General features: G+C 57.7%; 51 protein-coding genes, 1 tRNA gene and 1 pseudogene (1 of these 53 cut by a window edge). 32 read left to right on the top strand and 21 right to left on the bottom strand.

The annotated features are described in order from the left end of the window. The 5 genes in view from ureC to ureG are tightly spaced (at most 9 nt apart) and all read left to right on the top strand, a layout consistent with a single transcriptional unit that may run on beyond the window. On the top strand, positions 1–1613 hold the 3' portion of the coding sequence (ureC, locus tag ACOTX1_RS20470; RefSeq protein WP_032667313.1) for an urease subunit alpha. Its footprint begins 91 nt before the window's first position; 1613 of the gene's 1704 nt are visible here — the last part of the coding sequence; its start codon lies beyond the left edge, outside the window; the stop codon is at positions 1611–1613. 9 nt (positions 1614–1622) lie between these two features. After that, positions 1623–2087, top strand: a complete 465-nt coding sequence (ureE, locus tag ACOTX1_RS20465; protein ID WP_003862559.1) for an urease accessory protein UreE — start codon at positions 1623–1625, stop codon at positions 2085–2087. A gap of 9 nt (positions 2088–2096) precedes the next feature. Next, the gene (locus tag ACOTX1_RS20460; RefSeq protein ID WP_003862561.1) at positions 2097–2636 is read left to right on the top strand and encodes a HupE/UreJ family protein; all 540 of its coding nucleotides are present in this window, start codon (positions 2097–2099) and stop codon (positions 2634–2636) included. Further along, positions 2636–3310: an urease accessory protein UreF gene (locus ACOTX1_RS20455; protein ID WP_023314875.1), complete on the top strand. Its 675-nt coding sequence runs from the start codon at positions 2636–2638 to the stop codon at positions 3308–3310. The genes ACOTX1_RS20460 and ACOTX1_RS20455 overlap by 1 nt, the downstream gene beginning before the upstream one ends. A gap of 9 nt (positions 3311–3319) precedes the next feature. Next, positions 3320–3937, top strand: a complete 618-nt coding sequence (ureG, locus tag ACOTX1_RS20450) for an urease accessory protein UreG (RefSeq protein WP_022651876.1) — start codon at positions 3320–3322, stop codon at positions 3935–3937. A gap of 87 nt (positions 3938–4024) precedes the next feature. On the opposite strand, the gene tsaD is transcribed toward ureG, so the two are convergent. Next, positions 4025–5038: a tRNA (adenosine(37)-N6)-threonylcarbamoyltransferase complex transferase subunit TsaD gene (tsaD, locus tag ACOTX1_RS20445; protein WP_023314876.1), complete on the bottom strand. Its 1014-nt coding sequence runs from the start codon at positions 5036–5038 to the stop codon at positions 4025–4027. 236 nt (positions 5039–5274) lie between these two features. Between tsaD and rpsU the strand changes: the two genes are divergently transcribed. The 3 genes from rpsU to rpoD all read left to right on the top strand — a co-directional run bounded on the left by rpsU (position 5275) and on the right by rpoD (position 9348). Then, complete coding sequence (gene rpsU, locus ACOTX1_RS20440) at positions 5275–5490, top strand: 30S ribosomal protein S21 (RefSeq protein ID WP_001144069.1); 216 nt, start codon at positions 5275–5277, stop codon at positions 5488–5490. A 115-nt stretch (positions 5491–5605) separates the two neighbouring features. Next, positions 5606–7351, top strand: a complete 1746-nt coding sequence (gene dnaG, locus ACOTX1_RS20435; RefSeq protein ID WP_003862574.1) for a DNA primase — start codon at positions 5606–5608, stop codon at positions 7349–7351. A 152-nt stretch (positions 7352–7503) separates the two neighbouring features. Continuing rightward, complete coding sequence (gene rpoD, locus ACOTX1_RS20430; RefSeq protein ID WP_006812010.1) at positions 7504–9348, top strand: RNA polymerase sigma factor RpoD; 1845 nt, start codon at positions 7504–7506, stop codon at positions 9346–9348. 100 nt (positions 9349–9448) lie between these two features. On the opposite strand, the gene mug is transcribed toward rpoD, so the two are convergent. Then, positions 9449–9955, bottom strand: coding sequence for a G/U mismatch-specific DNA glycosylase (mug, locus tag ACOTX1_RS20425; protein ID WP_003862577.1), 507 nt, complete (start codon positions 9953–9955; stop codon positions 9449–9451). A gap of 124 nt (positions 9956–10079) precedes the next feature. Here mug and ACOTX1_RS20420 point away from each other — a divergent pair. Then, positions 10080–10155 (top strand) — tRNA-Ile (locus tag ACOTX1_RS20420). A 218-nt stretch (positions 10156–10373) separates the two neighbouring features. After that, positions 10374–11543: a DNA repair ATPase gene (locus ACOTX1_RS20415; protein WP_003862593.1), complete on the top strand. Its 1170-nt coding sequence runs from the start codon at positions 10374–10376 to the stop codon at positions 11541–11543. Here the strand turns inward: ACOTX1_RS20415 and ACOTX1_RS20410 are convergent, their stop codons facing one another. Continuing rightward, complete coding sequence (locus ACOTX1_RS20410; protein WP_023314877.1) at positions 11544–12308, bottom strand: siderophore-interacting protein; 765 nt, start codon at positions 12306–12308, stop codon at positions 11544–11546. 145 nt (positions 12309–12453) lie between these two features. On the opposite strand from ACOTX1_RS20410, the gene ACOTX1_RS20405 reads away from it, so the two are divergent. Then, positions 12454–12948, top strand: a complete 495-nt coding sequence (locus ACOTX1_RS20405; protein ID WP_022651881.1) for a PadR family transcriptional regulator — start codon at positions 12454–12456, stop codon at positions 12946–12948. On the opposite strand, the gene ACOTX1_RS20400 is transcribed toward ACOTX1_RS20405, so the two are convergent. After that, positions 12945–14504 carry a methyl-accepting chemotaxis protein gene (locus ACOTX1_RS20400; RefSeq protein WP_022651882.1) on the bottom strand — a complete coding sequence of 520 codons (1560 nt, stop codon included), beginning with the start codon at positions 14502–14504 and terminating at the stop codon, positions 12945–12947. The two genes, ACOTX1_RS20405 and ACOTX1_RS20400, sit on opposite strands and share 4 nt — an antisense overlap. A 239-nt stretch (positions 14505–14743) precedes the next feature. After that, positions 14744–16264, bottom strand: a complete 1521-nt coding sequence (locus ACOTX1_RS20395) for a methyl-accepting chemotaxis protein (RefSeq protein WP_023314878.1) — start codon at positions 16262–16264, stop codon at positions 14744–14746. 422 nt (positions 16265–16686) lie between these two features. On the opposite strand from ACOTX1_RS20395, the gene ygjG reads away from it, so the two are divergent. Then, the gene (ygjG, locus tag ACOTX1_RS20390) at positions 16687–18066 is read left to right on the top strand and encodes a putrescine aminotransferase (RefSeq protein ID WP_022651884.1); all 1380 of its coding nucleotides are present in this window, start codon (positions 16687–16689) and stop codon (positions 18064–18066) included. Positions 18067–18151: 85 nt separating this feature from the next. Here the strand turns inward: ygjG and ACOTX1_RS20385 are convergent, their stop codons facing one another. Continuing rightward, positions 18152–18754 carry a helix-turn-helix domain-containing protein gene (locus tag ACOTX1_RS20385; protein ID WP_023314879.1) on the bottom strand — a complete coding sequence of 201 codons (603 nt, stop codon included), beginning with the start codon at positions 18752–18754 and terminating at the stop codon, positions 18152–18154. A 42-nt stretch (positions 18755–18796) separates the two neighbouring features. Between ACOTX1_RS20385 and ACOTX1_RS20380 the strand changes: the two genes are divergently transcribed. After that, positions 18797–19486: a B3/4 domain-containing protein gene (locus tag ACOTX1_RS20380; RefSeq protein ID WP_023314880.1), complete on the top strand. Its 690-nt coding sequence runs from the start codon at positions 18797–18799 to the stop codon at positions 19484–19486. 94 nt (positions 19487–19580) lie between these two features. Here the strand turns inward: ACOTX1_RS20380 and lsrG are convergent, their stop codons facing one another. Genes lsrG through lsrA form a run of 6 tightly spaced genes read right to left on the bottom strand, consistent with a single transcriptional unit; the run spans position 19581 to position 25266 of the window. Further along, the gene (lsrG, locus tag ACOTX1_RS20375) at positions 19581–19874 is read right to left on the bottom strand and encodes a (4S)-4-hydroxy-5-phosphonooxypentane-2,3-dione isomerase (protein ID WP_003862606.1); all 294 of its coding nucleotides are present in this window, start codon (positions 19872–19874) and stop codon (positions 19581–19583) included. Then, the gene (lsrF, locus tag ACOTX1_RS20370; RefSeq protein WP_023314882.1) at positions 19871–20758 is read right to left on the bottom strand and encodes a 3-hydroxy-5-phosphonooxypentane-2,4-dione thiolase; all 888 of its coding nucleotides are present in this window, start codon (positions 20756–20758) and stop codon (positions 19871–19873) included. Before lsrF ends, lsrG begins: the two co-directional genes overlap by 4 nt. An 11-nt stretch (positions 20759–20769) precedes the next feature. Then, positions 20770–21771 (bottom strand): autoinducer 2 ABC transporter substrate-binding protein LsrB, encoded by a 1002-nt coding sequence (gene lsrB, locus ACOTX1_RS20365; RefSeq protein WP_023314883.1) that lies wholly within the window; start codon positions 21769–21771, stop codon positions 20770–20772. Position 21772: 1 nt separating this feature from the next. Further along, positions 21773–22750 (bottom strand): autoinducer 2 ABC transporter permease LsrD, encoded by a 978-nt coding sequence (gene lsrD / locus ACOTX1_RS20360; protein ID WP_003862612.1) that lies wholly within the window; start codon positions 22748–22750, stop codon positions 21773–21775. Next, positions 22751–23782 (bottom strand): autoinducer 2 ABC transporter permease LsrC, encoded by a 1032-nt coding sequence (gene lsrC / locus ACOTX1_RS20355; RefSeq protein ID WP_023314884.1) that lies wholly within the window; start codon positions 23780–23782, stop codon positions 22751–22753. Continuing rightward, positions 23779–25266 (bottom strand): autoinducer 2 ABC transporter ATP-binding protein LsrA, encoded by a 1488-nt coding sequence (lsrA, locus tag ACOTX1_RS20350; protein ID WP_023314885.1) that lies wholly within the window; start codon positions 25264–25266, stop codon positions 23779–23781. The genes lsrC and lsrA overlap by 4 nt, the downstream gene beginning before the upstream one ends. A gap of 215 nt (positions 25267–25481) precedes the next feature. Here lsrA and lsrR point away from each other — a divergent pair, with 215 nt between their 5' ends. The 3 genes from lsrR to ACOTX1_RS20335 all read left to right on the top strand — a co-directional run bounded on the left by lsrR (position 25482) and on the right by ACOTX1_RS20335 (position 30269). Continuing rightward, positions 25482–26453 (top strand): transcriptional regulator LsrR, encoded by a 972-nt coding sequence (lsrR, locus tag ACOTX1_RS20345; RefSeq protein ID WP_023295481.1) that lies wholly within the window; start codon positions 25482–25484, stop codon positions 26451–26453. A 32-nt stretch (positions 26454–26485) separates the two neighbouring features. Continuing rightward, complete coding sequence (lsrK, locus tag ACOTX1_RS20340; protein ID WP_023314886.1) at positions 26486–28081, top strand: autoinducer-2 kinase; 1596 nt, start codon at positions 26486–26488, stop codon at positions 28079–28081. Positions 28082–28247: 166 nt separating this feature from the next. Continuing rightward, a complete protein-coding gene (locus ACOTX1_RS20335) occupies positions 28248–30269 on the top strand; it encodes an NADPH-dependent 2,4-dienoyl-CoA reductase (RefSeq protein WP_023314887.1) in 2022 nt (673 codons plus the stop codon). Here ACOTX1_RS20335 and rlmG read toward each other — a convergent pair. Continuing rightward, positions 30266–31402: a 23S rRNA (guanine(1835)-N(2))-methyltransferase RlmG gene (gene rlmG / locus ACOTX1_RS20330; protein ID WP_003862620.1), complete on the bottom strand. Its 1137-nt coding sequence runs from the start codon at positions 31400–31402 to the stop codon at positions 30266–30268. The two genes, ACOTX1_RS20335 and rlmG, sit on opposite strands and share 4 nt — an antisense overlap. A gap of 83 nt (positions 31403–31485) precedes the next feature. Here rlmG and ACOTX1_RS20325 point away from each other — a divergent pair, with 83 nt between their 5' ends. The 4 genes from ACOTX1_RS20325 (at position 31486) to sstT (ending at position 35791) form a co-directional block, all read left to right on the top strand. After that, positions 31486–31989, top strand: coding sequence for a YgjP-like metallopeptidase domain-containing protein (locus ACOTX1_RS20325; RefSeq protein ID WP_003862622.1), 504 nt, complete (start codon positions 31486–31488; stop codon positions 31987–31989). A 70-nt stretch (positions 31990–32059) separates the two neighbouring features. Beyond that, positions 32060–33058 (top strand): Gfo/Idh/MocA family protein, encoded by a 999-nt coding sequence (locus ACOTX1_RS20320; protein ID WP_003862623.1) that lies wholly within the window; start codon positions 32060–32062, stop codon positions 33056–33058. Between the two features lie 251 nt (positions 33059–33309). Beyond that, the gene (locus ACOTX1_RS20315) at positions 33310–34275 is read left to right on the top strand and encodes a TerC family protein (protein WP_003862625.1); all 966 of its coding nucleotides are present in this window, start codon (positions 33310–33312) and stop codon (positions 34273–34275) included. A 274-nt stretch (positions 34276–34549) separates the two neighbouring features. Next, the gene (gene sstT / locus ACOTX1_RS20310) at positions 34550–35791 is read left to right on the top strand and encodes a serine/threonine transporter SstT (protein WP_023314888.1); all 1242 of its coding nucleotides are present in this window, start codon (positions 34550–34552) and stop codon (positions 35789–35791) included. Between the two features lie 138 nt (positions 35792–35929). On the opposite strand, the gene ACOTX1_RS20305 is transcribed toward sstT, so the two are convergent. Both ACOTX1_RS20305 and uxaC read right to left on the bottom strand, forming a co-directional pair. Then, complete coding sequence (locus ACOTX1_RS20305; protein ID WP_023314889.1) at positions 35930–37417, bottom strand: UxaA family hydrolase; 1488 nt, start codon at positions 37415–37417, stop codon at positions 35930–35932. Positions 37418–37434: 17 nt separating this feature from the next. Then, complete coding sequence (gene uxaC, locus ACOTX1_RS20300; RefSeq protein WP_003862632.1) at positions 37435–38847, bottom strand: glucuronate isomerase; 1413 nt, start codon at positions 38845–38847, stop codon at positions 37435–37437. Between the two features lie 475 nt (positions 38848–39322). Here uxaC and ACOTX1_RS20295 point away from each other — a divergent pair, with 475 nt between their 5' ends. The 11 genes from ACOTX1_RS20295 (at position 39323) to ACOTX1_RS20245 (ending at position 46704) form a co-directional block, all read left to right on the top strand. Then, positions 39323–40621, top strand: coding sequence for an MFS transporter (locus tag ACOTX1_RS20295; protein WP_003862634.1), 1299 nt, complete (start codon positions 39323–39325; stop codon positions 40619–40621). 197 nt (positions 40622–40818) lie between these two features. Beyond that, positions 40819–41595, top strand: a complete 777-nt coding sequence (exuR, locus tag ACOTX1_RS20290) for a transcriptional regulator ExuR (RefSeq protein ID WP_003862635.1) — start codon at positions 40819–40821, stop codon at positions 41593–41595. 342 nt (positions 41596–41937) lie between these two features. Next, positions 41938–42600, top strand: a complete 663-nt coding sequence (yqjA, locus tag ACOTX1_RS20285; protein ID WP_003862638.1) for a DedA family general envelope maintenance protein YqjA — start codon at positions 41938–41940, stop codon at positions 42598–42600. 2 nt (positions 42601–42602) lie between these two features. Then, a complete protein-coding gene (gene mzrA, locus ACOTX1_RS20280) occupies positions 42603–42986 on the top strand; it encodes an EnvZ/OmpR regulon moderator MzrA (RefSeq protein WP_003862640.1) in 384 nt (127 codons plus the stop codon). Positions 42987–43129: 143 nt separating this feature from the next. Further along, on the top strand, positions 43130–43498 hold the full coding sequence (locus ACOTX1_RS20275) for a DUF1090 domain-containing protein (RefSeq protein ID WP_003862642.1): 369 nt from the start codon (positions 43130–43132) through the stop codon (positions 43496–43498). 29 nt (positions 43499–43527) lie between these two features. Then, positions 43528–43833: a DUF883 family protein gene (locus ACOTX1_RS20270; RefSeq protein WP_003862645.1), complete on the top strand. Its 306-nt coding sequence runs from the start codon at positions 43528–43530 to the stop codon at positions 43831–43833. 2 nt (positions 43834–43835) lie between these two features. After that, a complete protein-coding gene (locus ACOTX1_RS20265) occupies positions 43836–44234 on the top strand; it encodes a phage holin family protein (protein ID WP_003862647.1) in 399 nt (132 codons plus the stop codon). Beyond that, the gene (locus tag ACOTX1_RS20260; protein WP_003862649.1) at positions 44231–44527 is read left to right on the top strand and encodes a YqjK-like family protein; all 297 of its coding nucleotides are present in this window, start codon (positions 44231–44233) and stop codon (positions 44525–44527) included. Before ACOTX1_RS20265 ends, ACOTX1_RS20260 begins: the two co-directional genes overlap by 4 nt. Positions 44528–44780: 253 nt before the next feature. Then, positions 44781–45173, top strand: coding sequence for a DoxX family protein (locus tag ACOTX1_RS20255; protein ID WP_003862651.1), 393 nt, complete (start codon positions 44781–44783; stop codon positions 45171–45173). A gap of 72 nt (positions 45174–45245) precedes the next feature. After that, a complete protein-coding gene (locus tag ACOTX1_RS20250; protein WP_003862653.1) occupies positions 45246–46232 on the top strand; it encodes a glutathione S-transferase family protein in 987 nt (328 codons plus the stop codon). A gap of 106 nt (positions 46233–46338) precedes the next feature. Further along, positions 46339–46704, top strand: a complete 366-nt coding sequence (locus ACOTX1_RS20245) for a DUF805 domain-containing protein (RefSeq protein ID WP_000384149.1) — start codon at positions 46339–46341, stop codon at positions 46702–46704. A 38-nt stretch (positions 46705–46742) separates the two neighbouring features. Here the strand turns inward: ACOTX1_RS20245 and yhaJ are convergent, their stop codons facing one another. Further along, entirely contained in the window at positions 46743–47645 is a 903-nt protein-coding gene (gene yhaJ, locus ACOTX1_RS20240; protein WP_003862655.1) for a DNA-binding transcriptional regulator YhaJ, read from the bottom strand. Positions 47646–47749: 104 nt separating this feature from the next. Between yhaJ and ACOTX1_RS20235 the strand changes: the two genes are divergently transcribed. Then, complete coding sequence (locus tag ACOTX1_RS20235) at positions 47750–48451, top strand: pirin family protein (protein WP_003862658.1); 702 nt, start codon at positions 47750–47752, stop codon at positions 48449–48451. A 79-nt stretch (positions 48452–48530) separates the two neighbouring features. On the opposite strand, the gene ACOTX1_RS20230 is transcribed toward ACOTX1_RS20235, so the two are convergent. The 5 genes and pseudogenes from ACOTX1_RS20230 to ACOTX1_RS20210 all read right to left on the bottom strand — a co-directional run. After that, a complete protein-coding gene (locus ACOTX1_RS20230; protein WP_003862660.1) occupies positions 48531–49835 on the bottom strand; it encodes a serine dehydratase subunit alpha family protein in 1305 nt (434 codons plus the stop codon). A 20-nt stretch (positions 49836–49855) separates the two neighbouring features. Beyond that, the gene (locus ACOTX1_RS20225) at positions 49856–51187 is read right to left on the bottom strand and encodes an amino acid permease (RefSeq protein ID WP_022649483.1); all 1332 of its coding nucleotides are present in this window, start codon (positions 51185–51187) and stop codon (positions 49856–49858) included. A 274-nt stretch (positions 51188–51461) separates the two neighbouring features. Beyond that, entirely contained in the window at positions 51462–53756 is a 2295-nt protein-coding gene (pflB, locus tag ACOTX1_RS20220) for a formate C-acetyltransferase (protein ID WP_023314890.1), read from the bottom strand. A 15-nt stretch (positions 53757–53771) separates the two neighbouring features. Beyond that, positions 53772–54980, bottom strand: a complete 1209-nt coding sequence (tdcD, locus tag ACOTX1_RS20215) for a propionate kinase (RefSeq protein WP_023314891.1) — start codon at positions 54978–54980, stop codon at positions 53772–53774. A gap of 30 nt (positions 54981–55010) precedes the next feature. Beyond that, positions 55011–55673, bottom strand: a pseudogene (locus tag ACOTX1_RS20210) (threonine/serine transporter TdcC); the annotation flags it as partial. Positions 55674–55780: the final 107 nt, after the last annotated feature.

The following is a 55780-nucleotide window of genomic DNA, read 5'->3' as shown; positions in this document are numbered from 1 at the left end:
AAGTAGAAGACGATCTCACGATCTACGGAGAAGAGGTTAAATTCGGCGGCGGAAAAGTGATCCGCGACGGCATGGGACAGGGGCAGATGACCGCCGACGACTGCGTGGATCTGGTGCTCACCAACGCGCTGATCGTCGATCACTGGGGGATCGTGAAAGCGGATATCGGCGTAAAAAATGGGCGGATCTTCGCCGTCGGCAAAGCCGGAAACCCGGACATTCAGCCCGGCGTGACGATCCCGATTGGCGCAGCAACGGAAGTGATCGCCGCCGAAGGCAAGATTGTCACCGCTGGCGGGATCGACACCCATATCCACTGGATCTGTCCGCAGCAAGCGGAAGAGGCGCTGGTCTCTGGCGTCACCACCATGATCGGCGGCGGCACCGGGCCCGTGGCAGGTACAAACGCCACCACCTGCACGCCGGGGCCATGGTATATCGCCCGCATGTTGCAGGCTGCCGATACGCTGCCGGTGAATATTGGCCTGTTGGGTAAAGGGAACGGCTCCAACCCGGACGCGCTGCGCGAGCAGATCGCGGCAGGTGCCATCGGGCTTAAGATCCACGAAGACTGGGGTGCGACGCCTGCGGCCATCAACTGCTCGCTGGAGGTCGCTGAAGAGATGGATATCCAGGTGGCGCTGCACAGCGACACGCTGAACGAGTCCGGTTTTGTCGAAGATACGCTGGCCGCCATCGCCGGGCGCACCATCCACACCTTCCACACCGAAGGGGCGGGCGGCGGCCATGCGCCAGATATCATCACCGCCTGCGCGCACCCGAATATTCTGCCCTCCTCCACCAACCCGACGCTGCCCTACACGGTCAACACCATCGACGAGCACCTGGACATGCTGATGGTTTGCCATCACCTCGACCCGGATATCGCCGAGGACGTGGCGTTTGCCGAATCCCGCATTCGCCGGGAGACCATCGCCGCCGAAGACGTGCTGCACGATATCGGCGCGTTCTCACTCACCTCGTCAGATTCACAGGCAATGGGCCGCGTGGGGGAAGTGATTATCCGCACCTGGCAGGTCGCGCACCGCATGAAGGTTCAGCGCGGCGCGCTGCCGGAAGAGACCGGCGATAACGACAACTTCCGGGTGAAGCGCTATGTCGCCAAATACACCATTAACCCGGCGCTGACCCACGGCATCGCCCATGAAGTGGGCTCGATTGAGGCGGGCAAGCTGGCGGACCTGGTGGTCTGGTCCCCGGCGTTCTTCGGCGTCAAGCCCGCCACCATCGTCAAAGGTGGGATGATCGCCTGCGCACCGATGGGCGATATCAACGCCTCGATCCCCACGCCGCAGCCGGTGCATTACCGCCCGATGTTTGGATCGCTGGGCGCCGCGCGCCACGCCACGCGGCTGACGTTTGTCTCGCAGGCCGCCAGTGCGAACGGCATCCCGCAGCAGCTCAACTTGCAGAGCGCCACGGCGGTGGTGAAAGGCTGCCGGACGGTGAAAAAGGCGGACATGATCCACAACGCTCTGCAACCGAACATCACCGTCGACTCGCAAACCTACGAGGTGCGCGTCGACGGCGAACTGATTACCAGCGAACCGGCTGACGTTCTGCCGATGGCACAACGCTATTTCCTGTTTTGAGGAGTGATGATGATTTATCTGACCCAACGCCTGGACCACGCACACCCGACTACCGCCAGCGTCACGCTGCCGATTGACGTGCGGGTGAAAAGCCGCGCCCGCGTGGCCCTGAACGACGGTCGCGAAGCCGGGCTGATGCTGCCGCGCGGTTTGCTGCTGCGCGGCGGCGATCTGCTGACCACCGACGACGGCAGCGAGGTGATCGAAGTGATCGCGGCCCCGGAGTCGGTTTCCGTGGTGCGCTGCGCCGATCCGTTCCTGCTCGCCCGCGCCTGTTACCACCTGGGCAACCGTCACGTGCCGCTGCAAATTATGCCCGGCGAGCTGCGCTACCACCACGACCACGTTCTTGACGACATGCTGCGTCAGTTCGGGCTGGAGGTGACCTTCGCCAGCCTGCCGTTTGAACCGGAAGCGGGGGCTTACACCAGCGATGCCCACAGCCATGGCCACTCCCACGCTCATTCACATTAAGGACTCATCATGCGCAAGTATTTACCACTGTTTCTGCTGGCCTTTTCCGTTCCGGCGCTTGCCCATCCGGGCCACGGGACCGACAGCTTCCAGGCCGGATTTCTCCATCCGCTGACCGGGCTGGATCACCTGCTGATGCTGACGGGGGCTGGCGTGCTGTCCGCCCTGAGCGGCCGCAAGCTGCTGCTGCCGTTAGCAACGCTCGGCATGATGCTTGCTGGCGCCGTTGCGGGCAGCCTGCTCGGCGGTTTTAGCGGCATGGAAATGCTGATTATCGCCTCGCTGGCGGTCTGCGGCGTAATGATGTTCAAGACTGAAAATCGCCTGCTGCTGGCGGTGCCAGCCCTGGCGATGTTCCACGGCTGGGCGCACGGCGTGGAGATGTCCGGCCACAGCTTCTGGCTCTTCACCAGCGGGTTTATGTTAGCCAGCGCCACGGTGCTGTGCGCCAGTTTCGCCGCAGGCTTGCTGCTGCGCCGTCACGACGGCCTGCGTAAAACCTTCGGCGGCGGGCTGATCGTCTCTGCCCTGCTGGCGCTGATGAGCTGATGGAGCACGCCCGCCAGCGGCTGCGCCTGATGCAGCTCTCCAGCAGTAGCCTGCCGGTCGGATCGTTTACCTGGTCGCAGGGGCTGGAGTGGGCCGTTGAGGCCGGGTGGGTCACGGACGCTGAGGCCTTCAGGCGCTGGCAGATCCAGCAGATGGAGCAGAGCTTTTTCTGCGTCGACCTGCCGCTGTTTATCCGCCTTTATCGTGCCTGCGAGAAGCAGGACGTCGCGACAGCAAAACGCTGGACGGCATACCTGCTCGCCTGCCGGGAAACGCGCGAGCTGCGCGATGAAGAACGCAACCGTGGCGCGGCCTTTACGCGCCTGATTAAAAGCTGGGAACCCGCCTGCCCGCCAGAATGGTTGCCGCTGTTGACGCAGAGCCAGCTCTGCGGTATGGCGTGGCTCGGCGTGCGCTGGGGCATTAGCGCGCGCGAGCTGGCGCTGAGCCTGGGCTACAGCTGGATTGAGAGCGCGGTGATGGCGGGCGTCAAGCTGGTGCCGTTTGGGCAGCAGGCCGCACAACAGCTGATTATCGACCTGAGCGACCATTTTGCCGCCGGGTTTGAACAGGCATTTTTACGTGGCGACGACGCGCTGGGGGCCGCTACGCCGCTGTCCGCCATCGCCTCCGCGCGCCACGAAACCCAATATTCACGACTATTCCGTTCCTGAGGAGTCAATATGGCTGATTACAAACATCCCCTGCGCGTTGGCGTGGGCGGCCCGGTAGGGTCGGGCAAAACCGCCCTGCTGGAAGCGCTCTGCAAGGCGATGCGCGATACCTATCACCTGGCGGTGGTGACTAACGATATCTACACCAAAGAGGATCAGCGCATCCTGACCGAGGCGGGTGCGCTGGAGCCAGAGCGCATCGTGGGCGTGGAAACGGGCGGCTGTCCGCACACCGCCATCCGCGAAGATGCCTCAATGAACCTGGCGGCGGTGGAAGCACTCAGCGAGAAGTTCGGCAATCTGGATCTGATCTTCGTCGAAAGCGGCGGGGATAACCTGAGCGCGACCTTCAGCCCGGAGCTGGCGGACCTCACCATCTACGTCATCGACGTGGCCGAAGGGGAAAAAATCCCGCGCAAGGGCGGGCCGGGGATCACCAAATCCGATTTTCTGGTGATCAATAAAACCGACCTCGCGCCGTACGTGGGGGCGTCGCTGGAGGTAATGGAACGCGACACTAATCGCATGCGCGGCGAGCGTCCGTGGACCTTTACCAACCTGAAAGCGGGAGACGGTCTGGGAACGATCATTGCGTTTCTGGAAGAGAAAGGGATGCTGCGGGTGTAGTGCGGGTTATTGCCGGGTGGCGGCTTCGCCTGACCCGGCCTACGGTTTTGTAGGCCCGGTAAGCGCAGCGCCACCGGGCAAAAAAACTCACGCCTCCGGCAGCTCCGCCAGCGGCCAGCGCGGACGCACGGACACGCTCAGGTCAGCCGTTGCGCCAGCGTTCAGGCGCACCATCCCGGCGTAGGCGATCATCGCCCCGTTATCGGTACAAAATTCAGGACGCGCGTAGAACACTTCCCCACGACGCTTTTGCATCATCTCTGCAAGCTTCGCGCGCAGCGTACGGTTGGCGCTCACGCCGCCTGCCATCACCAGGCGCTTAAAGCCGGTCTGATCCAGCGCGCGTTTGCACTTGATCATCAGCGTATCCACCACCGCATCTTCGAACGCACGAGCGATGTCGGCACGCGTCTGCTCTCTGTCGTCGTTATTGCGGATGGTGTTCGCCGCGAAGGTTTTCAAACCGGAGAAGCTGAAATCCAGCCCCGGACGATCAGTCATCGGCCGTGGGAAGACAAAGCGCCCTTCCGTGCCCTGTGCGGCCATTTTCGAGAGCATCGGGCCGCCCGGGTAATCCAGCCCCAGCAGCTTGGCGGTTTTGTCGAAGGCTTCACCGGCTGCATCGTCAATTGACTCGCCCAGCAGCTCATACTTGCCAATACCCGTTACGCTGATCAGTTGGGTATGACCACCGGAAACCAGCAGCGCCACAAACGGGAACGCTGGCGGATTGTCTTCCAGCATCGGCGCCAGAAGGTGCCCTTCCATATGGTGAACCGGAATGGCCGGAACATCCCACGCGAAGGCCAGTGAACGCCCTACCGTTGCGCCGACTAGCAGCGCGCCGACCAGGCCCGGTCCTGCGGTATAGGCCACGGCATCAATATCTTTTGCACTCAACCCGGCCTCTTTCAGCGCCGCCTGGATCAGGGGAACCGTTTTACGCACGTGGTCACGAGAGGCCAGTTCAGGCACGACGCCGCCGTAGTCAGCGTGCAATTTCACCTGACTATACAGTTGGTTGGCCAGAAGCCCTTTTTCGTCGTCGTAAATCGCGATGCCGGTTTCATCGCAGGATGTTTCAATACCCAGTACACGCATGACTTGTTTTACCTCGTTTCAATACCGCGCAGTGTAGAGCCTGGGCGGATTGTTGTAAAACTTTGTTCGCCCCAGGAAGAAGCCTCGTGTATACTCCTCACCCTTATTAAAGTCCCTTTCAAAATCGCATCGGTGCTTTACAAAGCAGCAGCATTTGCAGTAAAATTCCGCACCATTTTGAAATAAGCTGGCGTTGATGCCAGCGGCAAACCGAATTTATTAAAGGTGAGAGTTACATGCCGGTAATTAAAGTACGTGAAAACGAGCCGTTCGACGTAGCACTGCGTCGCTTCAAACGTTCATGCGAGAAAGCAGGTGTTCTGGCTGAAGTTCGTCGTCGTGAGTTTTATGAAAAACCAACGACCGAACGTAAGCGCGCTAAAGCTTCCGCTGTGAAACGTCACGCGAAGAAACTGGCTCGCGAAAACGCACGCCGTACTCGTCTGTACTAATCTGTTGAGGGCCACAGCCCTCAATTGACAGACAGAGTTGTAGTCGTAAGGCCGTGCTTCCGGAAGGAATGCGCGGCTTGTTTTCGTTTATAAGTCGCTTAAATTTTTGGGGCATATGGCCGGAAGAATCCCACGCGTTTTCATCAATGACCTGCTTGCCAGAACCGACATCGTCGATCTCATCGACGCGCGGGTGAAGCTAAAAAAGCAGGGCAAGAACTACCATGCGTGCTGTCCGTTCCATAACGAAAAAACCCCCTCTTTCACCGTAAACGGTGAAAAGCAGTTCTACCATTGCTTCGGCTGTGGCGCACACGGTAATGCCGTCGATTTTTTGATGAACTACGACAAGCTCGAGTTCGTTGAAACCGTCGAAGAGCTGGCGGCGATGCATAACCTTGAAGTGCCGTATGAAGCGGGCAGTGGGCCAAGTCAGATCGAGCGCCATCAGCGGCAAACGCTGTACCAACTGATGGATGGCCTGAATTCGTTTTACCAACAGTCTCTTAAGCACTCTGCGGCTGAGCCTGCGCGTCAGTATCTGAACAAGCGCGGACTGAGTGACGATGTGATTGCGCGTTTCGCTATTGGTTACGCCCCGCCCGGCTGGGACAACGTGTTAAAGCGTTTTGGCGGCAATAGCGAAGATCGTAAATCCCTCATCGACGCAGGCATGCTGGTCACCAACGACCAGGGACGAAGCTACGACCGCTTCCGTGAACGGGTGATGTTCCCGATCCGCGACAAGCGTGGCCGGGTGATAGGTTTTGGTGGTCGCGTGCTGGGTGATGCCCTGCCGAAATACCTTAACTCCCCGGAAACCGATATTTTCCATAAGGGCCGCCAGCTTTACGGTCTTTATGAGGCACAGCAGGATAATGCGGAACCTCCGCGTCTTCTGGTCGTCGAAGGCTATATGGATGTTGTTGCGCTGGCGCAGTACGACATTAACTATGCCGTTGCGTCGCTGGGAACGTCCACCACGGCGGACCATATCCAGCTGCTGTTCCGCGTCACCAACAACGTGATTTGCTGTTACGACGGTGACCGCGCAGGACGCGACGCCGCCTGGCGAGCGCTGGAAACCGCGTTGCCGTATATGACCGACGGGCGTCAGTTACGCTTTATGTTCCTGCCCGACGGTGAAGACCCGGATACGCTGGTGCGTAAAGAGGGCAAAGCGGCGTTTGAAGCGCGGATGGAGCAGGCTCAGCCGCTCTCCACGTTTCTGTTTAACAGCCTGATGCCGCAGGTTGATTTGAGTACCCCTGACGGGCGCGCGCAGCTCAGCACGCTGGCGCTGCCGTTAATCAGCCAGGTGCCCGGCGAAACGCTGCGCATCTATCTGCGTCAGGAGTTAGGCAACAAGCTCGGCATTCTGGATGACAGCCAGCTTGAACGTTTAATGCCGAAACAGGCTGAAAACGGCACGGTACGCCCCGCGCCTCAGCTAAAACGCACAACCATGCGTATACTGATAGGGTTGCTGGTGCAAAACCCCGAACTTGCTCCGCAAGTGCCGTCGCTGGCGGGTTTGAACCACGAAAAATTGCCCGGGCTTGGCTTATTTTCAGAATTGGTCAACACTTGTTTGTCTCAGCCAGGTCTGACCACCGGACAACTTTTAGAGCATTATCGCGGCACAAAAGAGGCCGCTACCCTTGAAAAACTGTCGATGTGGGACGATATAGCAGATAAGGATATCGCAGAAAAAACGTTCACCGACTCACTCAACCATATGTTTGATTCGATGCTTGAGTTGCGCCAGGAAGAGTTGATAGCTCGCGAGCGCACCCATGGCCTAAGCAGCGAAGAACGCCGGGAGCTCTGGATGATTAACCAGGAACTGGCGAAGAAATAAAAAATTTAACGGCTTAAGTGCCGAATATCGATCGGGAAGCCCCCGGCAGCCGCACTGAGAGGCAGCGGCAAAAATATAAGTACGCCCTCGCTTTAAAGGTTGGCAGCCCATCGCCGACACCAATCAAACGAATTAAGTGTGGATACCGTCTTATGGAGCAAAACCCGCAGTCACAGCTGAAACTTCTTGTCCAACGCGGTAAGGAGCAAGGCTATCTGACCTATGCCGAGGTCAATGACCATCTGCCGGAAGATATCGTCGATTCAGATCAGATCGAAGATATCATCCAAATGATCAATGACATGGGCATTCAGGTGATGGAAGAAGCACCGGATGCCGATGATCTGTTGCTGGCTGAAACCTCCAACAACACTGACGAAGATGCGGAAGAAGCTGCTGCACAGGTCCTGTCCAGCGTGGAATCTGAAATCGGGCGTACCACTGACCCGGTCCGCATGTACATGCGCGAAATGGGTACCGTTGAACTGTTGACCCGCGAAGGCGAAATTGACATCGCAAAACGCATCGAAGACGGGATCAACCAGGTTCAGTGCTCTGTTGCCGAATACCCGGAAGCGATCACCTATCTGCTGGAGCAGTACGATCGCGTTGAAGCAGAAGAAGCGCGTCTGTCCGATCTGATCACTGGCTTTGTCGACCCGAACGCTGAAGAAGATATGGCGCCAACCGCCACTCACGTCGGTTCTGAGCTGTCTCAGGAAGAGATGGATGACGACGAAGACGAAGATGAAGAAGAAGACGACGACAGCAGCGATGACGACAACAGCATCGACCCTGAACTGGCGCGTGAGAAATTTGCCGAGCTGCGTACCCAGTACGAAGTGACGCGTGACACCATCAAAGCGAAAGGCCGCAGCCATGCCGCCGCTCAGGAAGAGATCCTGAAGCTGTCTGAAGTGTTCAAACAGTTCCGCCTGGTGCCAAAACAGTTCGACTACCTGGTGAACAGCATGCGCGTGATGATGGATCGCGTACGTACCCAGGAACGTATCATCATGAAGCTGTGCGTTGAACAGTGCAAAATGCCGAAGAAGAACTTCATCACCCTCTTCACCGGCAACGAAACCAGCGAAACCTGGTTCAACGCCGCTATCGCGATGAACAAGCCGTGGTCTGAAAAGCTGCACGACGTGAAAGAAGACGTACAGCGCGGCCTGCAAAAACTGCATCAGATTGAAGAAGAGACCGGCCTGACCATCGAGCAGGTGAAAGACATCAACCGTCGTATGTCCATCGGTGAAGCGAAAGCCCGCCGTGCGAAGAAAGAGATGGTTGAAGCGAACTTACGTCTGGTTATCTCTATCGCCAAGAAATACACCAACCGTGGCCTGCAATTCCTGGATCTGATTCAGGAAGGCAACATCGGTCTGATGAAAGCGGTAGATAAGTTTGAATACCGTCGTGGTTACAAGTTCTCCACCTATGCTACCTGGTGGATCCGTCAGGCGATCACCCGCTCTATCGCAGACCAGGCGCGCACCATCCGTATTCCGGTGCATATGATTGAGACCATCAACAAACTCAACCGTATCTCTCGCCAGATGTTGCAGGAGATGGGCCGCGAGCCGACGCCGGAAGAGCTGGCTGAACGCATGCTGATGCCGGAAGACAAGATCCGTAAAGTGCTGAAAATCGCTAAAGAGCCAATCTCCATGGAAACGCCAATCGGTGATGATGAAGATTCGCATCTGGGTGATTTCATCGAGGATACCACCCTCGAGCTGCCGCTGGACTCTGCCACCACCGAGAGCCTGCGTGCCGCTACGCACGACGTGCTGGCTGGCCTGACCGCCCGTGAAGCGAAAGTGCTGCGTATGCGTTTCGGTATCGATATGAACACCGACCACACGCTGGAAGAAGTGGGTAAACAGTTTGACGTGACCCGCGAACGTATCCGTCAGATCGAAGCGAAGGCGCTGCGTAAGCTGCGCCATCCGAGCCGCTCTGAAGTGCTGCGTAGCTTCCTGGACGATTAATCGGTCCTGAAATGAAAAAGCTCCCAATCGGGAGCTTTTTTTGTTTATTCCCTCTCCCTGTGGGAGAGGGTCAGGGTGAGGGCATCAGGCCGCAGAGGAGCTAAAGCCCCCTCACCACAAGCGCCTCATCAAGTTCCCGATACGCCTCCACCAGCTTGTCCAGCGTCGCCCTGTTCAGCCCGCTGGGGTTCGGCAACACCCAAACCTGCGTTACGCCAATGGTAATGTCCTGCTTACCCCACTTCACACCGCGCTGGCTGAACGCCTGCTCGTAGGCCTGCTTGCCGAGGATCGCCAGCGCCGCGGGCTGATAGTCTTCAATTTTCGCGATCAGCTCACGCCCGCCAGCGCGCAGCTCATGCAGATTCACTTCGCTCGCCTGCACCGTGGGTCGCTCGACCAGCATGGTGATGCCACAGCGCGTATCCAGCAGCTGCTGCTCTTCTTCCGGCTTAAGCTGTTTGTCGGTAAATCCGGCCTGGTGGATCACCTTCCAGAAGCGATTTCCCGGATGAGCAAAGTGAAAACCGGTGTGCGCCGATGACTTGCCCGGATTAATACCGCAGAACACCACCCGCAGGCCAGGGGCCAGAATATCGTTGATCATCTCTACTCCTGTCTATGCATCTTAAGAGAAGTATAAGGGATTGATTATGCGTTGTTTATAAAAACAGCAGGCAGGTGTGAATGGCTGGATTGCTGAGGGGAGTTACTTTATAATTCACCGCCACGGCCCCTTAGCTCAGTGGTTAGAGCAGGCGACTCATAATCGCTTGGTCGCTGGTTCAAGTCCAGCAGGGGCCACCAAATTTTAGCTTTAGAATCATCCAGTTAAGCCACTCGATTGAGTGGCTTTTTTGTAAGTAATCCACCACACGTAGCCCGGCCTGCCGCTTCCCCTCACAAACCCTAAAAACTAAAGAAATCCCCCATCGCGCCGATCATCATCCGTGTGTATTATTTCCTGTAGCTTTTACAACAACTAACCTTAACTCAAATACTTAAGCGCCAGAGCGAAAGGCATCATGAGCACACCGATCAAACGGCTAGAAATCATTAAAAATGCCATTGAGCTGGAAGATGACGACATCATCCGGAGCCAGTTGAAACGTCTCAAAGAGGAAGCCTTTGACGATGAACTCCTGTCCATCGTCGCGGCGCTTGAGCAGAAAAACTACACCGCAGCCCTTCGCGCTATCACCACCTGGCTGCAAAGCCAGCGCGCCGTTACCCCGTGGCGTGACCCGCAACTGGCGGCCAGCAAGCTGGAGCTAAAAGCCCTGGAAGAGCGTCTGCGCGATCTGATTGATCGTCGTAACGCCCGGGTACAGCAGCTTGACGAATTCAACGATCTCTATTTCTCCCGCCTCGGGCCGTTGATGCAGCAGATCCTCGCCCTGCGTAAAACGCTGGCGGAGCTTAACCTGCGTCGTCAGCAGGCGGAGACGCGTCGCCGGGAAGAGGATTACCGCCGCTGCCAGAGCTATATGGCGCAGGCCGTAGAGGTTCTGACAACGCTCACCCGGCGCTGGCGAGATCTGCCTGCGGATTCCGTTCAGGCGGCAGAGGCGCGCAAGCATCTTCAGCAGCAAAGTAATCTGATTGCCAACCTGCTGGCCGAAGCGATGGAGCTGGAGACCGGTTTAACGCGTGAAGAAGAGCCAGCACGTCAGGCGCGCGATGAGGCCAACGAAGAGTACAAGAAGTATCGCGAACAGCATCATGATGCCGAAGTGCGCCTGCGTAAAGGCAAGGATCTCTCTGAAGAGGATCGGAACGAGCTGAAGCGGCTCTGGCGTCAGGCGAGCAAGTTATGCCACCCGGATCTGGTTGCCGATGATTTAAAAGAAGAAGCCAACAGGATGATGGTGCAACTCAACCAGGCCAAACAGCGCGGCGACGTGAAGGCCATTCGCTTGCTGGTCGCCCGTCTGCAACAAGGGTTTGAACCGATGATGGCGAGCGACAGGCTGAACGACCTGGAACGTATTCGTAAAAAGATGGCGCAGGTGCGTGAGCAAATCGACACCCTGGTGAACGAGCTGGCAGAGCTGGAGAAAGAAGAGTCCTGGCTGCTCGTCTCGTCGCTCAGCAATATGGAAGCCTACTTTGCCCAGCAGGAGAAAGCGCTGAAAGAGGTATGCGCCTCGCTCGAACATCAGGTGAGCGAAGCGCAGCTGGATCCCGCTGCCTGATTATTTGGCGTGCCAGTACGCGCTGGCACGCACCAGCTGTGGGTCAATTGCGTCGGTTTCAAACTGACGGCTCAGGCATTTCACCCCCTTCCCCTCCCCGGTCAGCCAGATAAAGTAATCCTCTTCCGGCACGGCCAGCGCTGCAAGATGGTCGGCTACCGCCTGCTCGTTGTGGCCAATAACCCAGGTGATGTTGAACCCGCTCAGGTGCGCCAGATAGTCCTGGTACGTCGCATCGCCCACGGTGACGATGGCGTGGATCGCCGGGCGAACAGGCAGTTTTGCGATGCTTTCTAAACGGCGGCGCAGCGCGGGCATGCCCGACTCGTCGCACACGTACAGCTGCCAGGCGTAATCTTCCGGCACCACCAGCGAACCACGCGGACCGCCGATGGTCAGCTTGTCGCCCACCTTCGCCTCTGCCGCCCAGTTGCTGGCAATGCCACCATCATGAACGAAGAAATCGAGCGCCAGCTCATGTTTTTCGTCATCGTACAGCGGGGTATAGTCACGCGCTTGCGGACGCACGCCGTCGCCCCAGTCGATGCCTTCATCAGTCACCACAGGCGGCACGAAAGTGGTGCCCGGTGCCGGGAAAAAGACTTTGGTATGGTCGTCAAAGCCGTGAGAGCTAAAGCCCTCCAGCGCCTCGCCGCCTAGCACAATGCGCTGAAATCCTGCACTGACTCGCTCAGTGCGCATCACGTTCAGCTCACGAAAACGCAGGTCATTGCGGACACGTTGAGGGTAACGGGTAGATGCCATGTTGATGCCCTTCTCAGGTGAATACGATATATCGGAATGAATTTTTAATGATAATGATTGCTATTAACTCAGAAATCAAGATTTTTTAGATTGCATCTGAATATATCTTAGATATAGTTTAGATATATCAAATTGAGGAAGAAACATGCGACACGAACACGACGGCGGCGGACGCCGGCCACGATTTTTTGGTCATGGCGATCTGCGGCTGGTGATCCTGGATATCCTGACCCGCAACGCGAGCCATGGTTATGAGCTGATCAAAGAGATCGAGAACCTGACGCAGGGACATTACACGCCAAGCCCTGGCGTGATCTATCCGACTCTGGATTACTTGCAGGATCAGTCGCTTATCATCATTACCGAAGAAGAGAACGGCCGTAAGCGGATTGCGATTAACGCCGCCGGAGAACAGTGGCTGGAAGATAACCGGGAACAGCTGGAGCAGATCCAGACGCGTATCAAGGCGCGCTCCGTCGGTTTCCAGCTGCGCAAAAACCCGCAGATGAAGCGGGCGCTGGATAACTTCAAAGCGGTTCTGGATCTGAAGGTTAATCAGGGAGAGCTCAGCGACGCGCAGTTAAAACAGATTATCGGCGTGATTGACCGCGCGGCACTGGAGATCTCCCAGCTGGATTAAGCCAGCACGCCGTCGCTCACGCGGAACACGCGGACCAGCTCTTTCAGGTGCATGGCCTGTTCGTTAAGGGATGCCGCCGCCGCAACGGACTCCTCCACCAGCGCGGAGTTCTGCTGGGTGGTGGCGTCTATCAGGCCAATCGCGCTGTTGATCTGCGAGATGCCTTCCGTCTGTTCGTGGCTGGCCTGGCGAATCTCACGCAGGATGACGTCCATCTCCTCTACGTTGCCGACCATGCCGTTGATAAGCCCGCTGGCCTTCTCCACAAGGTTCATGCCGTCCTGCGTCTGGCTTGTGGAGCTTTCAATCAGCTGGCGGATCTCACTTGCGGATGTTGCACTTTTCTGCGCGAGCTGACGTACCTCGCCCGCCACCACCGCAAAGCCGCGACCATGCTCACCCGCGCGCGCCGCTTCGACCGCCGCGTTCAGCGCCAGAATATTAGTCTGGAAGGCAATGGCGTCGATCAGGTCGATAATGTCGGACATCCTGTTCGATGTTTCGTTGATCAGGCGCATCTTGCTGGTGACCTGCTTCATCATCTCGCCGTTGTTTTTGACCACAGCAGCCGCATCGGCAGACAGGTTCGTCGCTTCTCCGGTGTGGGACGCGGTATTCTTCACCGTGGCGGTAATCTGCTCCATCGACGCAGCCGTCTGTTCAACGGAACTGGCCTGCTCTTCCGTGCGGGCAGCCAGATCCTGGTTGCCCGCGACAATCTGCGCGGCGGCGCTGGAGATGTTTTCCGATCCGGTTTGCACCTGCTGCACAATCTCCAGCAGGCGCGTTTTCATCTCCATCAGTGCGGTGAGTAGCAGTCCGGTTTCATCTTTACCGTGCGAGGTAATGCTGCCGGTGAGATCGCCATCGGCAATGGCCTCCGCAAAATTCACCGCGTCGTTCAGCGGGCGGGTAATGGATCGCACAATGAACCAGCCAGTCAGGCTGGCTGCCGCGACGCTAAAAAGCGTAATCAGGATCAGCAGGAGACGATTGGTGCGGAAATCACCTTCCACCTGCTCGCCCGCACTCTGCATTTCATGATCCTGGATCGCAATCAACGCCTGCACTTTCGCTTTATAGGACTGTTGCAGGTTCAGGGTGTTGGTCATCATTTCGTTTATCGCGCCCGCACGGTCGTTATTCTGCACGGCCTGCAAAATGCGGTAGCGCGAGTCAAGATATTGCTGGCGCACGCCGTGGATATCGGCCAGCACCTGTTGGGATTTTTTATCCTTGAGAGCGTTGTCCAGCTCGCTCAGGATTGCGGCGATGCGCTCGCTGATCGCCTTCAGACGCTGCTCTGATTGCGCCGTGTACGTCCCCTGTTCGTCCAGCAGCATGAGTTGCTGCGTGCTGATAAATTCCTGGAAGTTGTCGATTAACTGGTTCGCTTTTACCGTCGTTGGATAATCGCTGGTAAGGATGGTTTGCATTCCATTGTTTGCCCGATTCAGGCTCATCAGAGACAAGCTTGCGCTGACGACCATCAGGACAATAAATAATCCAAACGCCAGAAATAATTTCGTGCCGATCTTTACGTCATGTATGAACATATTTACCCCATCGATGTGATTATTTCTCAGACGATCGCTGTTATCGACAGGAAACTCTCTAACTTTATGACTTTGATCGTTTTTTTATTTCTCACTTTCAATAAATCCGGGGCGTAACAATTAAAAATCGGGTGCTTTTTTTAGTTAATTAATATTTCATTAACAACATAACGTATTCTGAAAAACAAAAAAGCCGTTTACCCCGGAGGAATAAACGGCTTTATCGAAGCATGCATTTCTTAATGCAGCACGGTAACCGCATCTTCAAGACGTCCGGCCCGGTGCTTAACCATCGCGGAAATCTGCGCGCTCTCTTCGACCAGGTCAGCATTTTTCTGCGTAATGCTGTCCAGCTCTGCCACGGCACGGGTCAGCTCTGTCAGGCCTGTCGCCTGCTCGGAGGTGGCGTGGCTGATCTGCGCGATAAGCTGCGTGACGTTTTTCACCTGCTCGACAATATCATCCATGGTACGTCCCGCGGCGTGGACCTGATCGGCGCCCGACTGTACTTTGCTGGCGCTGGCGTCGATCAGCTTACGAATATCATTAGCTGCATTCGCGCTGCGGCTGGCAAGATGACGCACTTCGCCCGCCACCACCGCAAAGCCTTTCCCCTGCTCGCCCGCGCGTGCCGCCTCAACCGCGGCGTTCAGCGCCAGAATATTGGTCTGGAAGGCAATGTCATTGATAAGCGAGGTAATAGAGCCAATGCGCTGGGTACTGTCGGCTATGTCATCCATGGTTTTCACCACGGTCTGCATCACGGTGCCCCCCTGCGTGGCCGCGCTGCTGGCGGCCATCGACAGCTTGTCGACTTCGGCTGCGGTCTCAGAGTTACTCTGCACCGACGCCGCCATCTGGTTCATTGTTGCCACGGTCTGCTGAACGTTAGCCACGGTCTGGCGCGTGCGGTCGTTGAGATCTTCATTGCCCTGCGCCAGCCTGTCGCTGCCGTCGCGCACGCTCACCACCTGGCTGGAGACGTCGTTGATCAGCCAGCGGCACATCAGCCCCAGCTGTCCGACGGCCCGCAGCGTCAGCCCCAGTTCATCGCTGCGGCTAAGATGCTGCACGCTGTTACGCTCTCCGGTAGCGACCCTGAGCGCCTGCCGTGCGACGTTTTCCACCGGGCGGACAATCTGTTGTTCAAACACCAGGGTGCCAAGCAGCATCACCACGGCTGCCGCCACCAGCGAAGCCCAGCCCGCAGCACTGGCAACCAGCGTTGCGGCCATCACCGCAAAAAGTACCGCCATTACGCTGCGCACGCGCCAGCGCAGCGGCATCGCCGGTAATTTGCCGAGCCAGCCTTTGCGCACCACCAGCCCTTTATGAATGCGTTTTTTGCTACGTCCTTCGTTGAGCGCCTTATAAAGCGGCTCCACTGCGACGACCTCGTCCTCGGTGGCGCGGGTACGAATGGACATATAGCCCGTCATCTGGCCGTTACGCACCATCGGTACCGCATTGGCGCGTACCCAATAGTGATCGCCATTTTTACGTCGGTTTTTGACAATCCCGCTCCAGGGTTCGCCCTTTTGCAGCGTGTACCACATGTCGGCAAAAGCCGCTTTCGGCATATCCGGATGGCGCACAATGTTGTGCGGTTGCCCGAGCAGCTCCTGGAGCGTAAAGCCGCTCACTTGCACAAAGGTGTCGTTAGTGTGGGTCATGTAGCTGTGGAGGTCGGTGGTCGACATAAGCGTGGTGTCATCGTCCAGCGGATATTCATTCTGGGTGACATAGTCAGGAGAGGACATAGTGAGCATCCCTTGCAGGTTATTTGAATGTTAATTTTGTGGCTTATGTTTTTTCGGCGATAAAAAATTTATCTTTAGTTGTTAAATATGATTGAGATCGCAAATCTCGGTTAAACCGCACTTTTCGTGCGTTTTTCTAATTAATTGATTTAAAATACTTTCGAGACGAAACTACCTACAAAGCATGATCCCCCGGCGCACACTTAAGGCGCATTTCCTGCCCTGGGGTAGTGCAATTGACGACACCCCATCCCCGGCTCGTTATCCCTTATCCCGTGCGGCGCGCAATGGCATGATTAAATATTGTGCAAATTTGATTTCACCTGGCGTTTATCCCGATTTTTGTTAAGGCATCTGAGGTGGCGTAATCCCTGCAATAATTAACTCAGTATCATGTGATACGCGATCCCCGGGAGCATATTTTGAACAGGTTACCTTCCAGCGCCTCGGCTCTTGCCTGTACCGCGCACGCACTGAATCTCATTGAAAAGCGAACGCTTGATCATGAGGAGATGAAACAACTTAACCGTGAGGTCATTGATTACTTTAAAGAGCATGTGAATCCTGGTTTTCTGGAGTATCGCAAATCTGTTACCGCCGGCGGGGATTACGGAGCCGTAGAGTGGCAAGCGGGCAGTCTGAATACGCTTGTCGACACCCAGGGACAGGAGTTTATCGATTGCCTGGGTGGTTTTGGTATTTTCAACGTGGGGCACCGTAATCCAGTTGTGGTTTCCGCCGTACAGAATCAACTTGCGAAACAACCTCTCCATAGCCAGGAACTGCTCGATCCGCTTCGCGCCATGCTCGCGAAAACGCTGGCAGCCTTAACGCCCGGCAAACTGAAATACAGCTTCTTCAGCAACAGCGGCACCGAATCGGTCGAAGCGGCGATTAAACTCGCCAAAGCGTACCAGTCGCCACGCGGGAAATTTACCTTTATCGCCACCAGCGGCGCGTTCCACGGGAAATCCCTGGGCGCGCTGTCGGCGACCGCTAAATCCACTTTCCGTAAACCGTTTATGCCGCTGCTGCCGGGCTTCCGCCACGTACCGTTCGGCGACATCAACGCCATGCGCACCATGCTCGGCGAATGCCGTAAAACCGGCGACGACGTGGCGGCGGTGATCCTGGAGCCGATTCAGGGTGAAGGCGGCGTGATCCTCCCGCCGCAGGGCTATCTGCCCGCCGTGCGTCAGCTGTGCGATGAGTTTGGCGCGCTGCTGATCCTCGACGAAGTGCAGACCGGGATGGGGCGCACCGGCAAGATGTTCGCCTGTGAGCATGAGAACGTTCAGCCGGATATTCTGTGCCTGGCAAAAGCGCTCGGCGGCGGCGTGATGCCGATTGGCGCAACGGTCGCCACTGAAGAGGTGTTCTCAGTGCTGTTCGACAATCCATTCCTGCATACCACCACCTTTGGCGGTAACCCGCTGGCCTGCGCGGCCGCGCTGGCGACCATCAACGTGCTGCTGGAGCAAAACCTGCCTGCGCAGGCGGAGCAGAAAGGCGACATGCTGCTGGACGGCTTCCGCCAGCTGGGCCGGGAATACCCGGATCTGGTACAGGATGCGCGCGGGAAAGGGATGCTGATGGCGATTGAGTTCGTTGATAACGAAACCGGTTATAGCTTCGCAAGCGAGATGTTCCGCCAGCGGGTACTGGTGGCGGGAACGCTTAACAACTCGAAAACCATCCGCATTGAACCACCGTTGACGCTCACCATTGAGCAGTGTGAGCAGGTGCTGAAGGCGGCGCGTAAGGCGCTGGCGGCGCTGCGGGTGAGTGTGGAAGAGGCGTAAAAAAAGCCGGGTGGCGCTACGCTTTCCCGGCCTACAACATACTGCATATGCAAGCCCGGTAAGCGTAGCGCCACCGGGCTGCTTTTTATCGGTGAAACTCTGCCACCGTCATGGTGAAGCGAAGCACGGTATCGCTTTCATTGGCATAGCCGTGCGCCGCTTCCGTTTTCGCCACCGCCGACGCCCCGGCAGCTACCTGCGTTACCGTCTCGTCCACCGTCAGGGTTAACATGCCTTCGTTCACGTGCAGCAGCTCAAACGTTCCCGCCGGATGTCCCGGAGAGGTGAACGTTTCTCCCGGATGCATCTCCCACTGCCACAGCTCAATCATATCCGGGCCTGCGGTGCCTGCCAGCAATCTGGCGTAACCGCCCTGTGCGCCCTGCCACAGAACCGGGATCGCCTCTTCCTGAATAATGTGTATCTGCGGCTCGCTGGAGACGTTAACGATATCTGCCACCGAGACGCCAAGCGCGGCGGCCAGTTTACACAGAATGGCAATGCTGGGGTTGGCAGCCCCTTTTTCGATCTCTACCAGCATGCCTTTGCTGACGCTGGCGCGGCGAGAAAGCTCGTCCAGCGACAGTTTTTTCTCTTTCCGCCAGCTGCGGATACGGTTCGCGACGGCCAGGCTTACCTGGGCAACATCGGCACCCGCATCGGTCATTATATTGACTTTATCAGTCATTGGTCACTACCATGATATAAAACAGTCAATACAGGATTATTTATGTCTCTTGTAACACCGTCAATAGATTCGCGACTTGTCGGGATCGCGCCCGGCTTTCGGGCGCTGAGCATTCTGGTTGAAGCTGCCCCGATTACCCAACCGGAGGTTGCGCCCGCTGCGCTGGCGCAGGCCTGCCAGCAGATGCTCAATGATGATGTGCCCTGGGCAGAAAATCATCTCGCCGCCTGGGATGAGGTGTTTAAAGCCTTTGGTGCAAAACCCAAACGTACGCCCTGCTCGGCCTCGGCCCTGCGCAAGCGCGTGATGAGAGACGGTTCGCTGCCGACGCTCGACCCGGTGGTGGATATCTATAATGCCATCAGTATCCGCTACGCGATTCCGGTAGGGGGAGAAAATCTGGCGGCTTACTCGGGAGCGCCGCGCCTGACGCTGGCCGACGGCAGCGAGCCGTTTGATACCGTCAAAGAGGGTGAGCCGGTAGTCGAAAATCCGGAGCCAGGCGAAGTTATCTGGCGTGACGATCTTGGCATCACCTGCCGCCGCTGGAACTGGCGACAGGGGATACGCACGCGTCTGGACAGCCAGGCGCAGTCCATGTGGTTTATTCTCGAAAGCCTGCCGTCGATGCCGCTGGCGGCATTACAGGAAGCTGGCGATGAGCTGGTGAGCAATCTGCAAAAGCTGATGCCGGGCGCGACGGCGCGTATTCAGTTGCTGGAGCTGGCGTGAACAACGCCGGGTGGCGCTTCGCTTACCCGGCCTACAAAATCAACACCCCCCGTACCCGTAGGCCCGGTAAGCGCAGCGCCACCAGGCAAAACCGCTACTCCGGCAACAATCCGACAAAGCTGCGTTTTTTGCGCGGCTCCGACATCAGCTCCTCCAGCTTATCCACGCACGCGAGATAGTGCGGGGTTTGCTTATGTGCCAGCACCGCCTCTTCGTCTTTATAGGCTTCGTAGATAAAGAACCGGGTTTTCACCCGCGGGTCCTGCAATACGTCGAAGCGCAGGTTGCCCGGCTCCTTGATCGCCCCCTCGTGGTTGGCGCGAAATACCTCCAGAAACTCGTCCACCCGCTCGGGCTTAATGTTGATCTCCACCAGCGTCACGTTCATTTTGCTTCTCCCTGTTTCTCTTCCTGCCAGAACTGGAACGCCTCCCGGGCGCTCATGTTCTCATGAACCACTTTCTTCACCGCCTTCAGCATGGCGAGCGGCGCGCTGGACTGGAAGATGTTGCGCCCCATGTCCACGCCGGACGCGCCCTGGTCTATCGCGCGCCAGCACATCTCCAGCGCCTCGTGCTCCGGCAGCTTTTTGCCCCCTGCGATAACGATCGGCACCGGGCAGCTGGCGGTCACTTTTTCAAAACCCTCATCCACGTAATAGGTTTTGACGAACTGCGCCCCCATTTCGGCGGCGATGCGGCTTGCCAGCGAAAAATACCGAGCGTCACGCGCCATCTCTTTCCCCACGCCCGTCACCGCCAGCGTCGGCATGCCGTAGCGCGCCCCTGCATCGACCAGCTTGATGATATTGTTGATCGACTGATGCTCAAACTCGCTTCCGATGTACACCTGCGCCGCCACCGCGCAGACGTTCAGGCGCAGCGCGTCTTCCATCGCCACCGCCACGCACTCGTTAGACAGCTCGCCCAGAATCGAGTTACCGCCGGAGGCGCGCAGCACCACCGGTTTGTTCGTCGCGGCAGGTACCTGGCTCCTGAGGATGCCGCGGGTGCACATCAGCACGTCGGTTTCGCCAAACAGCGGCGCGATGGTGAGATCGATACGCTCAAGGCCGGTGGTCGGTCCCTGAAAGTAGCCGTGGTCAAAGGCCAGCATCACCGTGCGGTTGCTCTGCGGGTTGAAAATGCGCGAAAGCCTCGACTGCATGCCCCAGTCCAGCGAGCCGCAGCCCTTCAGGGTGTACGGCACATTCTGCTGCGGCGTACCGATGCCAAAATCCTTGCCGTCTTTGATGTCGTCTAAATCAGCCATTTGCTCCCCCGTCAGAAATCGTATTTGCTGATGTTCTCTTTGGTGAACACCACGCGCTCCGGCAGCAGCACGATGCCGTTGCCCTTCGCCTCATACTGGTAGCCCTGCACGCTGTTCGGCTCGACCTTCAGCGTCCCGATATTTTTCACGTCTACGCTGTCGCCGACGTTAAGATCGCCTTTTTTCAGCAAACGATCGGCGACATTGACCGCAATTTTGCCCTGTTGCACCACGTCCCACAGGCCGAAGGCCTTCACCGTGCCGCGCTCAACGTACGGGCGCATCACATTCGGCGTGCTGAAGCCGACAATCGCCACCCCTTCCCGCTTCAGGTTTTCTGCCGCCTGTGCCGCCGCCGGCAGGGCGTTGGCGTCCGGGGCGATGATCGCATCCAGATCCGGATAAGCCTTTAAGATCCCTTCGGCGGTTTGCAACGATTTGGTGGCGTCGTTATAGCCAAACTGGGTGGTGACGACCTGCCACTGAGGATGATCTTTCTCGATTTTGGCCTTCGCCTCTTTCACCCACTGGTTCTGGTCGGTGACGGTCGGGCTGGAGTAGAAGAACGCCACTTTCGCGTTCGGTTTGGTGACCTGCTTGCCCGCCATCTCCACCAGCAGGCCGCCCAGCTGTTCCGGCGTCCCCTGATTGATGTAGATGCTGCGGCACTCCGGTTTGGTGTCGGAATCCCAGGTCAGGACCTTGACGCCGCGCTGCATCGCGCGCTTCAGCACCGGGCAGAGACCGTCCGGTGACACGGCAGAGACGATGATGGCGTTATAGCCCTGGTTGACGAAGTTATTGATGAGCTGCACCTGACCGGAGACGCTCGGCTCGGTCGGGCCGTCGTAGGTCACGTCCACGCCAAGATCTTTCCCCGCCTCTTTCGCGCCGTTGCCGCCGCTGGTGAAGAATCCCACGCCTACCAGTTTCGGGATAAAGGCAATGCGGTCCGCCGCCTGCGCCGAAGCGAAGCTGAGGGCCATTGCCAGGACGAGCAGTTTTGTTTTCATCTTACGCTCCGGATAGTTTTCTGAAGAGAGATCGCACCCATTCGCGGTGCAGACTCAGCGAACGCCCCATCACCACCACAACCAGCAGCGCCCCCGACAGCGCGCTCGACACCTGGTTGGGGATGCCGACCATCTGTAAACCCTGTTGCAGATACCCCACCAGCAGCGCCGCCAGCGCCGTACCGACAACAGAACCTGACCCGCCGTAGATATTGGCTCCGCCGAGCACGGCGGCGGTGAGCGCGGGCATCAGCAAATCGCGCCCCAGATCCGAACGCGCAGAGCCGAAATAGGAGACCATCACCAGCGCGGCAATCGCCGAGGCCACGCCCACCAGGCCGTACAGCGCGTAGGGCATGCCGTTCACCGGCAGCGCCGCATAGCGCGCCGCGCGCGGGTTCTGCCCAATCAAAAACAGGTGCCGACCAAAGCGCCCACGGTGGGTAATCAGCCAGAAGAAGGCGGTAATCACCGCGAACAGCACCAGCGGGATCGGCAGCCCCAGCACCGTGAGGTTAGCGAAGGCGGTAAAGCTGTCCGGGAAGCCGCCGATGCCCTCGTAGCCCGTCGCCCCCGCCATGCCGGAGAGCAGCAGCGCGCCGCCGCCGTAGAGGTAGAGCGTGCCGAGGGTAATGACCAACGGGCTGATGCCGGTGTAGTGGATCAGCGCCGCATTCACCAGCCCGCACAGCAGACCCAGCAGCAGCGTAAGCGGAACGGCGACCGCCATCGGCCACCCGGCCTGCATCATCACCCCCAGCGCAATCGCGCACAGGCCGATGGTCGAGCCGAGGGAGATGTCGATCCCGCCGCTGATGATCACCAGCGTAAGCGGCAGCGCCACGATGCCAATACAGATGAAATCGCTGGTGCTGAACAGCAGCATGTTGATATCAAGCATGCGCGGGTTGATGGCGCCGAAGAGCAGGATCTCCAGCACCAGTAAAATCAGCAGCGCGCTTTCCCAGTTAAGCCTCATTTACGCCACCTCTTTTTTGCGTTTGGGAAACGGGGTAACGTGCTTTCCCCCTTTGTTACCGGGCTGGAAACGGCTGTATTTCAGCGCCCGCTGATGCCGCGCCAGTGCCTGACGCAGACGCCCGTCGAGCACCAGCACGCCCAGCAGCACCAGCCCGGCGATAAAGTCGTTCCACCACGCCGGGAGCCTGAACAGCACCAGCACGGTATCGATTTGGGTGAGGAAGAACGCGCCGAGGAACGCACCGACCAGCGTGCCGGTGCCGCCCAGCAGCGAGATGCCCCCCAGCACGCAGGCAGCGATGGCTTTCATCTCCAGCCCGCTGCCGGTCTGGTTGGGCACAAAGCCTATCTGCGCGGCAAACACAATCCCGGCGCAGGCCGCCAGCAGGCCGTTCAGGGTAAAGGCGATCATGCGGGTGCGGTTCACCGCCACGCCCAGCTGGCGCGCGGCGGTGAGGTTATCCCCCACGGCGTAAAAATCCCGCCCAAAGGCGGTGCGCGACAGCGTCCACGCGCCGGTGGCCGCGATAATCAACACCAGCATGCCGAGCGGCGAAATGCCGACGGCGGCAGGCTCAGAGAGGGATTTCAGCCCCGGCGGCAGCCCTTCTATCCACTTCCCGCCGGTCCAGAGCAGCATCGCCCCGCGATAAAGCCCCAGCGTGCCGAGGGTGGCGACAATCGCCGGAATGCGCAGGCCCACCACCAGAAAACCGTTGAACGCCCCGGCCAGCGCGCCGATCGACAGCGCGAAGAGAATGGAAACGGGCAGGCTGTAGCCGCTGTTAAGCGCCACGCCGACGGCAATGGCGGACAACCCGACCGTGGAGCCGACGGAGACGTCAATATTGCGGGTCAGCATCACCAGCGCCGCGCCGATAGCCAGCAGGATCAGGATCTGCGAGCTGGCGAAGATCATCCCCAGCGTCTGTAAGCTCAGGTACGACGGGTTCAGCGCCACCAGCACGGCGAACAGCGCCAGAATGGCGAGAAACGCGCTCAGCTCGCGGTTTTTCAGTAAGATCTTCATGATTGCCCTCCAAACGCCAGCGCCATCATCCGGTCGAGGCTGACGGCGTGGCGCGGCAGCTCGCCGCTGAGCACGCCCTGATGCATTACCAGCACCCGATCCGCGAGGCCGGGAAACTCATCGAGATCGCTTGAGATCATCAGCACCGCCACGTTCTGCGCCGCCACGCTTTTCAGCAGCTGATAAATATCGGCGCGCGCCGAGACGTCCACGCCGCGCGTCGGTTCATCGACGATCAGCAGCAGCGGGTTGGCCTCCAGACAGCGCGCCAGCAGCACCTTCTGCTGATTACCACCGGAGAGCGTGCGCACGGTTTGATCCGCATGGTTGAGCTTGATCCCCAGCGCCCGGTGATAGCGTTCCACTACCGCAGACTCCCGCTTTCGCTGCTGCCAGAGCGACGGCTCGTTCAGCGCCACGGTGTTCCAGCGGATCGGCGCGTCGAGAAACAGGCCGGACACCTGCCTGTCTTCCGGCAGATAGACCAGCCCTTTTTGCAGGCGTGAACTGACCGGATCGGCGGTGATCTCCTGGTTCTCCAGCCAGACGCGCCCCCCGCGAACCGGACGCAGGCCGTAGAGCGTTTCGGCAAACTCGGTGCGCCCGGAGCCTACCAGCCCGGCCAGGCCGACGATCTCCCCGGCGTAGATCTCAAGGCTGAGATCGATAAACCCTTCCCCGGTAAGATCCTCCACCCGCAGCACGGGAAAATCCTGCGCCTGGGTGCGGCGGTTGCCCGGCAGCGCCAGCCACAGCTTTTGCGTATCGCTCAGGGAGGTCTCCCGGCTTACCGGCGTCATGGCGGCGATCAGGGCGTTATCGTCAAACTGCGCGGTTTCGCCGCTGAGCACCACGGCGCCGTCGCGCATCACCGAGACGTGACTCGCCAGCTGCCGAATCTCCGGCAGCTTATGCGAGATAAAAACAATCCCGACGCCAAGATCCTGCAAGGCGCGGATCTGGCGAAACAGCCGTTCGGTTTCACCGGGCGTCAGCGAGGCCGTGGGTTCATCGAGGATCAGAATTCTGGCGTTGCGCATCAGCCCACGCAGGATCTCCACCATCTGCTGGTCAGCCACCTCGAGGGTGCTGGCGGTGGCGTCGAGGTTAAGCTGGCACTGCAATTGCCGGAGTTTTTCCGCCAGCCGCTTTTCCCGATCGCGCTCTCGCGGCAGGCGGAACAGGATGTTTTCCCGCACGGTCAGGTTGGGGAAAAGCAGAGGCTCCTGCGGTACCAGATAAATGCCTAACCGGTGCGCCTGCGCCGGGGTAAACCGTGCAAAAGACTCGCCCGCAACCGAAAGTTCACCGCTATCCGGCGTTTCCACCCCGGCGATGATCTTCATTAGCGTCGATTTTCCCGCGCCGTTACCGCCCATCAGCGCGTGCACCTGCCCCGCAAGCAGCGTGAAATCAATGCCTTTTAAGACCGGCACGCCTGAGAACTGCTTGCTGATATTTCGCGCGTTGAGAAGTGGTGTCATCATCGCTCCGCTATTGAACAAATGATTTTTAGATTTAATAATGTTCAAAAGCGTAGACGGTGAACTATATTTACAACCGTGCAGGGATCACAATTTTATCGATTGAGATTTAGATAAACCGGAATCGATCGAAATGATCCGTTTTGTCGCGTGGCTCACATTTTCACGTCGCGCCATCACGAACATATGATCTAAATTTTTATAAGAGTTCAATTATGAGCGATAAACGCACTGCGGAAGAAGGACGGTTTGCCGGGCTGGCACTGGCGGAAGAGGAGCTGGTGGCGCGCGTGGCCTGGTGCTACTACCACGACGGGCTGACCCAGAACGACATCGGCGAACGGCTCGGGCTGCCGCGCCTGAAGATCTCCCGCCTGCTGGAGAAGGGCCGTCAGTCCGGGGTGATCCGCGTGCAGATCAACTCCCGCTACGAGGGCTGCCTGGCGCTGGAAACCGAGCTACAGCAGCGCTTTGGCCTGAAGCTGGTGCGCGTGATGCCTGCCCTGAATACCCCGCCGATGAACGTGCGGCTGGGCATTGGCGCGGCGCAGTCGCTGATGGGCGTACTGGAGCCCGGCCAGCTGTTAGCGGTGGGGTTCGGTGAAACCACCATGAGCAGTCTGCAACACTTAAGCGGCTTTATCAGCTCGCAGCAGATCCGCCTGGTGACGCTCTCCGGCGGCGTCGGGCCGTATATGACCGGTATCGGCCAGCTGGATGCGGCCTGTAGCGTCAGCATGATCCCCGCCCCGCTTCGCGTGTCATCCGCTGAAGTCGCCGGGATCTTAAAGCGCGAAACCAGCGTGCGGGACGTGATCCTCGCCGCCACCGCGGCTGACGTGGCGGTGGTCGGGATTGGCTCGGTAAACCAGCGCCGCGACGCAACGATCCTGCGCTCCGGCTATATCAGCGAAGGTGAACAGCTGATGTACGCCCGCAAAGGCGCGGTGGGCGATATCCTCGGCTATTTCCTCAATGCCGAAGGGGAATGCGTCGAGGAGCTGGAGATCCACAAAGAATTACTGGGCGTCACGCTCGATGAACTGGCGCAGCTGCCCACCATTGTCGGCGTGGCCGGAGGGGAAGAGAAAGCCGATGCGATTTATGCCGCACTGAAAGGTCGCCGTATTAATGGCCTGGTGACGGAAGAGACGACAGCCCGCGCGGTGCTGGCTCTGGCCGGATAAGAGCAGCCCTGCGCTAACAGCGAGGCAAGCTCATGAGTTACCTTTTAGCGTTAGATGCAGGGACAGGCAGCGTTCGCGCCGTGATTTTCGATTTACAGGGCAACCAGATTGCCGTTGGCCAGGCCGAGTGGAAGCACCTGAGCGTGGAGAACGTGCCGGGCTCGATGGAGTTCGACCTCGACACCAACTGGCGGCTGGCCTGCCGGTGTATTCAGCAGGCGCTGGAGCGCGCACGGCTTAGCGCGGCGGATATTCAGTCCGTCGCCTGCTGCTCGATGCGCGAAGGGATTGTGCTGTACGACCGCAACGGCGAGGCTATCTGGGCCTGCGCCAACGTCGACGCCCGCGCCAGCCGCGAGGTGGCTGAACTCAAAGAGATCCACGACTACCGGTTTGAATCCGAAGTGTATGAGGTCTCCGGCCAGACGCTGGCGCTGAGCGCCATGCCGCGCCTGCTGTGGCTGGCGCACCACCGTCCGGATATTTACCGCAAGGCTGCGACTATCACCATGATCAGCGACTGGCTGGCGGCGAAGCTCTCCGGCGAGCTGGCGGTGGACCCGTCCAATGCGGGCACCACCGGTATGCTGGATCTCTTCTCCCGCGACTGGCGTCCGGCGCTGCTCGACATGGCCGGGCTGCGCGCCGATATCCTTTCCCCGGTGAAAGAGACCGGCACCGTGCTGGGGGCCGTCACGAAAGAAGCCGCGCAGCAGTGCGGCCTGCGTGAAGGCACGCCGGTGGTGATGGGCGGCGGCGACGTGCAGCTGGGCTGTCTGGGGCTGGGCGTGGTCCGCGCCGGACAAACGGCGGTGCTGGGCGGCACCTTCTGGCAGCAGGTGGTCAATCTGCCGCAGGTACGCACCGACCCCGACATGAACATCCGCGTGAACCCGCACGTCATCCCCGGCATGGTGCAGGCGGAGTCGATCAGCTTCTTTACCGGGCTGACCATGCGCTGGTTCCGCGACGCCTTTTGCGCCGAGGAAAAGCTGATTGCCGAGCGGATGGGGATGGACACCTATTCCCTGCTGGAAGAGATGGCGAGCCGCGTCCCGGCGGGCTCCCACGGCGTGATGCCAATCTTCTCCGACGCGATGCATTTTAAGCAGTGGTATCACGCCGCGCCGTCGTTTATTAACCTCTCCATCGACCCGGAAAAGTGCAACAAAGCGACGCTGTTCCGCGCTCTGGAGGAGAACGCGGCGATCGTCTCGGCCTGCAACCTGGCGCAGATTTCGCGCTTCTCCGGCGTGACGATTGAGAGTCTGGTGTTTGCGGGCGGCGGGGCCAAAGGCGCCCTGTGGAGTCAGATTTTAAGCGACGTTACCGGCCTGCCGGTGCGCGTGCCGGAAGTTAAAGAGGCAACGGCGCTCGGCTGTGCCATTGCCGCAGGAGCTGGCGCGGGGCTGTTTGCGGATATGGCTTCGACGGGCGAGCGGCTGGTGAAGTGGAGCCGCGAGTTCACGCCAAACCCGCAGCACCGGGAACTGTACGACAGCATGATGCAGAAATGGCAGGCGGTGTACGCCGACCAGCTCGGGCTGGTGGACAGCGGGCTGACCACGTCGATGTGGCAGGCACCGGGGCTGGTGCGGGCATCCCCCTCACCCCGGCCCTCTCCCTAAGGGAGAGGGAGATTAAGTCCCCTCTCCCTTAGGGAGAGGGCATCAGGCCACACCAATATTTGAATCCCATCACATTCACCGCATTCCCCTTTTCCCTTTTACTCCCCGCTGGCTAAATTAGTAACTCATCCGACCACATAACAATAATTTTACACTGGAAGAGACTATGAGCCGCTACCCGTCGTTATTCGCCCCTCTCGATCTGGGGTTCACCACCCTCAAAAACCGCGTGCTGATGGGCTCAATGCACACTGGGCTGGAGGAGCGTCCGGACGGGGCTGAACGTCTGGCAGCCTTCTATGCCGAACGCGCGCGCCACGGGGTGGCGCTGATTGTCACCGGCGGCGTAGCCCCTGCCCCTTCCGGGGTGACGATGGAGGGCGGCGCGGTGTTGAACGATGCGTCACAGCTGCCGCATCACCGCATTGTGACCGACGCGGTCCACCGCGAGGGCGGCAAAATCGCCCTGCAAATTCTGCATACCGGGCGCTACAGCTATCAACCGAACCTGGTTGCCCCCTCGGCTATTCAGGCGCCGATTAACCGCTTTACTCCTCACGCCCTTAGCCACGACGAGATCCTGGCGCTGATCGACGATTTTGCCCGCTGCGCGGCGCTGGCGCGGGAAGCGGGCTACGACGGCGTTGAGGTGATGGGCTCTGAAGGCTATCTGATTAACGAATTTCTCGCCGCACGCACCAACCAGCGCGACGACGAATGGGGTGGCGACTATGCCCGCCGGATGCGTTTTGCCGTGGAGGTGGTGCGCGCGGTGCGTGAACGTGCGGGTGCGGATTTTATTATCATCTTCCGCCTGTCGATGCTCGACCTGGTGGAAGGCGGCGGCACCTTCGACGAAACCGTGCAGCTGGCGCAGGCAATTGAAGCCGCCGGTGCCACCATTATCAACACCGGGATTGGCTGGCACGAAGCGCGCATCCCCACCATCGCCACGCCGGTGCCGCGTGCGGCGTTCAGCTGGGTAACGCGCAAGCTGAAAGGCAAAGTCTCCGTTCCGCTGGTGACCACTAACCGCATTAACGACCCGCAGGTGGCGGACGATGTGATCTCCCGCGGCGACGCCGATATGGTCTCGATGGCGCGTCCGTTCCTCGCGGATGCCGAACTGCTCTCCAAAGCGCAAAGCGGCCGTGCGGATGAGATCAATACCTGCATCGGCTGTAACCAGGCCTGTCTGGATCAAATCTTCGCTGGCAAAGTCACCTCCTGCCTCGTTAACCCCCGCGCCTGCCATGAAACCAAAATGCCGGTGGTTACGACGGTCAATAAAAAACGCCTGGCCGTGGTGGGCGCAGGCCCGGCGGGCCTGGCGTTTGCGGTCAATGCCGCCTCGCGCGGGCACAGCGTGACGCTGTTTGATGCGCTGGCGGAGATCGGCGGGCAATTTACTATCGCCAGACAGATCCCCGGCAAAGAGGAGTTCTACGAAACGCTGCGCTATTACCGCCGGATGATCGAGGTGACGGGTGTCGATCTGCGGCTTAACAAGTTTGTCAGCGCGGCGGATCTGATCGGTTTCGACGAGGTGATCCTCGCGAGTGGGATCGCCCCGCGCACCCCTGCGATCGAGGGTATCGATCATCCGAAGGTATTGAGCTATCTGGACGTGCTACGCGACAAAGCACCGGTTGGCGAGAAGGTGGCGATTATCGGCTGCGGCGGGATCGGTTTTGATACCGCGATGTATTTAAGCCAGCCGGGCGAGGCCACCAGCCAGAACATCGCTGAGTTCTGCGTGGAATGGGGCATTGATACCAGCCTGAGCCAGTCCGGCGGATTACGGCCGGAAGGGCCGCAGCTGCCGAAAAGCCCGCGCCAGATCGTGATGCTCCAGCGTAAGGCCAGCAAGCCGGGTGAAGGGCTGGGCAAAACTACTGGCTGGATCCACCGCGCCACCCTCCTCTCGCGCGGGGTGAAGATGATCCCGGCGGTGAGCTACCAGAAGATCGACGACGACGGGCTGCATGTGCTGATCGGTGGTGAACCGCAGCTGCTGCGCGTGGATCATGTGATTTTGTGCGCCGGACAGGAGCCAAAGCGCGATCTGGCCGATCCGCTGCGCGAAGCGGGTAAAACGGTGCATTTGATCGGCGGGTGCGACGTGGCGATGGAGCTGGATGCGCGGCGGGCGATTGCGCAGGGCACCCAGCTTGCACTGGTTATTTAGCGACGACGCCCCAGCTTCACCGATTTCAGCACCACGAATTTGTTATTGGTGGCAATGGTGACGCAGTTGCCGAAAATCTTCTTCAGCTTGTGGAAGTAGTCCAGGTGGCGGTTCGCCACTATATACAGCTCGCCGTTGATTTTCAGGCAGCGGCGCGCGTGGTGGAACATCTCCCACGCGACGTTATCCGTCAGGGCGTGCTTCTGGTGGAACGGCGGGTTACAGAATACCGCGTTGAAGCGGAAAGGCTCTACGCCCGACAGCGCGTTATTGATCATAAACTCGCAGCGATCCAGCGCTTCAGGCAGGTTAGTTTCCACGTTCAGACGGCTGGAGGCCACCGCCATTGGCGATTCGTCGCTGAACACCACGCTGGCCTCCGGGTTCTTCGCCAGCAGCGTCAGGCCAATCACGCCATTGCCGCAGCCCAGGTCGACAATCTCACCCTCAAGATTTTCCGGCAGATGTTCCATAAAGAAACGCGCCCCGATATCCAGACCGGTACGGGAAAAGACGTTCGCGTGGTTGTGGATGGTCCAGTCGGTACCTTCCAGTTTCCAGCTCAGCGTTTCTGGCGCGTCGGCCAGCGCCGGTGCGCTGAAGGTGCAGTTGATCAGGCGTGCTTTTTTCCAGGCAAGCGTCGTGGTTGTCGGGCCGAGGACCTTCTCGAACAGCTCCAGCGTCGAGGTGTGAATATCGCGCGCTTTGGCACCCGCGATAATGCGGGTTTCTGGCGTGACGACTTTACGCAGCGCGCGCAGTTGCTGCTCCAGCAGCGCCATGGTTTTTGGCACCTTAATCAGCACCACGCCCGGCGCCTGCGGGTAGTCCGCGGTGCTGTCGAGGAACTTCACGCTGGACTCTTCGATGTCGTTATGGCGCAGGTTTTCACGCGTCGCCAGTTCGCTTAAGTAAGAATCGCCGATACTGTAAGGCGCATGTTCCGCCAGCGCGCAGGCCAGCGCGCCAAACGCGTCATTCAGGATCAGAACCGGGCCGCTGATTTCAGTCTCATCCAACTGTTGCAGCAGATATTCATCCGCCGCTTCCCACGCCTGAAGCGGGTTCACGTCGTCCGTTTCCGGGAAACGTTTAAGGTTGAGTGAACGGAAACCGTTGTCTAAGTGGCTCATCGGCCCTCCTGAATGGTAAAATTTGGCGTATCCCTGAAAAGGGTGCGTAAGTATACCCGTTTTCACACTATTTTGGGGTTTTGATGAACCAGCTGACTTATCTCCAGGGCTATCCGGAGCATTTACTTTCCCAGGTTCGTGACCTGATTGCCGCGGGAAAGCTCGGTGCGGTGCTGGAAAAACGCTACCCGGGCACGCATGATTTCGCGACTGACAAAGCCCTCTGGCAGTATACGCAGGATCTGAAAAACCAGTATCTTAAGAGCGCCCCGCCGATCAACAAGGTGATGTACGACAATAAGATCCATGTGCTGAAAAACGCGCTCGGCCTGCATACCGCCATCTCCCGCGTGCAGGGCGGCAAGCTGAAGGCTAAAGCGGAGATCCGCGTCGCGACCGTTTTCCGTAACGCGCCGGAAGCCTTTCTGCGGATGATCGTGGTGCACGAGCTGGCGCACCTGAAAGAGAAAGAGCACGACAAAGCCTTCTATTCCCTGTGCTGCCACATGGAGCCACAGTACCACCAGCTGGAGTTTGATACCCGGCTGTGGCTGACGCATTTATCGTTAAAGAGTAATGCGCAATAGCGCACGCGAAATGTCATGATGACGTGCTACAGTGGTTTTAAGTTCCCTGCTACGGAGTACGTAAACGTTTATGATACGTTTCGCAGTCATCGGTACGAACTGGATCACGCGCCAGTTCGTCGACGCCGCCCACGAAACCGGCAAATATAAGCTCACCGCAGTCTATTCCCGCAGCCTTGAGCAGGCGCAGAGTTTTGCGAATGACTACCTGGTTGAACATCTGTTCACCTCGCTCGATGAGATGGCGCAAAGCGACGCCATTGACGCGGTCTATATTGCCAGCCCGAATTCTCTGCATTTCCCGCAAACGAAGCTGTTCCTCAGCCACAAAAAACACGTGATTTGCGAGAAGCCGCTGGCCTCGAATATTGAGGAAGTGGAAGCCGCCATTGCGCTTGCCCGCGAAAACCAGGTGGTGCTGTTTGAAGCGTTCAAAACCGCCAGCCTGCCGAACTTCCTGCTGTTGCAGCAGTCCCTGCCGAAAATTGGCAAAGTGCGTAAAGCCTTTATCAACTACTGCCAGTATTCCTCGCGCTACCAGCGCTACCTGGACGGCGAAAACCCGAACACCTTTAACCCGGCCTTCTCGAATGGCTCGATTATGGATATCGGTTTTTACTGCCTGGCCTCTGCGGTCGCCCTGTGGGGTGAACCGCACGGCGTAACGGCCACCGCCAGCCTGCTGGAGAGCGGCGTGGATGCACATGGCGTTGTGGTGCTGGACTACGGTGATTTCAGCGTGACGTTGCAGCACTCGAAGGTCAGTGACTCCGTACTGCCAAGCGAAATTCAGGGCGAAGACGGCTCGCTGGTGATCGAAAAAATCTCCGAATGCCAGAAGCTAAGCATCGTTCCCCGCGGCGGCAAAGCGCAGGAGCTGACGCAGCCTCAGCATATTAACACTATGCTCTATGAGGCAGAGGTCTTCGCCCGTCTGGTAGAAGACAACGAAGTGAACCACCCGGGGCTGGCAATCAGCCGCACCACGGCGAAGCTGCAAACGGAGATCCGCCGACAGACTGGCGTGATTTTCCCCGCAGACGGCGTGAATGTGGAAGCCGTCGCGTAAAGCTGTGTAATGAAATCGTGCAGACCATTGACGAAACCGATGGTCTGACATAATTTGTTACCTGCAAAGGGGAGTAACTTCTTCGCCGGTGGATCGTCATTACGATGCGTGCAAAACCGCATCCGGTCGCCGGGCAACCTTCGAGGTTGTAAGTGAGACCTTGCCGGAAGGCGAGGTCTATGCATAAAAAGCTAACGGCTATCGTCTTCTGACCATAGCCGTTTTTGTTTTTTATGTGTAAGGAAAATAGTATGCATTCTGTCGGCACTCCAATGCTGTGGGGCGGATTCGCGGTTGTCGTGCTCATCATGCTGGCGATCGACCTCTTTTTGCAGGGTCGTCGCGGCGAACACGGCATGAGCGTCAAGCAAGCCGCCGTCTGGTCGCTGGTATGGGTTACCCTCTCACTTCTTTTCTGCGCCGCCTTCTGGTGGTATCTGGCCTCAACCGAAGGCCGCGCGGTGGCCGATCCTCAGGCACTCGCCTTCCTCACCGGCTATCTGATTGAAAAAGCACTGGCGGTTGATAACGTCTTCGTCTGGCTGATGCTGTTCAGTTACTTCGCCGTGCCTGCGGCTCTGCAACGCCGCGTGCTGGTGTACGGCGTTCTGGGCGCTATTGTCCTGCGTACCATCATGATCTTCGCCGGTAGCTGGCTGATTACCCAGTTCGAATGGCTGTTGTATGTATTTGGTGCGTTCCTGCTGTTCACCGGGGTCAAAATGGCGCTGGCGAAAGAAGACGATACCGGTATCGGTGATAAGCCGTTGGTGAAGTGGTTCCGGGGTCATCTGCGCATGACGGACAAGATCGAGAGCGAGCATTTCTTCGTGCGTAAGAACGGCCTGCTGTTCGCCACCCCGCTGCTGCTGGTGCTGATTCTGGTCGAGCTGAGCGACGTGATTTTCGCGGTGGACAGTATCCCGGCTATCTTCGCAGTTACCACCGACCCGTTCATCGTTCTGACCTCGAATCTGTTCGCCATCCTCGGCCTGCGTGCGATGTACTTCCTGCTGGCAGGCGCGGCAGAGCGCTTCTCAATGCTGAAGTACGGCCTGTCGGTGATTCTGGTGTTTATCGGTATCAAGATGCTGATCGTCGATTTCTACCATATCCCGATCGCCATTTCGCTCGGCGTGGTGTTTGGCATTCTGCTGGTGACGCTGATTATCAATACCTGGGTTAACCGCCAGCACGATAAGAAGCAGCAGGTTTAGTGCAACGTTCGGTGCGGGCTGATGCCCTCACCCCAACCCTCTCCCACAGGGAGAGGGGGAAATGCAATGCAGGCCGGGTAAGCGTAGCGCTACCCGGCGCTTTCGTTAACCAATAGTTAAAAAACATGACGCAACACGTAAAATCCAGCATTTTACGCTTCCCTCCTTTCACGTATTCCCTATACTCGACCAGGCAAACATTTACTTACATCCGGAAATAAATGTGACTTAGAGCACATCCAGGATGGAACGCAATTTCACTCAGGAATAACGTATGAGCACACAATCACGCGGTCTGTTCGCGCGCCTGACGCAGGGCAGTCTTGTAAAACAAATTCTGGTCGGGTTGGTACTGGGTATTCTGCTGGCCATGGTGTCGAAACCTGCCGCGGAGGCCACGGGGCTGCTCGGGACGCTGTTTGTGGGCGCCCTGAAGGCCGTCGCCCCGGTACTGGTGCTGATGCTGGTGATGGCGTCGATTGCCAACCACCAGCACGGACAAAAAACCAACATTCGCCCTATTCTGTTCCTGTATCTGCTGGGAACCTTCTCTGCTGCCTTAACGGCCGTTGTGTTTAGCTTCCTGTTCCCGTCCACGCTGCACCTGACCAGCGCGGCCGGTGATATCACCCCGCCGTCCGGGATTGTGGAAGTCCTTCGCGGCCTGCTGATGAGCATGGTCTCTAACCCCATCACCGCACTGATGAGCGGAAACTACATTGGCATCCTGGTCTGGGCGATTGGTCTGGGCTTCGCGCTGCGTCATGGCAACGAGACCACGAAAAACCTGGTCAACGATTTGTCCAATGCCGTGACTTTCATGGTGAAGCTGGTGATTCGCTTTGCACCAGTCGGTATCTTTGGTCTGGTTTCTTCGACGCTGGCCACTACCGGTTTCGACGCACTGTGGGGCTACGCGCAGCTGCTGGTCGTCCTGGTCGGCTGTATGCTGCTGGTGGCGCTTGTGATCAACCCGCTGCTGGTGTTCTGGCAGATCCGCCGCAACCCGTATCCGCTGGTGCTGACTTGCCTGCGCGAGAGCGGCGTGTATGCCTTCTTTACCCGCAGCTCGGCGGCGAACATTCCGGTCAACATGGCGCTGGCGGAGAAGCTGAACCTGGATCGCGATACCTATTCCGTGTCGATCCCGCTGGGTGCGACCGTGAACATGGCGGGTGCGGCGATCACCATCACCGTGCTGACGCTGGCGGCGGTGCATACGCTGGGTATTCCGGTGGATCTGCCAACCGCGCTGCTGCTGAGCGTCGTTGCATCACTGTGTGCCTGTGGCGCATCCGGCGTGGCGGGCGGATCGCTGCTGCTGATCCCCCTGGCCTGTAACATGTTCGGTATCCCGAACGAGATTGCCATGCAGGTTGTCGCGGTCGGCTTCATTATCGGCGTATTGCAGGATTCCTGCGAAACTGCGCTGAACTCCTCTACTGACGTGCTGTTTACCGCCGCAGCCTGTCAGGCGGAAGACGCGCGGTTAGCGAAGAACGCCCTGCGCAGTTAAAAAGAAAAGCCCGGTGGCGGCTACGCCTTACCGGGCCTACAAGGTAAATGCAAAACGGCAACATGTGTTGCCGTTTTTAGTGTTGCACCCTCTCCCTGTGGGAGAGGGCCGGGGTGAGGGCACCAGCCCGCACCCGACTTAAAGCGTCACACCACTCTTAAAGATCGCCAGCTCGCGGAAGTCGTTCTTCTCGTTACAGGTCTGCCTGCCGCTGGCAAACTCCACGATAGTATCCACGAACTCCGTCAGCAGCTGTGGCATCGCTTTGCCGTGGATCAGCTGGCCTGCGTCGAAATCGATCCAGTGCTTTTTCTTCGCCGCCAGTTCGCTGTTGGTGGCGATTTTGACCGTCGGCACAAAACCGCCGTACGGCGTACCGCGACCGGTGCTGAACAACACCATGTGACAACCCGCCCCCGCCAGCGCGCTGGTGGCGACCGCATCGTTACCCGGTGCGCTCAGCAGGTTCAGGCCGTGGGTTTTCAGGCGTTCGCCGTAGCGCAGAACGTCCACCACCTGGCTGGCCCCCGCTTTCTGGGTGCAGCCGAGGGATTTCTCCTCCAGCGTGGTGATTCCGCCCGCCTTGTTCCCCGGCGACGGGTTCTCGTAAATCGGCTGATTGTGGGCAATGAAGTACTGTTTGAAGTCGTTCACCATGGTGACGGTCTTCTCAAACGTCTCTTCGTCGCGACAGTGGCTCATCAGAATGCGCTCTGCGCCGAACATCTCCGGCACTTCGGTCAGCACCGTGGTGCCGCCGTTGGCAATCACATAATCCGAGAAGCGGCCCAGCATCGGGTTAGCGGTAATGCCAGAAAGCCCGTCAGACCCGCCGCACTCCAGGCCAAACTTCAGTTCGCTCAGCTTGCCCGGCTCGCGCTTGTCGTGACGCATCACCTCGTACAGCTGGTGCAGTTGTTCAACGCCCGCTTCCACTTCGTCGTCCTGGTGCTGACACACCATAAAGTGCACGCGCTCAGGATCGAACTCGCCCAGCGTATCGCGGAAGGCGTCAACCTGATTGTTTTCACAGCCGAGGCCAATCACCAGCACCGCCCCCGCGTTCGGGTGGCGCACCATATTTTGCAGCATGGTGCGGGTATTGATGTGGTCGTCGCCCAGCTGGGAACAACCGTAGGTGTGGCTGAACAGATGCACGCCGTCGGTGCCTTCAGCATTGTTAGTCTCTTTCAGGAAACGCGTCTGAATTTGACGCGCGATCCCGTTCACGCAGCCGACGGTCGGGAGGATCCACAGTTCATTGCGGATCCCCACCTCGCCGCTGGCGCGGCGGTAGATCTGCACCTCACGATCGGCCGCCTGTCCTTCTTCTGCCTGGAAGTCAGGTTGATAGCTGTACTCGTCCAGATCGCTGAGATTGGTGCGGGTATTGTGGGAATGAATGTATTCACCCGGCGCAATATCCGCCAGCGCATGACCGATGGGCAAACCGTACTTCACCACGTTCTCCCCTTTCGCGATGGGGATCAGGGCAAACTTATGTCCACGTCCAATGGCCTGGCGTAACGTCACCGACTGGTTGTCGAAGGTCACTTCCGTCCCTTCGGCTAAATCGGCCAGCGCGACGGCAACGTTATCCAGCGAATGGATTTTGATGTATTGCATATCAACCTCAAACGGCCTTAGTTCAGTTCAATGGCGAAGTAGTCACGCGCATTGTTAAAGCAGATGTTTCTCACCATTTCGCCCAGCAGCTGGATATCCGCTGGCGCTTCGCCCGCGTGCACCCAGCGGCCAATCATCTGGCACAGAATGCGGCGGAAATATTCATGGCGGGTATAGGAGAGGAAACTGCGGCTGTCGGTCAGCATGCCAACGAAGCGGCTCAACAGGCCGAGCTGCGCCAGCTGCGTCATCTGACGCTCCATGCCGTCTTTCTGATCGTTAAACCACCAGCCGGAACCGAACTGCATCTTGCCCGGCATCCCTTCGCCCTGGAAGTTGCCGATCATGGTGCCCAGCACTTCGTTATCGCGTGGGTTCAGGCAGTAAAGGATGGTTTTTGGCAGCAGGTTTTGCTCGTTCTGTTTGCTCAGCAGTTTTGACAGCTCTTCCGCCATCGGACGGTCGTTGATGGAGTCAAAGCCCACGTCCGCGCCCAGCAGTTTGAACTGACGCTGGTTGTTATTACGCAGCGCGCCGATGTGATACTGCTGAACCCAGCCGCGGCGGGCATATTCCGCACCGAGGAATACCAGTACCGCCGTTTTAAACTGCGCCACTTCGTGCTCACTCAGGGCTTCGCCGGAGAGACGACGCGCCAGAATGCTGTCCAGCTCAGCTTCGCTGGATTCCGCGAACAGCACTACGTCCAGCGCGTGGTCAGACACTTTACAGCCGTGTGCGGCAAAGTGATCCAGACGTTTGGTCAGCGCGGTTTGCAGATCGCCAAAGCGACGGATATCGGTGTCAGACACTTCCGCCAGCTTCGCCATGTAGTCGTTAAAGGTCGGCAGCTCGATGTTGAAGGCTTTATCCGGGCGCCAGCTTGGCAGCACTTTGATGTCAAACGTGCTGTCCTTCGCGACAACCGCGTGGTGCTCCAGAGTGTCGACCGGATCGTCGGTGGTGCCCACCATCTTCACGTTCATCTGCTTCATGATGCCGCGCGCCGAGAAGCTATCCTGCGCCAGCAGGTCGTTGCACTGATCCCAGATTTCATCCGCCGTGGCGGGAGAGAGCAGCTTGCCGGTGATACCAAACGGACGACGCAGTTCAAGGTGAGTCCAGTGGTATAACGGGTTACCGATGGTGTGGGGAACAGTAGCGGCCCAGGCGTCAAACTTCTCGCGATCGGTCGCGTCGCCGGTACACAGGCGCTCGGCCACGCCGTTGGTGCGCATTGCGCGCCACTTATAGTGGTCACCCTTCAGCCAGATATCATACAGGTTTTTGAAACGGTAATTTTCGGCAACCTGCTGCGGCGGTAAATGGCAGTGGTAGTCGAAAATCGGCTGGTCTTTTGCGTAGTCGTGGTACAGGCGGCGAGCAAATTCGGTATCTAACAGAAAATCGTCGGTCATAAACGGTGTCATTATCGTCTTCCTCATTACGGGAGCGTCAGAAAGCTTATGTTCAGATGCTGCAAAGTTATCACACCAATTTCCAGAGTCCGACGTTTTTTTCGTGAGTTAGATCAATAAACGTCGACAAATAAATTACCCTCAAAGGGGTAAACCCTCTCTCAGGCCGCGCCAGTTCTGGCTTTGCGCGTGCCGCATAATGTCCCTACAAAGATTCACACTTTTGTGATGTCACTCACCTTTTAAAGTTGTATGACAAGTTATCTTTTCGCCGTCGCAAACTATAAGCCGACGGAATGCATTACCGGTGTTTGATACATCGGATTTAACGGTACGGAAGCCGACTTAGCACGATTACTAATGGCAAGGTTCGGGCCGTTCCGGGACAGGTTCCCGGTTACGCCCCTCCCGTTACAGAACAGCTCCCGGCAACGGTTGAGTTGTTGCCGTGTCCCGACACGGAAATAACATAACGATGAGGTTTTACATGCGTAAAATTAAAGGGTTACGTTGGTACATGATCGCACTGGTGACGCTCGGCACCGTGCTGGGCTACCTGACACGTAACACCGTGGCAGCAGCGGCGCCAACGTTGATGGAAGAGTTACATATCTCCACGCAGCAATACTCTTACATCATTGCGGCTTACTCTGCCGCTTACACCGTAATGCAGCCTGTTGCAGGTTATGTTCTTGATATTCTGGGTACAAAAATTGGTTATGCCTTCTTCGCTGTAGCCTGGGCCGTCTTCTGTGGGGCGACCGCGCTGGCCGGCAGCTGGGGCGGACTGGCGCTGGCGCGTGGTGCGGTAGGTGCTGCCGAAGCGGCGATGATCCCCGCGGGTCTGAAAGCCAGCTCTGAATGGTTCCCGGCAAAAGAGCGTTCTATCGCTGTCGGTTACTTCAACGTGGGCTCCTCCATCGGGGCGATGATTGCTCCGCCACTGGTGGTGTGGGCGATTGTGATGCACAGCTGGCAGATGGCGTTCATCATCTCCGGTGTGCTGAGCTTTGCCTGGGCCATGGCGTGGCTGATTTTCTATAAACACCCGCGCGACCAGAAAAAGCTGTCTGACGAAGAACGTGACTACATTATTAATGGTCAGGAATCCCAGCATCAGACCGACAACGGCAAAAAGATGTCCGTCTGGCAGATCCTGGGCACCCGTCAGTTCTGGGGTATCGCCCTGCCACGCTTCCTGGCAGAACCGGCCTGGGGTACGTTTAACGCCTGGATCCCACTGTTCATGTTTAAAGTTTACGGCTTTAACCTGAAAGAGATCGCGATGTTCGCCTGGATGCCAATGCTGTTTGCAGACCTGGGCTGTATCGTCGGCGGCTACCTGCCACCGCTGTTCCAGCGCTGGTTTGGCGTGAACCTGATTGTGTCCCGTAAGATGGTGGTCACCATGGGCGCCCTGCTGATGATCGGCCCGGGTATGATCGGCCTGTTCACCAGCCCTTACGTGGCTATCGCCCTGCTGTGTATCGGGGGCTTTGCTCACCAGTCTCTGTCCGGTGCGCTGATTACGCTCTCGTCCGACGTGTTTGGTCGTAACGAAGTCGCCACCGCCAACGGCCTGACCGGGATGGCCGCCTGGACCGCAAGTACCCTGTTTGCGCTGGTGGTCGGCGCGCTGGCGGATACGATTGGTTTCAGCCCACTGTTCGCGGTACTGGCTGTCTTCGACCTGTTGGGTGCGGTGGTTATCTGGACGGTGCTGAAAAGCAAATCCGCAGATGAGCTTGCGAAAGAGTCCCTCGGGGGACCGGCGACGCAGAGTTAGCGTTGTTGTGCCGGGTGGCAGCTCCGCCTTACCCGGCCTACAAAATCCAATAAAATAGTAGGTCGGGTAAGCGTAGCGCCACCCGGCAAGAACGACGCAAAAGCCGCCTCCGGGCGGCTTTTTTGATGGCGGAATCTGGAGACTGGCACGCAAAAGTGGTATAACAAATCATTCGCCGTACCCTGCCTGGAGCGCATATGGAAATCACCGAATCACGTCGTTTATATCAACAACTTGCCGCCGAGCTGAAAGATCGCATCGAGCAAGGGGTCTATCTTGTCGGTGATAAACTTCCCGCTGAGCGTTTCATTGCGGATGAAAAAAGCGTCAGCCGCACGGTGGTCCGCGAAGCCATCATCATGCTGGAAGTGGAAGGGTATGTTGAGGTACGCAAAGGTTCCGGCATTCATGTGATTTCCAGCCAGGCGAAACACTCCCCTACCCCGGACGAAAGTCTGGAGTTTGCCAGCTACGGTCCGTTTGAGCTTCTCCAGGCTCGCCAGCTGATTGAAAGCAACATTGCGGAATTTGCTGCGACGCAGGTGACCAAGCAGGACATCATGAAGCTGATGGAAATCCAGGATCACGCGCGTAAAGAAAAATGTTTCCGCGATTCTGAATGGGACCTGCAATTCCACGTCCAGGTCGCCCTTGCGACTCAGAACACGGCGCTGGCGGCAATCGTTGAAAAAATGTGGACTCAGCGCGTTCACAACCCGTACTGGAAGAAATTGCACGATCACATTGATTCCCGCACGGTAGATAACTGGTGTGACGATCACGACCAGATTCTTAAAGCCCTGATTCGTAAAGATCCGCATGCGGCGAAACTGGCAATGTGGCAGCATCTGGAGAACACCAAACAGATGCTGTTTAATGAAACAAGTGATGACTTTGAATTTAACGCTGACCGCTATCTTTTTGCCGATAATCCGGTCGTTCACCTCGATACCGCGACCAATCTCGCAAAATAACGCCCCGAACTGCTGGCAGGCGCACCGCCGCGCCTTCCGGCCAGACAGGGTAAGAAAACCTATATAGTGTCAGCCTTTGTAAAATTTCTCGCTCCCCTCCGTGGCTTACGCCAAAATCGTGTTTCCCCTCAAATTCTGTGACGCAGAACGTCGGGCTTTGTTACAATTGGATTCACTTCGTTATTTTGTAAGTTAGTGCTTGCTAACCAGCCAATTAACAGGGAACAGTGTTGGCCACACATCAATGTGTCCGCGAGCGACCATAATGAAATCATAACAATGTCGCCGTGCTGTATTTCCCGAATTACAGGCGTGACGTTAACCGATTTCCAGGAACACTGAATGGAACTTTTGACCCAACTACTGAACGCCCTCTGGGCTCAGGATTTCGAAACGCTGGCCAACCCGTCCATGATTGGCATGCTCTACTTTGTATTATTTATGATCCTGTTCCTTGAGAACGGTCTGCTGCCTGCTGCCTTTTTACCGGGCGACAGCCTGCTGGTACTGGTCGGGGTGCTTTGTGCAAAAGGGGCGATGGCTTTCCCGCAAACGGTCCTGCTTTTAACCATTGCCGCCAGCCTGGGCTGCTGGGTGAGTTACATTCAGGGGCGATGGCTGGGTAACACGCGAATCGTTCAGAACTGGCTTTCGCACCTTCCGGCCCATTACCACCAGCGAGCGCACCACCTTTTCCATAAGCATGGGCTTTCCGCCTTGCTGATCGGCCGCTTTATCGCATTCGTACGCACCCTACTGCCCACCATTGCGGGCCTGTCCGGCCTGAGCAGCACGCGCTTCCAGTTCTTTAACTGGATGAGCGGCTTGCTGTGGGTGCTGATCCTGACCACGCTCGGCTACGCGCTGGGTAAAACGCCGGTCTTTATGAAATACGAAGACCAACTGATGTCTTGCCTGATGCTGCTGCCCGTCGTTCTGCTGGTGTTTGGCCTGGTCGGGTCCCTGGTCGTACTGTGGAAGAAGAAATACGGGGCCAGGGGTTAACGATGGTTATCTCCCCGCTCGCGCTGCGCCGCTTCTCTTACGCCATCGTCGCGCTGATGATGTTCAGCGCTCTTATCCTGCTGTGGTCTGCGCTACAGCATCAGGAGTCGACGCTGGCTATCCGTCCTGTGAGCCAGGGAACCAGCGTGCCGGATGGTTTTTCCATCTGGCATCATCTCGACGCAAACGGGATTCGCTTTAAGAGCATCACGCCGCAAGACGATGTGCTGCTGATAAAATTTGACTCCAGTGCGCAAAGCGCCGCGGCGAAAGCCGTGCTGGACCGCACGCTGCCGCAGGGTTACATCATTGCGCAACAGGATGATGACAGCCACGTCGCCTCCTGGATGTCACGGTTACGCGACACGTCGCATCGATTTGGTTAACGACTAATATTCCGAATATTTTCACCTACTTTGGTGAAACTCCCGTTTACTTACTATGCTTAAGTACGCGGAGCACCCCTCAGATGTTCTCCGCTTAGTTCTGGAACACGGCTTACGCCGTAACACAATGGAAGGTTTCTATAATGAAATACCGCATCACCCTGGCTCTGGCCCTTTTTTCTTTAAGCACAGCTTCCTTCGCTATGTCTCTTTGTCAGGAGAAAGAACAGGATATCCAACGCGAAATCAGTTATGCCGAAAAGCATAACAATCAGCACCGGATCGACGGACTGAAAAAAGCGTTGCGCGAAGTGAAAGACAACTGTACGGACAGCAAGCTGCGTGCCGATCATCAGGAAAAAATCGCTGAACAGAAGGACGAGATAGCCGAGCGCCGTCAAGACCTGCAAGAAGCGAAAGAGAAAGGTGATGCGGAAAAAATTGCCAAGCGCGAGAGGAAGTTGCAAGAGGCGCAGGACGAACTGAAAGCGCTGGAAGCTCGCGATTATTGAGTTAACGGAAATCTCAACAGGAGAGAATCATGTCAAAAGATACAACTTCAGAAAATCTGCGCGCTGAACTGAAATCCCTGGCGGACACCCTGGAAGAGGTGCTGAACTCTTCTGCCGATAAATCGAAAGAAGAAGTCAGCAAACTGCGCAGCAAAGCGGAGCAGGCACTGAAAGAGAGCCGTTACCGTCTGGGTGAAACCGGTGATGCACTGGCGAAACAGACCCGCGAAGCGGCTGCGCGCGCAGACGAATATGTACGTGATAATCCATGGACGGGTGTGGGTATTGGCGCCGCAGTGGGTGTGGTGCTGGGTGTCCTGCTGACGCGTCGTTGATTATGGAAGATCCACGTCACGCACAAGGGCCTGCTAAAAACGTCCTCGGCATTGGCCAGCGTATTCTTACGACGCTGGTCGGGATTGCCGAAACGCGCGTCCGGCTTGCGGTAGTGGAGCTGGAAGAGGAGAAAGCCAACCTCTTCCAGATGCTGCTCATGCTTGGGCTTACGATGCTCTTTGCCGCGTTTGGTCTGATGAGCCTGATGGTGTTAATCATCTGGGCTATCGATCCACAGTATCGTCTGAACGCGATGATTGCGACTACCGTGGTTCTGCTGGTGGCGGCGCTGATAGGCGGTATCTGGACCCTGCATAAAGCGCGCACGTCGACCTTCCTGCGTCATACGCGCCAGGAGCTGGCCAACGACCGCGCCCTGCTGGAGGATGATAAGTCGTGAGCGACAAAGCCGAACGTCAAAAGCGGAAAGCGTATCTGTTGAGCCAAATCCAGCAGCAGCGACTGGATCTGTCTGCCAGCCGTCGCGACTGGGTTGAAGCCACGCATCGGTTTGACCGCGGCTGGAACACGGTCCTGAGCCTGCGTTCATGGGCGCTGGTCGGCAGCAGCGTGATGGCGATCTGGTCGGTTCGGCATCCTAACATGCTGATCCGCTGGGCACGTCGCGGCTTTGGCGCCTGGAGCGCCTGGCGTCTGGTGAAAACCACGCTGCGACAGCAGCAGTTGCGGTGAAAAAAGCAAAACGGTAACCCTGGTTACCGTTTTTTGTTTTTGCCCCCTCTCCCTGTGGGAGAGGGATGGGGTGAGGGCACCAGCCCGCACGCTCCCTTACTCAATATCTTTGAAGAAGATTAACAGTTTTCCTTGCTAACAATTGCCATCCGCCCCGTTTACACTCCTCTCCATCGACAGCAAAGACGCGGTATCTACCCGAATTTGCACGCAAATAACGTTTAGCCGCTGATGTGGTTTCCTGGAGAGTAAAATGAAAAAATTAGAAGATGTTGGTGTACTGGTAGCGCGTATTCTGATGCCAATTCTGTTCATCACCGCAGGCTGGGGCAAAATTACCGGCTATGCGGGCACTCAGCAGTATATGGAAGCGATGGGCGTGCCGGGGTTCCTGCTGCCACTGACCATTCTGCTTGAGTTCGGCGGCGGCCTGGCAGTGCTGTTCGGTTTCCTGACACGCACCACGGCGCTGTTCACCGCAGGCTTTACCCTGCTGACCGCGTTCATCTTCCACAGCAACTTTGCGGAAGGCGTGAACTCCCTAATGTTCATGAAAAACCTGACCATCGCGGGTGGCTTCCTGCTGCTGGCTATCACGGGCCCGGGCGCCTACAGCATCGACCGTCTTCTGAATAAGAAGTGGTAAGCACGCTATACTGATTACATTCAAAGCGAGGAGACATCTCCTCGCTTTTGCTATCTGACGGAGGAGAAAAAAATGGGACAACTCGTAGACGGCGTCTGGCAGGATGTCTGGTATGACACCAAATCCACCGGTGGACGCTTTAAGCGCTCTGTTTCGGCCTTCCGTAACTGGCTGACCGCCGACGGCGCACCCGGCCCGAGTGGCGAAGGGGGCTTTGCGGCGGAGAAAGATCGTTATCATCTGTATGTTTCTCTCGCCTGTCCGTGGGCGCACCGCACGCTGATTGTGCGCAAACTTAAAGGTCTCGAATCGTTAATTCCGGTTTCGGTGGTCAACCCGCTGATGCTGGAAAACGGCTGGACGTTCGACAGTGACTTCCCTGCCGCGACGGGTGATGAGCTTTATCATCACGATTTCCTGTATCAGCTCTATCTGCGCGCCGATCCGCACTACACCGGACGCGTAACGGTGCCGGTGCTGTGGGACAAGAAAAACCAGACGATCGTCAGCAATGAATCCGCTGAAATCATTCGCATGTTCAATACCGCGTTTGACGCGCACGGCGCCCGCGCCGGGGATTACTACCCGGTTGAGTTGCGCGAGAAAATTGACGAGCTGAACGGCTGGATCTACGACAACGTCAACAACGGCGTCTATAAAGCGGGCTTTGCCACCAGTCAGGAAGCGTACGACGAAGCGGTCGGCAACGTGTTTGGATCCCTGGAGCGCCTGGAGCAGATCCTCGGCCAGCATCGTTATTTAACGGGCGATCGCCTCACTGAAGCAGACATCCGCCTGTGGACGACGCTGATCCGCTTCGATCCGGTGTATGTCACCCACTTCAAGTGCGACAAGCATCGCATCAGCGATTACCTGAACCTGCACGGTTTCCTGCGCGACATCTATCAGATGCCGGGGATTGCAGAGACGGTCAATTTTGACCATATTCGCACCCATTATTTCCGCAGTCATAAGACCATCAACCCAACGGGCATTATCTCCATTGGCCCGTGGCAGGACCTGGATGAACCGCACGGGCGCGACGTGCGTTTCGGATAATTATTTAGGGAATCAATTGATTCCCTTTTTTAATTCACAGCATACATCTATCCTTACCTCGATCGCTTAGAAAACAAGTGATTGACTGATTATGAGGCAAGGAAAAATGGACTGGTATTTAAAGGTACTGCGCAACTATTTTGGTTTTGGTGGCCGTGCCCGCCGTAAAGAGTACTGGATGTTCGTTCTGGTGAACTTCGTCCTGATTATGGTGCTGGGCATTGTGGACAAGATCCTCGGCTGGGAACGCGAGGGGGGTGAAGGCATTCTCACCACCATTTATGGTGTGTTAGTTCTGCTGCCTTCATGGGCCGTACTGTTTCGTCGTCTCCACGACACCGATCGTTCGGCGTGGTGGCTGCTGTTGCTGTTGATCCCGCTTATCGGCTGGATCGTGATTTTGATTTTCAACTGTCAGAGCGGAACGCCGGGCGAAAACCGCTTTGGTCCGGATCCTAAGGCAAGCGCGTAAATTCTGCCCGGTGGCGCTTACGCTTACCGGGCCTACGCTTATTTGTTGTGGTGGGCAAAGAGCTTGGGAATTTCACGCAAACACCACGATTTGGCTTCGCCCATGCTATCGCGACGCCACGCCATAATAATATCCACTTCGCTGGTGTATTCCGGGCTGACGACGCGCAGCCGCCCTTCTGCAATGTCCTTTTCGACAAACGGGTACGGCATAGTCGCCACGCCCAGCCCCGCCAGGAGCGCCTGACGCTTATCTTCCAGCGACGTTACCGTCAGTCGCGGCTGTTTATCCAGCAACTGTACCGTTAACACCGGGCGCTCTCGGGCGGTATCCGCGACCGCCACGCCGCGGTATTTCACGCGCGTGACCTCAGAGAGCGGCTCCGGCTCCTGATGGATAGGGTGATCCGGCGCGGCGACGTAGACGTTCATCACGCTGTAGAGCTTGCGCGAATTGATTTCTGACGATGAGCGGAAATGCATGTCTGGCGCAATCACGATATCCGCCCTGCCCGTCTCAAGACGCTCCCATGCCCCGGCCAGCACCTCGGTGATGATCGACAGCTGGGTATTGGCTTTCGCGGCCAGTCTGTCCACCAGCGGAAACAGCGCTTCGGTGGGCACCAGCGCTTCGGTCACTAACGTCAGATGGGTTTCCCAGCCGCGGGCCAGCGCTTCGGCATCGGTCGTCAGCTTATCCGCCGCTTCCAGCAATACGCGGCCGCGCTCCAGCAGCATCCGCCCAACGTTGGTGAATTTTGTTCGATGACCGGAGCGATCGAAGAGCACAACATCCAGCTCCTCTTCCAGCTTTTGCATGGTGTAGCTCAGCGCAGACGGAACGCGCCCCAGTTCATCTGCCGCCGCGGCAAAACTGCCGCGCCTGTCAATCGCGTCCATGACGCGAAGCGCCTCAAGCGTCAATGCTCTCTCTTTAGCCATCTCGTTCTCATTCAGGAAATTTGAACATACCAGGCAGAATATCTGGCTAACAATGCAGCGTCCATACCTTTACCATTGATTTAGTGTAAAGAGAGGTCAAGTTTATGATTACGACAAGAACAGCGAAACAGTGCGGACAAGCCGATTTCGGTTGGTTGCAGGCCCGCTACACCTTTTCCTTTGGACACTACTTTGACCCTAAACTCCTCGGTTACGCTTCACTGCGTGTATTGAATCAGGAAGTGCTCGCCCCGGGCGCGTCCTTCCAGCCGCGCACGTACCCGAAAGTCGATATCCTGAACCTGATCCTGGAAGGCGAGGCAGAATACCGCGATAGCGAGGGCAATCATGTCCAGGCGAAGGCTGGCGAGGCGCTGTTAATTTCCACGCAGCCAGGTATTAGCTACAGCGAGCATAACCTCAGCAAAGATAAAACGCTGACCCGCATGCAGCTGTGGCTGGATGCCTGTCCGGAGCGGGAAAATCCGCTGGTGCAAAAGATCGATCTGAAGGGCGATCAACAGCAGCTGATTGCCTCGCCGGACGGCAGCAAAGGCAGCTTGCAGTTGCGCCAGCAGGTGTGGCTGCACCATATCGAACTGAAAAAAGGTGAACAGGCGAGCTTCCAGCTTCATGGCCCGCGTGCCTATTTGCAGTCCATTCACGGAACGGTGCATGCGGTCACGCATACGGAAGAGAAAGAAGCGCTCACCTGCGGTGACGGGGCGTTTATTCGTGACGAAGCGAATATCACTCTGGTTGCCGATACGCCGCTGCGCGCGCTGTTGATTGATTTGCCGGTTTAAGATCAACATGCCCCTCGCTCGATCGGTTCCCTCTCCCTATGGGAGAGGGTTAGGGTGAGGGGTAACGGATTGGATTAGATCACAACACCTTACTCGCCATAATCTCAATGATCTGCCGGTCCGTCGCCTGCATTGAGCGGCACGCCAGGGCGCACAGGTTAGAGATCGACTGTTCCACGTCGTGCGCCACAATCCCCTCGTTACCCGTCACCGCAGTATCATCCAGCGCCATCATCACGGCTTTCCAGGCGCTGGTGACGCTGGTCGAGACCTTCATTGCACAGCTGTTAGAAGCCCCATCGCAGATCATCCCGCTCACGTCGCCGATCATACTGCCGATCGCCATGGCAATGGTCTGGTAAGATCCGCCCATCAGCCACGCCATCCCCGCCGCTGCCCCCATTCCGGCGGTTGTCGCCGCGCACAACGCGGACAAGCGCGGAAGCTGGTAATGGATATAGATAGCCGACAGATGCGAGAGCATCAGCGCCCGCGCCAGCCGTTCGTCATCAGCGTGAACGTGCTCAGCCACCACCACTACCGGCATGGTGGCGGTGATGCCCTGATTCCCGGAACCCGAGTTGCTCATCGCTGGCAGCGTCGCGCCTCCCATGCGGGCATCCGAGGCTGCGCTGGTGCGGATAATAATGTCTGAACCCAGATCCTGCGCCATCCAGCCGCGTGCGCGCTGTTTATTGAGCGTCGCGCCAATATGCAGCCCCCAGTTGCCACGCAAACCTTCTCGGGAGAGCGCATCGTTCAGCCGCCCCGCATCGAGGATAAAGCGGATCGCGTCGAACGGCACCTGCTCCACAAACTCAAGGATCTGTGACAGCGTGGTGGTCGAGAGTACCGCCAGCGGATCGTCGTTGTTCTGGCTCTGACGATCGTCAAGCCTGAAGCACGTTTCGCCCTGACAAACTACCTCCACCACGCGAGTGTGCCCGCCAGCGATGGTCACCATCGCCGAGGATTCACCGGCGTAAACGCAGGCGCGTGAATAGAGGATCTCATCGCACGGCTCCTGCAATTTTACCTGCACCAGACCCGCGTTCAGCAATGCTTTGGCGCGCGTTAGCGCCTCGGCCGACGCGTCTTTCAACACCTCCAGCCCGGCGTGTGCATTACCGCCTGTCGCCCCCAGCGCGGCCGCGATGGGTAAACCGACCATACCGGTGCCGGGCACCGTTACGCCAAGCCCGTTTTTCATCAGGTTCGGCGATACCCACGCCTCGATACGCGTTACCTCACCGGAAAGCTGTCCGGCAGCCATCGCACACGCCAGCGCCAGCGAGACGGGTTCGGTACAGCCCAGCGCAGGCTTTACCTCTTCCTGCACGGCGCGAATAAAATGGTTCCATAAAGGATTAATTTGCTCAGACATCGTTACGACCTTATTTAACCTCATGAGAAGGCGAGGAAAGGAGAAACACAAAGCAGCAGCCCGGTAATTACGATAATTACCAGCGATACGCCTTTATATTTATGAAGTGCGGGCACTTTGTAGACCAGCCACGCCGGAATTAAGCAGCCCACCATCCCGAAAATAGGGCTACAGATGGAGGTGAAGCTCAGCACCGGCGCGTTTAATACAATCGCGCTCCAGGCCAGCAGGATGGCGAACAGCATAATTCCGCGCTGGACGGCATTTTCATTGATTTTTTCCGCCGGCATTTTGCGGCGCAGGATGTTCATCACGATGCCCTGCGTCGCCTCACGAAAGCCGAGATAGACGCCAAAGAACGCGGTCATCACGGCGAAAATGTTGAGGATCACGCTGACGATTTTGACCCAGCCCGCACCGTCACCGCTGATGAACTGTGCTGCGATTGCCAGGGCGGAAATATTCTGCTCGTAGGCTTTTACCGCCTCGTCGTGCCCCATCGCCAGCGTGAAGGAGACCGCGTAGAAAAAGACCGTCACAAACAGCACGCCAAAGGCGATATTCATTGCCCGCAGCGCTTTATGACGCGCCACCTCTACGGATTTTTCCCGTGAACGATAGGAAATCACCATCGGGCTTAAAGTCTGAATAAACAGAATGGAGGTTAAGGTGAAAGGCAGCGTAATAATGGCGTTTTTAATCAGCAGCCCCATCGGCGGCAGCATACCGACGTTGGCTAAATGCCAGAGGCCAATCATCGAAAGACCCAGCGCCGCCACTACAAATAATTTGGTCAGCACCATCAGGCTGGAGACTTTAAACAGCAGTTTTTCACCGCGCGACGAGATAGCGACCAGAATGCAGATCAGGAATAAGCCATAGAACGGATTTTCCGACAGCAAACCGTCGGTTACGCCGAAGGTGTGCAAATAGGAGGCGCTGTCGTTGGTGATAGCCGTGGAATAGACAAACATCCAGATCACCAGCATCACGAAATATAGCGCACCCAATAAGATGCCCCAGTTTTTACCTAAATAACCGCTAATGACGCTCGGGTAATCTTTGCATTCCGGTGATTCCGCCAGCGTATTAATAAACAGGCGCTGGAACAGGTACATAGCCGGATAACCAATTATCGACGAGAGTAAAAACACCCACAGCCCCATTAACCCGACCTGCACCGGAAGAAAAACGATGCCCGCGCCGATAGCCATCCCGATACTCATGATGACCCAGCCCGTATCGGTGCTGTCAAATTTGATCGCCTCTCGCCATTCGCTTTCGCTCATTCCCGCCCGCCTTGCCGCAGGGGAATCACTCACAATCACACTGCTGTTTGTTGCCATATTCATTGGGCACTCGCTTATTTTGTAGGGTAACTGGTTGTTTTTATAAGATTCCGATCGCCAGCGATTGCGAGTCAGAAGGTGCAGGTGTGAGTTATTGATATGGGGAGATCATATCCGGAGAGCTGGAGAAAAAAGTCACAAGTTTTATAGGGATTTCATAAGGCACGAGGAAAATATTACTTCTGAACAGCAGAAAAGAGAGTGAGTTTTCTAAAATCGACCGAGTTCACAAAATTAAAAGCCTCCTCATTAGAGGAGGCTGAAGATGGAGCATGCATTACATCGCCTGCGTAAACGTCCTCGAAATCACATCCTGCTGCTGCTCGCGCGTCAGAGCATTAAACCGCACCGCATAGCCTGAAACGCGGATCGTCAGGTTCGGATAGTTCTCCGGATGGGCGATGGCATCCAGCAGCATCTCCCTGTTCATCACGTTGACGTTCAGGTGCTGACCGCCCTCAATGGTCGCTTCGTGGTGGAAGTATCCGTCCAGCAGCCCGACAAGGTTGGTTTTGCGCACCGGCTCGTCCTTGCCCAGTGCCTGCGGCACGATGGAGAAGGTGTAGGAAATCCCGTCTTTGGCATAGGTGAACGGCAGCTTGGCGACCGAGGTTAACGACGCCACCGCCCCTTTTCTGTCGCGCCCGTGCATCGGGTTGGCGCCAGGCGCAAACGGCGTGCCGCCGCGACGTCCGTCCGGCGTGTTGCCGGTCTTCTGGCCGTAAACCACATTGGAGGTGATGGTCAGGATCGACTGCGTCGGTACCGCGTTGCGGTACGTCGGCAGCGCCTGGATTTTCTTCATAAAGCGCTCAACCAGATCGCAGGCGATACTGTCCACGCGATCGTCGTTGTTGCCGTACTGCGGATAGTCGCCTTCGATGATGAAATCGACCGCCAGACCAGTGTGGTCGCGTACCGGTTTTACCGTGGCGTATTTGATGGCCGACAGGGAATCCGCCGCCACCGACAGCCCGGCAATGCCGCAGGCCATGGTGCGGTAGACGTCCCGGTCGTGCAGCGCCATCAGCGAGGCTTCGTAGCTGTATTTATCATGCATATAGTGAATGAGATTCAGCGCGCTGATGTACTGTACCGCCAGCCAGTCCATGAAGTGATCGAGGCTCGCCATTACGGTGTCGTAATCCAGTACCTCATCCAGCAGCGGCTCGGTTTTCGGACCGACCTGGATCTTCAGCTTCTCATCCACCCCGCCGTTGATTGCGTACAGCAGCGTTTTCGCAAGGTTGGCGCGTGCGCCGAAGAACTGCATCTGCTTGCCGATCACCATCGGGCTGACGCAGCAGGCAATGGCGTAGTCGTCGCTGTTGAAGTCGGTGCGCATCAGATCGTCGTTCTCGTATTGCAGCGAGGAGGTGACGATCGACACCTGCGCGGCGTATTTCTTGAACGCGATCGGCAGTTTTTCGGACCAGAGGATCGTCAGGTTTGGCTCCGGCGCAGGCCCCATGGTGTGCAGGGTATGCAGGTAGCGGAAGCTGTTTTTAGTCACCAGCGTGCGCCCGTCCAGCCCCATGCCGCCAATCACTTCCGTGGCCCAGATCGGATCGCCGGAGAAGAGCGTGTCGAACTCCGGCGTGCGCAGGAAGCGCACCATGCGGATCTTCATGATGAAGTGGTCGATCAGCTCCTGGGCCTGCACCTCATTCAGCCGCCCAGCCTGCATGTCGCGTTCAATGTAGATATCGAGGAACGAGGCCGTGCGCCCCAGCGACATCGCCCCGCCGTTCTGGGATTTCACTGCGGCAAGGTAGGCAAAGTAGACCCACTGCACCGCTTCCTGGGCGTTCATCGCCGGACGTGATATATCAAACCCATAGTTCGCCGCCATCTGCTGGATCTGCAGCAGCGCGCGCTTGTGCTCCGCCAGCTCCTCGCGCAGGCGGATCGTGGCCTCCAGTTCTTCTCCGCGCTCCAGTTTCCCCTGGAGATCGGCGAACTGAAGTTCACGCTCGCGCACCAGATAGCTGATGCCGTACAGCGCCACGCGGCGGTAGTCGCCGATGATGCGTCCGCGTCCGTAGCCGTCCGGCAGACCGGTCAGCACCCCCGATTTGCGGCAGCGCATCATCTCCGGGGAGTAAACGTCAAACACGCCCTGGTTGTGGGTTTTGCGCAGGTCGGTAAAGAGATATTCAAACTGCGGATCCATCTCGCGACCGTAGGCTTCGAACGAGCTGCGGATCATGTTGATCCCGCCGTACGGATGCAGGGCGCGCTTGAGCGGCTTGTCGGTTTGCAGGCCGACGATCGTCTCCAGCTCCTGATCAATATAGCCCGGCCCGTGCGCGGTAATGGTAGTGGCGATGTTGGTGTCGAAATCCACCGGAGCGTGGGTGGCATTCTCCTGACGAATGCCGACCATCACCTTCTGCCACAGCGCCGTCGTTGCTGGCGTCGCCTGCGCGAGGAAAGCTTCATCGCCTTCATAAGGGGTGTAGTTATGCTGAATAAAATCGCGCACGTTGATGGCGTTTTTCCATTCTTCACCACGAAACCCGGCCCATGCGTCGCTGTAAGGCGCGACGCCCGTATCGATTGTTACTTTCATCAGATTCTCGCTTTATCAGGCGTAAGCCGCAGCCGGAGTAACCTTCCCAAGACGGAGGGCGTCCAGCGCGATCATTTTTTCTTCATTGGTAGGGATCACCGCGCAGGCCGCGCGGGACGACTCGGTGGAGATCACGCGCTCGCCCGCGCTGCCCGGCAGGGCATTTTTGGACTCGTCGAGGGTGATGCCAAACACCTTCAGATGCTCCGCCACCAGCGCGCGGATAAGCACGGAGTTCTCACCGATCCCGCCGGTAAACACCACGCCATCCAGACGGTGCAGGGACGCGGCATGACCGGCGATATGCCGCGCAATCCGGTGGACAAAGGTCTTTATTGCCAGCCGCGCCCGCTCGTTGCCGTCATGCCAGGCTTTCTCCAGCGCGCGCAAATCGGAGGAGATACCGGAGATCCCCAGCAGCCCGGACTCTTTGTTGACCACGCGCTCCAGATCCTCGAACGACTGGCCGGTCTGCCGGGCAATCCACGCCATCGCGCCAAAATCCACGTCTCCGCAGCGCGTGCCCATCACCAGTCCTTCAAGCGGCGTCATCCCCATGGACGTGTCCACGCTTACGCCGTTACGCACCGCGCAGATGGACGCCCCGTTGCCGAGATGGGCAATTACCAGGCCGCTGTCATCGGGAGAGAGCCCGAAAAGCGCGTGCGCCTGCGCCGACACATAGCGGTGAGAGGTGCCATGGAAACCGTAGCGGCGCACGCCCAGCTCTTCAAAATAGCGGTACGGCAAGCCGTACAGATACGCCTGCGGCGGCATGGTCTGGTGGAAGCTGGTATCAAATACCGCCACCTGCTGCACGCCGGGGAACAGGCGCTCGGCGGCTTCCACGCCGCTCAGGTTGGCGTAGTTATGCAGCGGCGCCAGCGGGGAGACCTGGCGGATCTGCGCCATCACCTCTTCCGTGATCAGGGTCGACTCGCTGAAGAGGTCACCGCCGTGGGCAATGCGATGGCCAATCAAAGCCACGCTGCCCATCAGGTTGCGTTTCTCCAGCTCAAGGGCGATGGCGGCCAGCGCCCCTTCGTAGTCCTGGTGAGCCAGTCTGACCGGCTCACCCCCATTCACGGAAATAAAGGCTTTTTCTGTGTTGATGCCGTCCGCAATGCCCGTCATCAGGGCATCGCAGCTTGCGGCGTCCAGCACCGAGAACTTAACAGAGGACGATCCGCAGTTAATGACCAGTACTACCGGAAACTCAATCATGGTATGGCTCCGCTCTTCCTGAGCTTTGGTTTAAAACAGTTTGTACACGATGTTCAGAATGGTCAGCAGACCGACCACGGTTACGAAGATGTTCTCGGTCCGGCCTTTGTATTTCGCCAGCGCCGGTGCCTTGCGGATGGCGTACATCGGCAGCAGGCACAGCAGAGAGGCGATAATTGGCGCGCCCATGGCTTCAATGAGGTCCAGAATGTTCGGGTTGGCGTAGGCCACAATCCAGGTGGAGCCCATGATGAAGACCATGCTGATGGTGTTCAGCTTGCCGACGGAGACGTTCTTCTTGTCGCCCTTGTAGCCGAACTTGATGATCAGGCCGTTCAGCCCCTCCAGCGTGCCCAGATAGTGGCCGAAGAAGGATTTAAAGATAGCGACCAGCGCGATGATGGACGCGCCGTACTCCAGCACGGTGGCGAACGTGGATTTACTGCCTGACATCGACGCAAAGTGGTTCGCCAGGTAAGAGAGCACCGGAATGTTCTGCGCTTTGGCGTCCGCCATGTTCTGCGGAGAGAGCGTAAACAGGCAGCTAAAGGCGAAGAACATCACCACCGCCACCATCAGCAGGCTGGCGCGACCAATGATTTTGGAACATTTCTGCTCGGTAAACTCTTTCCCGAACTCTGGTTCGTACTCTTCGCGTTTGGAGACCACAAACGAGGAGACGATAGGCGAGAAGGGCTTTGTTGAATAAATCAGATTTCGGGTAAGTCTCCCCCGTAGCGGGTTGTGTTTTCAGGCAATACGCACGCTTTCAGGCATACCTGCTTTCGTCATTTTGTTCA

This window comes from Enterobacter cloacae complex sp. IR5401, from assembly GCF_049238425.1.
GTDB lineage: Bacteria > Pseudomonadota > Gammaproteobacteria > Enterobacterales > Enterobacteriaceae > Enterobacter > Enterobacter hormaechei_C.
The sequence above is the reverse complement of the archived record's forward strand: the minus strand, read 5'-3'. Positions and strand labels throughout refer to the sequence as shown.

Excerpts from the sequence above, each read along its gene's own strand:
- ACOTX1_RS20305 (WP_023314889.1), bottom strand. The coding sequence starts at position 37,417 with ATGCAATACATCAAAATCCATTCGCTGGATAACGTTGCCGTCGCGCTG.
- rpoD (WP_006812010.1), top strand. The coding sequence starts at position 7,504 with ATGGAGCAAAACCCGCAGTCACAGCTGAAACTTCTTGTCCAACGCGGT.
- uxaC (WP_003862632.1), bottom strand. The coding sequence starts at position 38,847 with ATGACACCGTTTATGACCGACGATTTTCTGTTAGATACCGAATTTGCT.
- pflB (WP_023314890.1), bottom strand. The coding sequence starts at position 53,756 with ATGAAAGTAACAATCGATACGGGCGTCGCGCCTTACAGCGACGCATGG.
- lsrG (WP_003862606.1), bottom strand. The coding sequence starts at position 19,874 with ATGAACGTGACGCTGGTGGAGATCAACATTAAGCCCGAGCGGGTGGAC.
- yhaJ (WP_003862655.1), bottom strand. The coding sequence starts at position 47,645 with ATGGCTAAAGAGAGAGCATTGACGCTTGAGGCGCTTCGCGTCATGGAC.
- ACOTX1_RS20385 (WP_023314879.1), bottom strand. The coding sequence starts at position 18,754 with ATGACTGATAAAGTCAATATAATGACCGATGCGGGTGCCGATGTTGCC.
- rlmG (WP_003862620.1), bottom strand. The coding sequence starts at position 31,402 with ATGAGCCACTTAGACAACGGTTTCCGTTCACTCAACCTTAAACGTTTC.
- tdcD (WP_023314891.1), bottom strand. The coding sequence starts at position 54,980 with ATGATTGAGTTTCCGGTAGTACTGGTCATTAACTGCGGATCGTCCTCT.
- ACOTX1_RS20230 (WP_003862660.1), bottom strand. The coding sequence starts at position 49,835 with ATGTCTGAGCAAATTAATCCTTTATGGAACCATTTTATTCGCGCCGTG.
- ACOTX1_RS20225 (WP_022649483.1), bottom strand. The coding sequence starts at position 51,187 with ATGAATATGGCAACAAACAGCAGTGTGATTGTGAGTGATTCCCCTGCG.
- yqjA (WP_003862638.1), top strand. The coding sequence starts at position 41,938 with ATGGAACTTTTGACCCAACTACTGAACGCCCTCTGGGCTCAGGATTTC.
- ACOTX1_RS20380 (WP_023314880.1), top strand. The coding sequence starts at position 18,797 with ATGTCTCTTGTAACACCGTCAATAGATTCGCGACTTGTCGGGATCGCG.
- mzrA (WP_003862640.1), top strand. The coding sequence starts at position 42,603 with ATGGTTATCTCCCCGCTCGCGCTGCGCCGCTTCTCTTACGCCATCGTC.
- ACOTX1_RS20320 (WP_003862623.1), top strand. The coding sequence starts at position 32,060 with ATGATACGTTTCGCAGTCATCGGTACGAACTGGATCACGCGCCAGTTC.
- sstT (WP_023314888.1), top strand. The coding sequence starts at position 34,550 with ATGAGCACACAATCACGCGGTCTGTTCGCGCGCCTGACGCAGGGCAGT.
- ACOTX1_RS20325 (WP_003862622.1), top strand. The coding sequence starts at position 31,486 with ATGAACCAGCTGACTTATCTCCAGGGCTATCCGGAGCATTTACTTTCC.
- ACOTX1_RS20295 (WP_003862634.1), top strand. The coding sequence starts at position 39,323 with ATGCGTAAAATTAAAGGGTTACGTTGGTACATGATCGCACTGGTGACG.
- ACOTX1_RS20315 (WP_003862625.1), top strand. The coding sequence starts at position 33,310 with ATGCATTCTGTCGGCACTCCAATGCTGTGGGGCGGATTCGCGGTTGTC.
- lsrB (WP_023314883.1), bottom strand. The coding sequence starts at position 21,771 with ATGAAAACAAAACTGCTCGTCCTGGCAATGGCCCTCAGCTTCGCTTCG.
- ACOTX1_RS20410 (WP_023314877.1), bottom strand. The coding sequence starts at position 12,308 with ATGGCATCTACCCGTTACCCTCAACGTGTCCGCAATGACCTGCGTTTT.
- ACOTX1_RS20255 (WP_003862651.1), top strand. The coding sequence starts at position 44,781 with ATGAAAAAATTAGAAGATGTTGGTGTACTGGTAGCGCGTATTCTGATG.
- mug (WP_003862577.1), bottom strand. The coding sequence starts at position 9,955 with ATGATCAACGATATTCTGGCCCCTGGCCTGCGGGTGGTGTTCTGCGGT.
- ACOTX1_RS20395 (WP_023314878.1), bottom strand. The coding sequence starts at position 16,264 with ATGTCCTCTCCTGACTATGTCACCCAGAATGAATATCCGCTGGACGAT.
- ACOTX1_RS20265 (WP_003862647.1), top strand. The coding sequence starts at position 43,836 with ATGGAAGATCCACGTCACGCACAAGGGCCTGCTAAAAACGTCCTCGGC.
- lsrK (WP_023314886.1), top strand. The coding sequence starts at position 26,486 with ATGAGTTACCTTTTAGCGTTAGATGCAGGGACAGGCAGCGTTCGCGCC.
- ACOTX1_RS20335 (WP_023314887.1), top strand. The coding sequence starts at position 28,248 with ATGAGCCGCTACCCGTCGTTATTCGCCCCTCTCGATCTGGGGTTCACC.
- ACOTX1_RS20455 (WP_023314875.1), top strand. The coding sequence starts at position 2,636 with ATGGAGCACGCCCGCCAGCGGCTGCGCCTGATGCAGCTCTCCAGCAGT.
- lsrD (WP_003862612.1), bottom strand. The coding sequence starts at position 22,750 with ATGAGGCTTAACTGGGAAAGCGCGCTGCTGATTTTACTGGTGCTGGAG.
- ACOTX1_RS20400 (WP_022651882.1), bottom strand. The coding sequence starts at position 14,504 with ATGTTCATACATGACGTAAAGATCGGCACGAAATTATTTCTGGCGTTT.
- ACOTX1_RS20250 (WP_003862653.1), top strand. The coding sequence starts at position 45,246 with ATGGGACAACTCGTAGACGGCGTCTGGCAGGATGTCTGGTATGACACC.
- dnaG (WP_003862574.1), top strand. The coding sequence starts at position 5,606 with ATGGCCGGAAGAATCCCACGCGTTTTCATCAATGACCTGCTTGCCAGA.
- ureG (WP_022651876.1), top strand. The coding sequence starts at position 3,320 with ATGGCTGATTACAAACATCCCCTGCGCGTTGGCGTGGGCGGCCCGGTA.
- ACOTX1_RS20275 (WP_003862642.1), top strand. The coding sequence starts at position 43,130 with ATGAAATACCGCATCACCCTGGCTCTGGCCCTTTTTTCTTTAAGCACA.
- ureE (WP_003862559.1), top strand. The coding sequence starts at position 1,623 with ATGATTTATCTGACCCAACGCCTGGACCACGCACACCCGACTACCGCC.
- ACOTX1_RS20235 (WP_003862658.1), top strand. The coding sequence starts at position 47,750 with ATGATTACGACAAGAACAGCGAAACAGTGCGGACAAGCCGATTTCGGT.
- ACOTX1_RS20460 (WP_003862561.1), top strand. The coding sequence starts at position 2,097 with ATGCGCAAGTATTTACCACTGTTTCTGCTGGCCTTTTCCGTTCCGGCG.
- lsrF (WP_023314882.1), bottom strand. The coding sequence starts at position 20,758 with ATGGCTGATTTAGACGACATCAAAGACGGCAAGGATTTTGGCATCGGT.
- ACOTX1_RS20245 (WP_000384149.1), top strand. The coding sequence starts at position 46,339 with ATGGACTGGTATTTAAAGGTACTGCGCAACTATTTTGGTTTTGGTGGC.
- exuR (WP_003862635.1), top strand. The coding sequence starts at position 40,819 with ATGGAAATCACCGAATCACGTCGTTTATATCAACAACTTGCCGCCGAG.
- tsaD (WP_023314876.1), bottom strand. The coding sequence starts at position 5,038 with ATGCGTGTACTGGGTATTGAAACATCCTGCGATGAAACCGGCATCGCG.
- lsrC (WP_023314884.1), bottom strand. The coding sequence starts at position 23,782 with ATGAAGATCTTACTGAAAAACCGCGAGCTGAGCGCGTTTCTCGCCATT.
- lsrR (WP_023295481.1), top strand. The coding sequence starts at position 25,482 with ATGAGCGATAAACGCACTGCGGAAGAAGGACGGTTTGCCGGGCTGGCA.
- ACOTX1_RS20415 (WP_003862593.1), top strand. The coding sequence starts at position 10,374 with ATGAGCACACCGATCAAACGGCTAGAAATCATTAAAAATGCCATTGAG.
- ACOTX1_RS20405 (WP_022651881.1), top strand. The coding sequence starts at position 12,454 with ATGCGACACGAACACGACGGCGGCGGACGCCGGCCACGATTTTTTGGT.
- ACOTX1_RS20270 (WP_003862645.1), top strand. The coding sequence starts at position 43,528 with ATGTCAAAAGATACAACTTCAGAAAATCTGCGCGCTGAACTGAAATCC.
- lsrA (WP_023314885.1), bottom strand. The coding sequence starts at position 25,266 with ATGACACCACTTCTCAACGCGCGAAATATCAGCAAGCAGTTCTCAGGC.
- rpsU (WP_001144069.1), top strand. The coding sequence starts at position 5,275 with ATGCCGGTAATTAAAGTACGTGAAAACGAGCCGTTCGACGTAGCACTG.